General features: G+C 43.6%; 47 protein-coding genes (1 of these 47 running past the window's edge). 27 read left to right on the forward strand and 20 right to left on the reverse strand.

All coding sequences use genetic code 11. From position 1 onward, the window contains the following. Nucleotides 1-378: 378 nt before the first annotated feature. From rodA to F6K63_RS18925, 4 genes are all read left to right on the forward strand, one after another. Nucleotides 379-1647: a rod shape-determining protein RodA gene (rodA, locus tag F6K63_RS18910; RefSeq protein WP_287312906.1), complete on the forward strand. Its 1269-nt coding sequence runs from the start codon at nt 379-381 to the stop codon at nt 1645-1647. Nucleotides 1648-1888: 241 nt separating this feature from the next. Further along, the gene (locus tag F6K63_RS18915; RefSeq protein WP_287312907.1) at nt 1889-2965 is read left to right on the forward strand and encodes an RRXRR domain-containing protein; all 1077 of its coding nucleotides are present in this window, start codon (nt 1889-1891) and stop codon (nt 2963-2965) included. Nucleotides 2966-3086: 121 nt separating this feature from the next. Further along, the gene (locus tag F6K63_RS18920; RefSeq protein ID WP_044493740.1) at nt 3087-3278 is read left to right on the forward strand and encodes an NAD(P)H dehydrogenase subunit NdhS; all 192 of its coding nucleotides are present in this window, start codon (nt 3087-3089) and stop codon (nt 3276-3278) included. Between the two features lie 68 nt (nt 3279-3346). Next, on the forward strand, nt 3347-4015 hold the full coding sequence (locus F6K63_RS18925; RefSeq protein WP_008186150.1) for an HAS-barrel domain-containing protein: 669 nt from the start codon (nt 3347-3349) through the stop codon (nt 4013-4015). 163 nt (nt 4016-4178) lie between these two features. On the opposite strand, the gene F6K63_RS18930 is transcribed toward F6K63_RS18925, so the two are convergent. Together F6K63_RS18930 and F6K63_RS18935 are read right to left on the reverse strand one after the other, a co-directional pair. Further along, entirely contained in the window at nt 4179-4646 is a 468-nt protein-coding gene (locus F6K63_RS18930) for an HmpF-related protein (protein ID WP_287312908.1), read from the reverse strand. Nucleotides 4647-4668: 22 nt separating this feature from the next. Then, nucleotides 4669-8001 (reverse strand): valine--tRNA ligase, encoded by a 3333-nt coding sequence (locus F6K63_RS18935; RefSeq protein ID WP_008186146.1) that lies wholly within the window; start codon nt 7999-8001, stop codon nt 4669-4671. 322 nt (nt 8002-8323) lie between these two features. On the opposite strand from F6K63_RS18935, the gene F6K63_RS18940 reads away from it, so the two are divergent. After that, entirely contained in the window at nt 8324-8662 is a 339-nt protein-coding gene (locus F6K63_RS18940) for a P-II family nitrogen regulator (protein ID WP_008186144.1), read from the forward strand. 152 nt (nt 8663-8814) lie between these two features. Here the strand turns inward: F6K63_RS18940 and F6K63_RS18945 are convergent, their stop codons facing one another. From F6K63_RS18945 to F6K63_RS18960, 4 genes are all read right to left on the reverse strand, one after another. Further along, entirely contained in the window at nt 8815-10287 is a 1473-nt protein-coding gene (locus F6K63_RS18945) for a zinc ribbon domain-containing protein (RefSeq protein ID WP_287312909.1), read from the reverse strand. 188 nt (nt 10288-10475) lie between these two features. Further along, nucleotides 10476-11051 (reverse strand): RdgB/HAM1 family non-canonical purine NTP pyrophosphatase, encoded by a 576-nt coding sequence (rdgB, locus tag F6K63_RS18950; RefSeq protein ID WP_353837853.1) that lies wholly within the window; start codon nt 11049-11051, stop codon nt 10476-10478. A gap of 213 nt (nt 11052-11264) precedes the next feature. Beyond that, nucleotides 11265-12707 (reverse strand): phosphoglucomutase/phosphomannomutase family protein, encoded by a 1443-nt coding sequence (locus F6K63_RS18955; RefSeq protein WP_008186138.1) that lies wholly within the window; start codon nt 12705-12707, stop codon nt 11265-11267. Nucleotides 12708-13063: 356 nt separating this feature from the next. Continuing rightward, on the reverse strand, nt 13064-13519 hold the full coding sequence (locus F6K63_RS18960; RefSeq protein WP_229414579.1) for a hypothetical protein: 456 nt from the start codon (nt 13517-13519) through the stop codon (nt 13064-13066). A 185-nt stretch (nt 13520-13704) separates the two neighbouring features. Between F6K63_RS18960 and F6K63_RS18965 the strand changes: the two genes are divergently transcribed. From F6K63_RS18965 to F6K63_RS18975, 3 genes are all read left to right on the forward strand, one after another. Beyond that, entirely contained in the window at nt 13705-14535 is an 831-nt protein-coding gene (locus tag F6K63_RS18965; protein ID WP_008186133.1) for a photosystem II manganese-stabilizing polypeptide, read from the forward strand. 341 nt (nt 14536-14876) lie between these two features. Next, nucleotides 14877-15017 carry a hypothetical protein gene (locus F6K63_RS18970; RefSeq protein ID WP_154659842.1) on the forward strand — a complete coding sequence of 47 codons (141 nt, stop codon included), beginning with the start codon at nt 14877-14879 and terminating at the stop codon, nt 15015-15017. Nucleotides 15018-15081: 64 nt separating this feature from the next. Continuing rightward, a complete protein-coding gene (locus F6K63_RS18975; protein ID WP_008186130.1) occupies nt 15082-15858 on the forward strand; it encodes an RNA polymerase sigma factor SigF in 777 nt (258 codons plus the stop codon). Nucleotides 15859-15905: 47 nt separating this feature from the next. On the opposite strand, the gene F6K63_RS18980 is transcribed toward F6K63_RS18975, so the two are convergent. Beyond that, a complete protein-coding gene (locus tag F6K63_RS18980) occupies nt 15906-16130 on the reverse strand; it encodes a hypothetical protein (protein ID WP_131826839.1) in 225 nt (74 codons plus the stop codon). 52 nt (nt 16131-16182) lie between these two features. On the opposite strand from F6K63_RS18980, the gene F6K63_RS18985 reads away from it, so the two are divergent. The 8 genes from F6K63_RS18985 (at nt 16183) to F6K63_RS19020 (ending at nt 27050) form a co-directional block, all read left to right on the forward strand. Further along, entirely contained in the window at nt 16183-17148 is a 966-nt protein-coding gene (locus tag F6K63_RS18985) for a hypothetical protein (RefSeq protein WP_287264923.1), read from the forward strand. Between the two features lie 292 nt (nt 17149-17440). Continuing rightward, nucleotides 17441-17737: a hypothetical protein gene (locus F6K63_RS18990; RefSeq protein ID WP_008186125.1), complete on the forward strand. Its 297-nt coding sequence runs from the start codon at nt 17441-17443 to the stop codon at nt 17735-17737. An 18-nt stretch (nt 17738-17755) separates the two neighbouring features. Next, the gene (hisS, locus tag F6K63_RS18995) at nt 17756-19039 is read left to right on the forward strand and encodes a histidine--tRNA ligase (protein WP_008186123.1); all 1284 of its coding nucleotides are present in this window, start codon (nt 17756-17758) and stop codon (nt 19037-19039) included. A 367-nt stretch (nt 19040-19406) separates the two neighbouring features. Next, complete coding sequence (locus tag F6K63_RS19000) at nt 19407-20936, forward strand: hypothetical protein (RefSeq protein ID WP_008186121.1); 1530 nt, start codon at nt 19407-19409, stop codon at nt 20934-20936. 258 nt (nt 20937-21194) lie between these two features. Beyond that, a complete protein-coding gene (locus F6K63_RS19005) occupies nt 21195-22049 on the forward strand; it encodes an OmpA family protein (RefSeq protein ID WP_008186118.1) in 855 nt (284 codons plus the stop codon). Between the two features lie 169 nt (nt 22050-22218). Further along, nucleotides 22219-22800 (forward strand): Uma2 family endonuclease, encoded by a 582-nt coding sequence (locus F6K63_RS19010; protein ID WP_287312910.1) that lies wholly within the window; start codon nt 22219-22221, stop codon nt 22798-22800. A gap of 466 nt (nt 22801-23266) precedes the next feature. Beyond that, nucleotides 23267-23626 (forward strand): hypothetical protein, encoded by a 360-nt coding sequence (locus F6K63_RS19015; protein WP_287312911.1) that lies wholly within the window; start codon nt 23267-23269, stop codon nt 23624-23626. Between the two features lie 397 nt (nt 23627-24023). Beyond that, entirely contained in the window at nt 24024-27050 is a 3027-nt protein-coding gene (locus F6K63_RS19020) for a hypothetical protein (RefSeq protein ID WP_287312912.1), read from the forward strand. A gap of 119 nt (nt 27051-27169) precedes the next feature. Here F6K63_RS19020 and F6K63_RS19025 read toward each other — a convergent pair whose 3' ends face one another. Continuing rightward, nucleotides 27170-27490 carry a DUF1823 family protein gene (locus F6K63_RS19025; RefSeq protein WP_287312936.1) on the reverse strand — a complete coding sequence of 107 codons (321 nt, stop codon included), beginning with the start codon at nt 27488-27490 and terminating at the stop codon, nt 27170-27172. Between the two features lie 161 nt (nt 27491-27651). Between F6K63_RS19025 and F6K63_RS19030 the strand changes: the two genes are divergently transcribed. From F6K63_RS19030 to F6K63_RS19040, 3 genes are all read left to right on the forward strand, one after another. After that, complete coding sequence (locus F6K63_RS19030) at nt 27652-28578, forward strand: DMT family transporter (RefSeq protein WP_008186110.1); 927 nt, start codon at nt 27652-27654, stop codon at nt 28576-28578. 261 nt (nt 28579-28839) lie between these two features. Next, nucleotides 28840-29286: a hypothetical protein gene (locus F6K63_RS19035; protein WP_287250814.1), complete on the forward strand. Its 447-nt coding sequence runs from the start codon at nt 28840-28842 to the stop codon at nt 29284-29286. Nucleotides 29287-29914: 628 nt separating this feature from the next. Further along, a complete protein-coding gene (locus F6K63_RS19040; RefSeq protein ID WP_287250812.1) occupies nt 29915-31219 on the forward strand; it encodes a dihydroorotase in 1305 nt (434 codons plus the stop codon). Nucleotides 31220-31234: 15 nt separating this feature from the next. On the opposite strand, the gene lepB is transcribed toward F6K63_RS19040, so the two are convergent. Beyond that, nucleotides 31235-31855 (reverse strand): signal peptidase I, encoded by a 621-nt coding sequence (gene lepB, locus F6K63_RS19045; protein WP_044493708.1) that lies wholly within the window; start codon nt 31853-31855, stop codon nt 31235-31237. A gap of 334 nt (nt 31856-32189) precedes the next feature. On the opposite strand from lepB, the gene F6K63_RS19050 reads away from it, so the two are divergent. Next, nucleotides 32190-33545, forward strand: a complete 1356-nt coding sequence (locus tag F6K63_RS19050; protein ID WP_287312913.1) for a dihydroorotase — start codon at nt 32190-32192, stop codon at nt 33543-33545. Between the two features lie 109 nt (nt 33546-33654). Here the strand turns inward: F6K63_RS19050 and tsaE are convergent, their stop codons facing one another. Together tsaE and F6K63_RS19060 are read right to left on the reverse strand one after the other, a co-directional pair. Further along, nucleotides 33655-34149 (reverse strand): tRNA (adenosine(37)-N6)-threonylcarbamoyltransferase complex ATPase subunit type 1 TsaE, encoded by a 495-nt coding sequence (gene tsaE / locus F6K63_RS19055; RefSeq protein WP_287312914.1) that lies wholly within the window; start codon nt 34147-34149, stop codon nt 33655-33657. Nucleotides 34150-34245: 96 nt separating this feature from the next. Beyond that, nucleotides 34246-35613 carry a gluconeogenesis factor YvcK family protein gene (locus tag F6K63_RS19060; protein WP_287312915.1) on the reverse strand — a complete coding sequence of 456 codons (1368 nt, stop codon included), beginning with the start codon at nt 35611-35613 and terminating at the stop codon, nt 34246-34248. 670 nt (nt 35614-36283) lie between these two features. Between F6K63_RS19060 and ruvC the strand changes: the two genes are divergently transcribed. Together ruvC and F6K63_RS19070 are read left to right on the forward strand one after the other, a co-directional pair. Then, on the forward strand, nt 36284-36841 hold the full coding sequence (ruvC, locus tag F6K63_RS19065) for a crossover junction endodeoxyribonuclease RuvC (protein WP_008186095.1): 558 nt from the start codon (nt 36284-36286) through the stop codon (nt 36839-36841). A gap of 680 nt (nt 36842-37521) precedes the next feature. After that, complete coding sequence (locus F6K63_RS19070) at nt 37522-38586, forward strand: potassium channel family protein (protein WP_008186093.1); 1065 nt, start codon at nt 37522-37524, stop codon at nt 38584-38586. Nucleotides 38587-38995: 409 nt separating this feature from the next. Here F6K63_RS19070 and F6K63_RS19075 read toward each other — a convergent pair whose 3' ends face one another. Together F6K63_RS19075 and F6K63_RS19080 are read right to left on the reverse strand one after the other, a co-directional pair. Further along, nucleotides 38996-39202, reverse strand: coding sequence for a hypothetical protein (locus F6K63_RS19075; protein WP_008186091.1), 207 nt, complete (start codon nt 39200-39202; stop codon nt 38996-38998). A 121-nt stretch (nt 39203-39323) separates the two neighbouring features. Then, a complete protein-coding gene (locus tag F6K63_RS19080) occupies nt 39324-39827 on the reverse strand; it encodes a GNAT family N-acetyltransferase (RefSeq protein ID WP_287250805.1) in 504 nt (167 codons plus the stop codon). 366 nt (nt 39828-40193) lie between these two features. Here F6K63_RS19080 and F6K63_RS19085 point away from each other — a divergent pair, with 366 nt between their 5' ends. Then, on the forward strand, nt 40194-40391 hold the full coding sequence (locus F6K63_RS19085) for a hypothetical protein (RefSeq protein WP_131826836.1): 198 nt from the start codon (nt 40194-40196) through the stop codon (nt 40389-40391). 79 nt (nt 40392-40470) lie between these two features. Here the strand turns inward: F6K63_RS19085 and F6K63_RS19090 are convergent, their stop codons facing one another. Continuing rightward, the gene (locus tag F6K63_RS19090) at nt 40471-41592 is read right to left on the reverse strand and encodes an RNA polymerase sigma factor, RpoD/SigA family (protein ID WP_008186088.1); all 1122 of its coding nucleotides are present in this window, start codon (nt 41590-41592) and stop codon (nt 40471-40473) included. A gap of 469 nt (nt 41593-42061) precedes the next feature. Between F6K63_RS19090 and priA the strand changes: the two genes are divergently transcribed. The 4 genes from priA (at nt 42062) to F6K63_RS19115 (ending at nt 48696) form a co-directional block, all read left to right on the forward strand. Next, nucleotides 42062-44647, forward strand: a complete 2586-nt coding sequence (priA, locus tag F6K63_RS19095) for a primosomal protein N' (protein ID WP_287312916.1) — start codon at nt 42062-42064, stop codon at nt 44645-44647. 377 nt (nt 44648-45024) lie between these two features. Next, the gene (locus F6K63_RS19100) at nt 45025-45597 is read left to right on the forward strand and encodes a hypothetical protein (RefSeq protein ID WP_287312917.1); all 573 of its coding nucleotides are present in this window, start codon (nt 45025-45027) and stop codon (nt 45595-45597) included. Between the two features lie 94 nt (nt 45598-45691). Beyond that, complete coding sequence (locus F6K63_RS19110) at nt 45692-47128, forward strand: SUMF1/EgtB/PvdO family nonheme iron enzyme (RefSeq protein WP_353813053.1); 1437 nt, start codon at nt 45692-45694, stop codon at nt 47126-47128. Between the two features lie 128 nt (nt 47129-47256). Next, the gene (locus F6K63_RS19115) at nt 47257-48696 is read left to right on the forward strand and encodes an SUMF1/EgtB/PvdO family nonheme iron enzyme (RefSeq protein ID WP_287312918.1); all 1440 of its coding nucleotides are present in this window, start codon (nt 47257-47259) and stop codon (nt 48694-48696) included. 203 nt (nt 48697-48899) lie between these two features. Here the strand turns inward: F6K63_RS19115 and F6K63_RS19120 are convergent, their stop codons facing one another. The 6 genes from F6K63_RS19120 to F6K63_RS19145 form a co-directional block, all read right to left on the reverse strand. Next, on the reverse strand, nt 48900-51563 hold the full coding sequence (locus F6K63_RS19120) for a DNA translocase FtsK (RefSeq protein ID WP_287312919.1): 2664 nt from the start codon (nt 51561-51563) through the stop codon (nt 48900-48902). An 881-nt stretch (nt 51564-52444) separates the two neighbouring features. Next, nucleotides 52445-54463, reverse strand: coding sequence for an ATP-binding protein (locus tag F6K63_RS19125; RefSeq protein WP_287312920.1), 2019 nt, complete (start codon nt 54461-54463; stop codon nt 52445-52447). Between the two features lie 101 nt (nt 54464-54564). Continuing rightward, nucleotides 54565-55422, reverse strand: coding sequence for a hypothetical protein (locus F6K63_RS19130; protein ID WP_229414577.1), 858 nt, complete (start codon nt 55420-55422; stop codon nt 54565-54567). Nucleotides 55423-56096: 674 nt separating this feature from the next. Continuing rightward, nucleotides 56097-56294 carry a hypothetical protein gene (locus F6K63_RS37905; RefSeq protein ID WP_044492812.1) on the reverse strand — a complete coding sequence of 66 codons (198 nt, stop codon included), beginning with the start codon at nt 56292-56294 and terminating at the stop codon, nt 56097-56099. Between the two features lie 391 nt (nt 56295-56685). Then, nucleotides 56686-57333, reverse strand: a complete 648-nt coding sequence (locus F6K63_RS19140; protein ID WP_044492827.1) for a response regulator — start codon at nt 57331-57333, stop codon at nt 56686-56688. A 246-nt stretch (nt 57334-57579) separates the two neighbouring features. Continuing rightward, nucleotides 57580-57671, reverse strand: partial view of a sensor histidine kinase gene (locus F6K63_RS19145; RefSeq protein WP_008182981.1) — the end only. Its footprint extends 1147 nt past the window's final position; 92 of the gene's 1239 nt are visible here — the last part of the coding sequence; its start codon lies off the right edge, out of view — the gene reads right to left on this strand; the stop codon is at nt 57580-57582.

Consider the following 57671-nt stretch of genomic DNA (forward strand, 5'->3'; position numbering starts at 1 on the left):
GATAACAATCCGATTTAATGAGGTACCAATGACAATGGTTCCTATGATGAGGAGCCGGATGAAGGGAAACTTTCACGTCCGGTTTTGAAGACGAGTCGGTGAGGCGACTCACCGGCTTAGTTTAATCAATATTTTGCGTAAAGTAGCGACACAGCTAGGGATTTCCCTAGCCGAGGTCGGTAGGGCAGCTTTGAACCTGCCACGACGGTACAAACTAGACTCATTATCTAAATCGTATCGTGAAGCGTCATGGAGCGCGGTTTTAACCCGCGAAGTGACATCAGCTTAGAATCCACGCGGTTTCAACCCGTGGAGAGTTCAAGAATTTTAAATCTGTTTTAGCTTAGCTCATACCTAATCGCTCATACCTCATAACGGATGGTACAAATTAATAAATTTAAATTTAGAAATAGTATTCGTTGGCGGCTGTTGTGGGCCCCCTGGCAGGACTTAGACTGGCAACTATTATTCCTGACTGTGGGGCTAACCATCTTTGGGGCAGTGATGATTCGCTCTGCAGCCATCGACAATGGTGGAAACTATTGGGTCTCCCACTTGCTCATTGGTAGTATTGGATTGTTCATCGCTCTATTCATCGCGCGATCGCGCTATCATTCCCTGATCCAATGGCATTGGGTAATTTACGCCATCACCAATCTGTCCTTAATTGCTGTAATGATGATCGGTGCCAGTGCTAAGGGGGCTCAGCGTTGGGTTACCATTGGAGGGTTTAATGTTCAACCCTCAGAATTTGCCAAGATCGGGTTGATTATTACTCTAGCTGCCATCTTGCACAAACGGCCCGCTACTACCATTCCAGCAGTAATAGCAGCTTTAGCAGTAACTATATTACCTTGGGCATTAGTGTTTGGGCAGCCTGATCTGGGAACATCCTTGGTGTTTGGGGCAATTACCTTGAGTATGCTTTACTGGGCAAATGCCAATCCCGCCTGGTTGCTCGTGTTGATTTCCCCTCTGGTGTCAGCCATTGTCTTCAGTCTATCTTCACCTGCATGGTATACCTGGGCTGCTGTAATCACACTGATTGCTTTCCTCAGTCTCCCTTGGCGCTGGTTGGGAGCCTTGGGTACCCTGGTTATTAACCTAGTTGTCGGACCGTTAGGAAAAGTCTTCTGGAATCTGTTGAAGGACTATCAAAAAGACCGATTAACGCTCTTTTTGAACCCCGATCTAGACCCTCTTGGAGGAGGATATCACCTAATTCAGTCTCGGATTGGGATCGGTGCTGGTCAACTTTGGGGAAGGGGACTAAACCAGGGAACTCAAACTCAACTCCACTTTATCCCGGAACAGCATACTGACTTCATTTTCTCAGCCATTGGTGAAGAACTAGGCTTTGTAGGTTGCTTGTGTATTTTATTAGCCCTGTGGTGGTTGTGCCTACGCTTGGTGCTGATTGCTCAGAATGCTAAAGACAACTTTGGCTCTCTGGTAACAATTGGCGTGCTCTCAATGATTGTGTTTCAAACCGTGATCAACATTGGGATGACTATTGGCTTAGCTCCCATCACAGGAATTCCTCTACCTTTACTCAGTTACGGTCGTTCAGCCCTACTAACCAACTTTCTTGGTCTAGGGTTGGCTCAAGCAGTGGCCAATTATCGACAGCGATTGAAGTTTCAATGAGTTATGGGTTATAAGATACTGGGTCAATAACCCCACCCTAAGAGGATGGGGCTTGGTAGACAACCAACTACCGTGATTGACTAGACCATTGAGCCGAATCCTGGTAAGAACTTCCAGATGCTTCCCCAGTCTGGATCTCTTTAAAACTGTGTTGTCAGTTGCTGCTTTGGGCAGGACATCTTGGATTCGGTGGTCAAGGGGACAGGGTAACCTAAATACTTTTCTCGTGAGGTTTATCACCATGTTACGAGTTCCAGTAATTTCACCTGATGGCAAACCATTAATGCCGACAAAAGCTTCTCGCGCTCGCCGCTGGCTGCTATGCGGTCTTGCCGTTGTTTATCCAAACGATCTAAATGTTTTTGCTGTTCAGCTAGTTAATCAACCATCTGGAAATCAAACCCAGGATATTGCCATTGGTATTGACCCCGGAAAGATGTTTTCTGGTATGGCTGTTCAGTCAAGTAAAATCACTCTTTGGACAGGACATCTGATCTTGCCTGACAAGAAAGTTCGAGAACGCATGGATACTCGGCGAATGATGCGAAAAACTCGTAGAAGTCGTCGAATAGATCGCAAGGTTGCTTACTCACAAAGGTCTCATCGGCAAAAACGATTCTCAAACCGTAGAGTAAAAAGGGTTCCCCCTTCAATTAGGGCAAACCGTCAACTAGAAAATCGGGTAACAAAAGAGCTTTGTTTTTTGTATCCAGTAAATGTCATCGTCTATGAAGTGGTCAAGGCAAGAGGGAGCAAAGGGTTTTCTCCTGTGATGGTAGGCCAGTATTGGGCAATCTCTCAGTTGGAGCAAATAGCCCCAGTAATTCAAAAACAAGGCTGGGAGACCGCTTTAAAAAGAGAGGCATTAGGACTAATAAAAGACAAAACTGACAAAAGTCAGCAAACAGTTAATACCCATGCAGTAGATGGAATAGCCCTAGCTGCTACTCATTTTTTTCGACGCCAAAATTATTATCACCGCAACGGAAAACTGAGTGTTCCAAAAAACTGTGATGTAACTAATGCTGTGTTTTCAGTCATTAGACGTGCCCCCATAAGTCGTCGCCAGTTGCATCTATTGCAGTTTTCTAAGGGTGGGAAACGACGTAAATACGGTGGGACAACCACTAGCCATGGTTTTCGCAAAGGAGACTATGTTGAGGCGGTTAAGGCTGGGATAACCTATCGAGGTTGGGTGAGCGGTGAGACAGTAAGGCAAGTTTCTGTTAGCGATGTTAACTGGAAAAGAATTGGACAATTTACTGCCCGAAAAGTCCGACTTCTAAAACGTTCAACGGGATTAATTGTAAACCACTAATTGGAGGCGCGGCTTTCCTCCCCACTTTAAGAAGGATGGGGTATCCAGCCGCGAAGATTTAATGACTAATAAGTCCAATATCTCCTATCCTAGTAAAGGAAATCTAAGTTTTGAGGCAATCATGATTTTTCCAGGTTCTATAGTTCGCGTAATCAATGTTGACGATACCTATTATCGCTTTGAGGGGCTAGTACAGAGGGTTAGTGATGGTAAAGCAGCTGTGCTGTTTGAAGGAGGTAACTGGGATAAATTAGTGACGTTTCAGCTGTCGGAAATCGAAGAGGTGAAACCAAAAATTGGTAAAAAGGGTTAGTGGACAGGCATAGATCAAAGAGATCAATAATTAATGACTAATGACTAATCATGACTAATCGCTAAACCATGCGCCTTCCCTTACCCCAGTTTACTCCCAGCAATCGCTCAGAAAATCACCTTGCTGAGGTGATTGAAACAGCAACTACAGAATTTCTCGCTCAATGTTTAGAGCCAGAAGATCTAAGCTTTCCAGTCATGCCTCCCTTTGGCAGCTGGGTAAAATCTGTAGATGATGAGTCAGGTAATCAAATTTTTGCTGTAGTTTATTATGCTACCACTAGCCCCATTGACTCGGTTCATCGAGCAACAGCTTTAGGATTGTCACTGGCAGAATTACGTGAGCAGCAGCCTCAGATTTTCGCCATGCTCAAAACTGAGTTCCGTGCTGCCATCGTTGGATTTATGTCTTCCGAAGAGGGTGTTAATGGTTTTAGCAACCATCACGGTCGAGTCTATCAGTATCTTCCACCCCGTCCCCCGCAAATTCATCAACCTGTCTACCAGTGTGAACCATCAGAGGTTATTCACTTTAGTGAACAGTTGGATTTTTTGCGAACACTTTTGGAAGTGAATGGTGCCCCAGTAGACCCCCTGACAGCAGCTGTGATTAGAGAAGTTTATCGTCTTCGTCAGACTGACCGTGACTGGTTAGTCAAGGCCGGACGAACCTTGAGTGTCTTACTTAAGGATGATTATGACCGCTTGCGGTATATTTTGAGTCAAATTCATTGGTAGTAACCTCATCCCTCGTTATCCCTTACGGGGATAATGGGGGTAGACTACGAATTACTTGACAAATTACTTTTTTAGTTTCCTGGTTACTTCCAACAGGAATTTCGACCCACACCTCCCTCTGTTTCCCTATTCCCTATTCCCTATTCCCTATTCCCTATTCCCTTTACTCATTACCGGCTTGATCAATTTTAGCCTGCAATTGAGCTACCTTTTGCTCCAGCTGTTTCTTCTCCAATTTCAAGTTTTCTGCTAAGGCTTCAATTTTTTCGCGACGTGCTTCTACTTCTAAATCGCGGATATCTAACCCTTGGCTTTTCAAGGTTAGCTCTTGCCGCCATTGTTCAGCCCGTTTCATTTCTTCCTCTAAAAAGGTAGACTTAACCTCAGCTGTTAAATACTTCTTGACTAAATCTAACACCCAATCGGTGGCAGATTGAATAGAGATTACCTCTTGAGTTTCAGCCAGATCGATTAAGACTAAGCAACCTTCTTTTAAAGCTTGGGAATTAGTAAACGCGACAGGTCTTGGCTCAATGACTTCCCAGAATTGATCAGAGTTTTGGCGGGCAAGTAGTTGCAATTGGAGCCCGCCAAAATCGTTATTGTCTTGAACTTGAGCTAGGTGTAGCATTACCGGTTTGATTGAAATATGATTAAAGTCTATTTAAGCGATCGCGTAAAATAGACTCTTGCTTTTTAGCCTCAGCTAATGCCTCTTGAGCACCCTTAACCACTGCTTCTGGAGCTTTACTCACAAAGTTCTTATTACCCAGACGCCCAGACAAGGATTTGACTTCCGCCTCCACTTTACCTAAATTCTTTTCTAACTTAGCCCGTAGAGCATCCACATCCACCACACCAGTTAGGGGAATTAGCACCTGGACTGTGCCGACTACACCCGCCATGGTATTTTTTACCTCTTTCTCCAAGGCTGGAGTGATGGTTAATTGATTGACCTTACCTATGTCTTTGATATAGGCTTGACCCGCTTCCAAAATTTGACGTTCGTCACTGTTGCTGCTTTGCAGAATAACAGGTGCGGTCACCCCTGGTTTAATCTCTGCTTCAGCCCGGAGGTTGCGGATAGTACGGATTGTACCGATCAGCAGCTCAAACCTTTGCTCTAGTTCTGAGTCAATTAGAGAACTTGGGGATATAGAAGAGTGGGTATTGCCTATGGGCGGAACGTCATGGTCTATTCTAACCTGCCCCTCTTCTATATCTTTGATATCTTCTATATCTTTAATATCTTCTCCCTGTTGTATATTTCCATCAATCATCCCCATTTTGGACTCAATTTTACTCAATTCCGAGGATTGCTGACTGTCTTCCTTACCAACAATTTCTGCTTTGATGGATTTAATTTTTTCCGATAACTCTTGACGATTCTCAGCCTTGAGCACATAACGGGAAACAAACCAAATGGCATATCCTAGACCAATCAGTTCTAAACTAGTTGAGACTAAGGAAATGCGATTGAGCGCACCCACGAAGGCTGTGAGGATATTCAGGGCAATAATTACTCCCACAACCAACCCTGCTGCGATTATCGGTTCTTTGTAGTCCTCGAACAACTTCCTAGAAATTTCTGGCACTTTAAACAATACAGCTACACTTTGCTTAGAGATTTCCTTTTCCTTAGACAAAGATGTTCCTGACCTCGGTGATTGGGCATCAGGATAATCGGATGTATTATCGGTTAGCAGTTCGCTCTCCGTTGTCTGTAGTTCCTCTTCCCCAGTTTGACCATCTAGGTACTCTATAGGATAAGGTTGTAGCGCCAACACCTCCCCAGATTTATGGGTCAAGGTGTGCCAGATTTCTTCAGTAATATGGGGCATGAAGGGATGGAGGAGCTTTAGGATACCCTCTAAAACGTAAGCTAGAGTTTGCTGTGCCACAACCCGCGACGGAGAATTGGCATCCTGACGCAGCCTAGGTTTTACCAGTTCAATGTACCAATCACAAAAATCACCCCAGATGAACTCATAAAGTCCCTTAGCCGCTTCTCCCAAGCCATAAGCATCTAGATCATCCCTAGTTTGACGCACCACTTGATGAAAACGGGAAAGAATCCAGCGATCGCATAATTCCAATGCCTCTACTGTTGGTTGACCCAACTCTTCGGGAGTCTTACCATCAAGGTTTAGCATTACAAACCGGGCTGCATTCCACAGTTTATTGGCAAAATTGCGGGATGCTTCTACAGAAGCTGACTCATCCGTCTTGCGGTCATACTCTAATCGGATATCTTGACCTGCACCTGCCACTTCCCGAACCAAGGTATAGCGCACGGCATCCGTACCATACTTGTCAATCAGGATTAAGGGGTCAATACCATTGTTAGCGGACTTAGACATTTTCTTATTGTTCTCATCCCGCACTAGCCCGTGGATGTAAACACTCTTAAACGGCATCTGACCCGTAAAATGTCTTGCCATCATGGTCATGCGGGCAACCCAGAAGAAAATGATGTCAAAACCTGTTACCAGGGTGGTAGTGGGATAGTAAGTCTTCAAATCCTTGGTCTGATCAGGCCACCCCATAGTAGAGAAGGGCCACAATCCTGAAGAAAACCAGGTATCCAGCACATCTGGGTCTTGCTCTAGCTTGACATTTTCTCCAAATTTTGCTATGGCTTTTTTCTTAGCCTCTGCTTCATGGTGAGCCACAATAAACGGAGTCTCGCTAGTGATTGTGCCATTGGTTTCACTCACCACATACCAAGCCGGAATTTGGTGTCCCCACCAGAGTTGGCGGGAAATGCACCAGTCTTTTAATTTCACCAGCCAATCTCGGTAGACCTTTGTCCAACGTTCCGGGATAAATACTGGTGAATGGTGCTGGTCAAGAGACTCTAGGGCTCTGTCAGCTAGGGGGCGAATTTTGACAAACCATTGCGTTGAGATTAGGGGTTCAACAGGAACCTTTCCGCGATCGCTATAGGGTACCGTATGTTTGTAGTCCTCTACCTTAAGCAACAGCTCTTCTGCTTCGAGCTGCTTCACCACATTTTTCCGGGCTTCAAACCGGTCTTGTCCTTGGAAAGGGCCAGCCTTTTCATTTAAGGTGCCATTCTTATTCATGATGTTAATGAATGGCAGACTATGACGCTGACCCATTTGAAAGTCATTAGGGTCATGGGCAGGAGTTACCTTGACACAACCGGTGCCAAACCCTGGATCAACCAACTCATCAGCAATAATCGGAATTTCTCGTCCCATAATTGGCAAGGTTACAGTTTTACCAATTAAATCCTGGTAGCGTTCATCATCAGGATTAACTGCAACCGCCGTATCCCCCAACATAGTTTCTGGTCTAGTGGTAGCTACTTCCACAAAACCATTGCTATCAGTCAGGGGATATCGAAAATGCCACAAATGCCCATCAACTTCCTTATTTTCCACTTCCAAATCTGATACAGCCGACTCCGAGGCTGGACACCAGTTGACCATATATTCGCCCCGATAAATCAGTCCCTGATCATAAAGTTGGACAAAGGCTTCAATTACCGCTTTCGATAAGCCTTCATCCATCGTGAAGCGTTCCCGCGACCAATCCACCGAGACTCCCAAACGCCTCAGCTGGTTAACGATGGTGCCACCTGATTCTTCCTTCCACACCCAAGCCCGTTCAAGAAACTTTTCCCGTCCCAAGTCATAGCGGGTTTTGCCTTCAGCTTCTAGCTGTCTATCGAGAATGGTTTGTACAGCAATACTAGCGTGGTCAGTTCCCGGTAGCCACAGGGTATTGCGTCCTGTCATCCGGTGGTAACGCACGAGGGTGTCAATCAGGGCACTCTCGAAGGCATGACCCATGTGCAACTTCCCAGTAACGTTAGGTGGGGGGATAACAACGCAGTAGGGTTCACCCTGGTGATTTGGGTCAGCTTTGAAGACTTGGTTTTCTTCCCAGTATTTTTGCCACTTGGCTTCGGTGGTTTTGGGTTCGTATTTGGTTGCCAGGGTGGGTGTGGTTGCGGTCATGCTGGGAATGGTGAATAGATGGGCTTACCTCAATTTTGCCACAGGCTCAAGGTATAGTTAAGGGAATGAACTGCAAAGACGGGAAGGATGCGTGCGGCATAAAAGCAGGGGAGCATGAGTTGGTGGGCAGTCACCAAATACCTGTGCAGCTAATATATCGATAAGTATAGAAAAGCGAGTCGTCTTCGCGGTTGATCAATCGAGATCAACACTTGAGAGTTACCCTATCAGCATTTACAAAAATTTCCACATCCACAGTCAGATAAAGTGTCATGCTTATCATATAACAAATGAATAGCAGAACAACTGAGGAGTTAGGAGCTTGAAAAAAGTAGAAGCCATCATCCGGCCATTTAAGCTGGACGAAGTCAAAATCGCCCTAGTCAACGCTGGCATTGTAGGAATGACAGTGTCTGAGGTCCGAGGCTTTGGACGCCAGAAAGGTCAGACTGAACGTTATCGCGGTTCAGAGTACACTGTGGAATTCCTACAAAAACTCAAAGTAGAAATCGTCGTAGAAGATGAACAAGTCGATATGGTCGTAGACAAAGTGATCGCTGCAGCTCGCACCGGTGAAATTGGCGACGGTAAAATTTTCATTAGCCCCGTCGATCAGGTGGTCAGAATTCGTACTGGGGAAAAAAATCTAGAAGCCGTCTAAATATCCTATATACCAATATACCAAGGGAGCTGAGGGATACTCTTAAACCGGTATAAGTTGGGATAAACCCAGATAATCCGGTCAAGGTGCAATTTATTGTTGTCCAAGTGAGGAGTGGTCGTACAGTAATTGGAGTTGAACCTCCCACTCGTCTATTTGGACGTTCCTGGCATCCCGGTCAGGAGTTGCTTGAAAGCCTGAGTTTTGCTATGTTTGGAGTCAAGCCAGCCAAGCTCAACTGCATCTAGCAAGCTCAGTCCCATACCTTTCAAGAAACGCGCGGTACGACGCAACAACACTGCCTGAACCTCAGCCCTAGAAGAGAACCGAGAAATTTCCTTGTCCGCACCCCTAGCAAGGATGTTCTTGGCGGCATTGTGGTCAGCCTGTAACACGACCCCATCAAATCCGGTAAAGTTATCCCCAGTCCTTTTCCCTAATAGGGTTCCATTCCTGGAGTCAACTTGCGACGTGTAACTAGGCTGAACTTCCGTGACAACCGAGCCAGTCCAATTCGCCCATTTATGCAAGGAGTCCCGCATAACTCCAATCATCCAACTATTGAGTTTGCGGGACATAGCCTTAGACTGACGCTTATTCTTAAACGGTTGTGTTAAATCTTCTGCAAATACTTTTAAGGATTTTTCATCAAAAAGAGACTTTGAGGCAGCTCCTATTATTGCCTTTAGTTCTGATTGGTTTCTCCTGTATCGTTTATTCTCGGTCTTTCTGCTCAGATTGTTTCTTAGTATTCTAGCAGACTTGGCTGAGTCTATCTTTTCTAGTTTCCGGTGAATAGCCCACAGCTTTCCTCTGTTTCGATTTTTTTTACATATTCTATCTGATTTTATTGTAGCTACTTTACCTAGTCCTTTCCCGTGTCCCTGACCTTCTGAGTCATAGAATGCTTCAGTGTATCCCTTGTCTACTCCAATACTCTGACGGTCGGCAGGTATTTCTGAAGTGCCATGGTTTACTAAGAAGTGAATTTCAAATCTTTGCTGAAGTTTGTTGTAGATCAACCTAATCTGTCCTTTGATTTTTCGATTAGATCTGACCACTATCCTGTTCCTCTTCCCTCTCCTTAATCCCGCCAATTCCAGTTGATAGGTATTACGAGAGAGTTGCTGGCAGCTATAACCTCCTTGTTGATAAACTATCTGGTTCCTAACCCAAGAATGTCCTTTTTGGAACTCTTTTCTTACGAGTCTGTGCAGCAATGAACTTTCTAGGAAAGTCAAGGTTTTTAGTTGTTGACAAAGCTCTTTTCTGGTTTTTTTATTCTTATCTCCAGGAAATTTACGATAGACCTTCTTTATTACTACCTCTATACAGGCCGCCTGGCTCGCTGTAATGGCCTTGGCTACATCGCTAACCGTCCATTCCATCAATTTAGAGGGTAGTCCCAATGATTCGGGAGGTCTAAAACTTCTAACTTCTGGGTAAGCTTTCTTCCAGTCAAGTCCCCAATAGCTAATGCTACCTAGCTTGTTGTAAGACTCAGACCTAACTACCCCCAGCTTTTTCATAGTAGACAGCAACTCAATTTCAACCGATCCAGTCATCCCCACTACTGGGACAACTTGAGTTGATATCTTTTTTGTTGCTCCTACTTTCTTTGGCATTATCAACAGCTAAGTCCTATACCTTGATTATACACTAGCGCTATAAAAATATCCATGTCCATTTCATGCTGTTAAATACTGATTTATCCCTATTTTTAGGGGTTTAATTGCGAGGCACAGTTTACCGAGTTAGCGTGCCTCAGTTGATTTTTATAGGGAATTGACGGTTTAAGAGTATCCCACGCTAGTTAACCTAAATGTTTCAACTGAGGCAGTAGTAATTCAAAAGCCTTGCCACGATGAGAGCAGGATCGCTTGATCTCAGGCTCCATCTCAGCAAAGGTCAACCCCTGCTCTGGAACAAAAAAAATTGGGTCGTAGCCAAAGCCACCAGTTCCCCGAGGAGCTGGCAAAATTTCCCCCCGACAAATCCCTTCAGCTTGAAAAGCGATCGCACCATCTGGACGAGCAATCGCCACTACACAAACAAACTGGGCTTGCCGATTCACTTCCAAACCTAGCTCCCCCAGTAGCCGCTCAATTCGCTCTTGGTCGGTTTTGCAATAGCGTCCAGAATAAATCCCTGGAGCACCATCTAGGGCATCAACTTGCAAACCAGAATCATCAGCAATTGCCCATTTTCCAGTTGTCTGGGCTACTACTGATGCCTTCAGACAAGCATTGGCAGCAAATGTATCCCCAGTTTCTTCAATCTCTAGCTCTGGTGGCTTTAACTGCAATTCCCAGTCCAAAGAATCTAGGTATGTCTGCATCTCCCGCAGCTTACCAGGATTGCCTGTAGCTACAACCAGCAATTTTGGCAGCAAATTTGGGGTTTGATGTTGGGATTTTGGATTACTCAAAGCAACAAGGTCAGATTGTTTGATCAAAGGTTAACTGGCAATCAGAGTCAATTCGATACAGTTCAAGCAGCGTTTAATGCCCGATTGTGATCTTACTTAACCATTGCCCAGATTTTCAATATCGCACCCAAAACCAGCTAACCCAAAATCCAACACTAATCCAACATTTCAACTCTAAAACTGACTGGCCCAATCTTTAGCCCAGTTCAAGGTTTGAGTTACCTGTTCAAGGGTAGCTGCTTCACAGTAGAGTCGCAATAAGGGTTCAGTGCCACTAAAACGAATCAGCAACCAGCTGTCGTTAGCTAAACGGAATTTGTACCCATCGGTGGTTTGGCAATCCACCACTGCCTGACCATTAATTTCTTGGAGAGGCTGAGTTTGTAATTGTTCTTGTATACGCGATCGCACTTCCATCCCCGATAGATGTAAATCGATCCGGTCATAGGCAGAAGCATAGCCAGTTTGCTCTTGGAGACTCTTGTAGAGTTCACTTAAGTCTTTTCCAGATTTAGCGATCGCTTCTAATATGTACAGTGCTGATAATAAAGCATCTCGCTCAGGAATATGGTTGCCATAGCCAATGCCTCCGGATTCCTCACCCCCTAGCAAAGCAGGAGTGGATAACATCCGGTCAGCAATATACTTGTAACCGATAGCAGTCTCATAAACTGGCAAATTATACAGTGCTGCCACTCTAGGAATTAGGTCAGAACCACTAAGGGTTTTGACCACTTCACCACTAAAGTTACGTCGTGATGCTAGATGTTCAATCAGGATGGGAATCAGGATTTGGGGGCTAAGGAAATTGCCCTGAGCATCAGCCGCTGCAATGCGATCGCTATCCCCATCAAATGCCAACCCAACCGCTAATTCAACACCCGGTTCGCGGTGGTGACTCTGGAGCGCTTCAAATAGCTCAGACAGATAACCGGGTAAAGGTTCTGGGGATTTGCCACCAAATAAGGGATCCCGTTCGGCCTTAATTTCGATAATAGGTACCCCAAGAATCTTGTTCAAGCCTCCTGCTGCTGCACCATTCATCACATGGGCAAAGACAGTCAGTTTACCCTGACTAATCAGCTGTTGAATCAGGGCAATATCAACCTTTTGTCTTAAGGCATCACAGTAACTTGACCATGGGTCAAAGGTCTTGATACTACCCTCTTTCTTAGGTGTAGCTGGTGCTTGAGAAAGTTTGGCTTCAATCTGTTTAGTTATTTCTAGAGGAACTGATCCACCAAACGCTCCTTTGACTTTTAAGCCTAGGTAATTGCCAGGATTATGACTAGCAGTAATTACCAAAGCTCCCAAAGCATTTTGGGACTTGGCTGCCCAACTGAAGGCTGGTGTAGGAGCATAACTGTTAGAGAGTAAGACATCAAAACCAGCAGATTGAACCACCTCTGCAGTTTTTTTGGCAAAGTCTTCTGCCATGAAGCGTCGGTCATGACCCACTATAATCGTTTGGCTACCCGTGGTTTCCCCATAAGCATCTGCCAGAACTTGAGCAGCAACAGGGGCAACTATTGCCAAGCGCTCGAAGGTAAAATCGGCGGCAATGATACCTCGCCAGCCGTCTGTCCCAAATTTAATTGAATCTCCGGCAATCGCCATAATAGTAGTATATACTTACTTAAATTTTAATACTCTGACGGCAAAATCCTAGCATTGGAAAGAGTTAGTGTCTTGCTGACCCGCCAAAGCTTGATCTGGCTTGTCTCGCTATTTTGTCGTCATCTAGTAGTACTGATAGTAGTTACTTAACTTAAGTCACTCTGTCGGGATTTTGTCCAGTGGGTGTATTGGCTCCCACCATTGACGTTGGGCTATTGCCTAGCACCGATGACTTGCTCAGCAAGCAAGGTTTTTCCTAAATTTAAGCGGGATATAGTCTGGTTTTCACGCTCTTCCGGACTCTTCGGTCTGTTCTAAATCTCTATCAATCATCCCAGGACTTGGGCAACAGTTTCCTAGTGGTCGTCAGTGATACCCTGCTTAGATCGGGCTGACTCAGGCAGCTTATTAAGTACAGAGATTAGATTCATGCGTTCAATATAGGGCCAACCACCCTTTTCTTCAATATCCTTTAGAAAATCATATAGTTTCTGGCGAGTATCCGGCAATGAGGCTTGAAATAACCCGTCTCGAATCTCGCCATGGACTTCCTCTAAACCCCTGAGTATAGCCAACAGCGCTAAGTTATCATCTTGGTAATTCTTTGCCAAAGAACGAAGATCAGCGCTAATCTCTAGTAATTTAGCCTGTAATTGCTCTGAATCCAAATCTTTATCCCGATCCATTCCATCAAATAACTGTCGCAGTAAAGGCGGCTCTTCCCGTGTACAATGCTCTAAAGAACAGCTGAGGCTCACGGAATCGGTGCCATTTTTGCATGCCCTATGCCCAAATGGCAGTAGTTCAACCAAATAACAAGCTTCCCGATAGTTTGTGTGTAGCCCGACTTATAACATGGGTGTGGTGTGAATTGTGGATCATACTGGTCAATGCCTAGAGGGCAGCAGCTGTTTAACTCCTATGGCACCAGCAACCCAATTCCAGAACCAACCTAACATACATTTTTAGATCTGATTATTGACGATTGAGATTGACTATGAAGTATCGTGCTTTGATTTGTGCCTTCCTCGCGTTATGTCTGGGGGTCTTTACAGCTTCCTGTTCTCCAGATGTAGCCAGCTTGGAAAGTATCGAAGGACTTACCTATGACCAGATTAAAAACACTGGTTTAGCCAATAACTGTCCACAGCTGTCAGAAATGACTCGGGGTGCTATTCCTGTAGACCCTGACCAGTCCTATGAGATTGTCGATATATGCGTACAGCCAACCAACTTCTTTGTCAAGGAAGAAGGAACTAAGCGCAAAGAGGCAGAATATCTTCCCGGCAAATTATTGACCCGTTATACCTCTAGCCTGGTTCAAGTGCGAGGAGACTTAGTTTTTCAAGAAGATGGTAGTCTGAAGTTTTTGGAAAAGGATGGTATAGATTTCCAACCCATCACTATTCAGTTGCCTGGAGGTGAGCAAGTCCCATTCCTGTTTACCATTAAAAAATTGGTTGCCACAACTGAGCCTGGTTTGGAGAGCATCAATGCTTCCACCGACTTTGTTGGTGATTTCTACGTCCCCTCTTATCGGGGTGCTGTTTTCCTAGATCCCAAAGGTCGAGGTCTGGCTAGTGGTTATGATAATTCGGTTGCTCTGCCATCTCAAGCGGATAGCCAAGAGTTTGCCAATGTTAAGAGCGCAGATGTGGGAGAAGGCACCATTGAGCTGCGCATAGCTCAAGTAGATAGCGAGAGTGGCGAAATTGCTGGTACATTCATAAGTGAACAACCCTCAGATACTGACTTAGGTGCTGATGAGCCAGAAGAAGTGAAAGTTCAGGGAATATTTTACGGTCGCATTCAACCAAAACAAGCATAGCTGACCTTGGTTTGAGTCTTGGAAGCCACTGACTCCCAGCATGGGAAATTGGCAAAAACGTTAATTGCTAAGGGGCGTATGCCCCTTTTTTGATCGGAATGTGGCGTTTTCGTTATCCTGTATGTATTATTAATAAACTTTCATCGTTTCTAATTCGGGATTCGGGTGAAATTACTGTTTTAATAAACTTAATGGTAAATCTACAATTAAAGCAATAACACTATGACCAGGGCGGTGCTTTTGGAGATTAATAAACTAAATTAACTAAATCACCTATGTTATCAAACAAAACTTTAGCATAAACCCACGCCAATAAAACTGAACCCCTTGATCGAAAAGGAATGCAACATAAGATCTTCCGGGGATTGGATCCGGGAAATCGTCAATCGGGAATCCGACAACCATTACCAATTCAACCTGACCCATTAGCAAAAGGGAGTAAAAATTTGTTGCAGCCATCCAGGATAATTGGCACGAGTTAGCGGTCTCATAGCCGATTGTGATCTAATTGTGATCTACTTGTAATCTACCACCTTCAACTTTGTTATGGCGACTAACCTTAACCATAAACTTAAGTATCAAAGCTTAACATTATTACAAAAGTACCAGCAATATCCTGACCCTGAACTTCGCAATCAGCTAGTTGCTCTCAATTTAGGACTAGTGAGGAGAGAAGCTCATCATTGGGTCAAGCAGTGTAATGAAAGCTACGAAGACTTACTTCAGGTTGGCTGTATTGGCTTAATTGTTGCCATAGAACGATTTGATTCCACCAAGGGCATAGCATTTAGTTCCTTCGCTATCCCCTACATTCGTGGTGAAATTCAGCACTATTTACGAGATCGGGGTTATTCAATTCGCATTCCTCGACGCTGGCTAGCCCTACGGCAAAAATCTGTGGAAATTACTCAAAATTTACGAGCAACGTTAAACCGGCAACCGACAGAAGAAGAAATAGCAGCAGCATTAAACATTTCCCTAGAAGAATGGCAAGAAATTACCCTAGCTCATCAAAATCGGGAACCTCTGAGCTTAGATACACCAGTGGGAGATTCAGAGGACAGAAACACCAGCTTGGGTGAGTTAGTGCCAGATCCTCGCTATCGCAGTTTTCAGCTGGCACAGGAAGACCAAATCCGCATTCAACAAGCCCTAGCTCATTTGGAAAAGCGCACTCGTGAAGTGCTGGAATTTGTTTTTTTACATGACTTGACCCAAAAAGAGGTAGCACAGCGCTTAGACATCAGTGTAGTAACGGTATCCCGCCGCGTTAAAAAAGGCTTGGAAGCTTTGCAAAAGTTAATGACACCGACACAAGATTAAGATTAATTTTCACTACATACATTATTATAAATATAATATAAAATTATCTAGAATCCTATACAGCTGGCAAAGTAACTGGACTCTAGTTGAGGTGCTTTTGGATAAAATAAGCTGACCACTGACGGCTGTTCGCATTCGCGCAGCGTAGCCTTTGGCCAAGGGTGAGCCTTTGGCAAAAGGCTGACGGCTGACCTGCCCACAGCCTTTTGCTTAGAGTCTCCAGTTTTGGAAATTTGCCAAAAAAATCCTATCTTCAAAGAAGTTGGTGCCACAGATCGATAACTTCAAGGGTATGCTCGGATAAAGCGTTATTTTTAGGTGGTCATGGGTAAAGTATCATGCATCGTATGGGTGAGTGTGCTGGCTCTGCTTATAGGAGGCTGTCAACCGGGGAGAAAGGCTGATCAAGTGGAGCCGACTACCCCTAAACCTACTCCGGTGGCTTCCCCGGATAGCACCAAACCTTCTCCTCCTGTAGCTGAATTTGCTCCTAAATCCCCGGAAAAACCGGAGCAGGAAAAGGTAATACCAATACCACCGTTGATCACAACCTTGCCAAGCAATGAAGTAAGAAATCGGATTGATAAGGGACGTCTTGACCCGTTTGCAGCAATTTCAGTGCAACCAGAGGTGGAGATTTTGCCCAATCCTGGCAGACCAAGTAGTTCCCCTACGAGGGTACAGCCTCTGATTCCTACACCACCAAGACCGGCTTGGCGTCCGCGTCCTGGGACAGGAAGTAGTGTAGCAGTAAAACCCACCAGCCCCTCAAGAGCTAGCAGGCCGACCAGCCCTTCAAGAGCTAGCAGGCCGACCAGCCCTTCAAGAGCTAGCAAGCCCGACCGTAAGGCTCCAAGCTCATCAATCCCTAGAAAGTCTCCTGGCTCATCAAGAGGAAATGTTTTGCCACGGCCCCAGAAAACTCAGCCTACACAGACGAGCAAAGCTAAGCCTGGTTCAAAACCAGACAATAGCTCTGTTGTCAAGGATGGTATCCCCCCTATCCCTCCTGAATTTGATCTGCAACTGCCAATCCTACCAGAACCAGAACTGGCATATAAGATCAGTGTCACAGGGGTAGTTGACAATGGTAGGGGTGTCTATTACGCTATCCTAGATGTCCCTAATGAGCCTAGTCGTAGCGTTCAAGCTGGACAGTTTCTATTAGGTGGACAAGTGCTAGTCAAGCGGATTGAAATGTATAGAGGCTTAGATCCAGTGGTGATTCTGGAAGAAAACGGTGTTGAAGTCTCTAGACGAGTTGGAGAAACCTCAACATCAGCTTCTTGAGGTAACCTTAGGGCACGGTGTTAGGTGTTAGGTAAGCATTCAGCTATCAGCCGTCAGCCATCAGCCATTCCCGTACCGTGGCCCAAAAGCCTTTGGCCTTGGCTGACGCTACTAATTGTGCTGATTTTATGAAAAAGTATTAGTAGCGTACGCTATGGGCATAAACTGTTGCAGTAGCGTTGCCACAGACCTTTGGCTGATAGCTGATACGCGACACGCTGATAGCTAAAGGTGTTAGAAATTGGGTTAATGGTTCTGCTACTTAATCCCTAATACAAGGTACCCTAGGATCATGGAGCAGTGTAAACTATTGCGTTATCAAATTAGTTGTCCTGGTTTACCCTTGGCAGTATATCGAGAGGTAGCTGCCCATTTACGGCAAGTGACAGGGGTAGACGCTGATTTACTACCCCAAACATCCCAGCAGTTTGATTACAATCAGAGCCAAGTTGGTGGATTGTGGATTGAGTATGCCGAGACTGCTGATAAATTAGAAACAGAACGGGTCAAGCAAATTTTGTCCTATTATCAAAATCGCTATGGTGCCTGGGAAGAAGACACTTCCGATGGTGGACAGCAGCTCACATGATGGGGAAGCAAAAGGTTAATGGGTTTAATCCAGGCTTTACGAGGAACACGGGATATCCTGCCAGACGAAGTGGGATATTGGCAGCAAGTAGAAGCGATCGCACAACAGATTCTCAATAGAGCGGCTTATCGAGAAATTCGTCCTCCCATTTTTGAGCGCACTGAACTGTTTGAACGGGGGATTGGGGAAGCTACTGATGTGGTGGGGAAGGAAATGTATACCTTCAACGACCGGGCAACCCCTCCTCGTTCGGTGACACTACGTCCAGAAGGGACAGCGGGAGTAGTGCGAGCTTATATTCAAAATAGCCTCTATGCTGCTGGTGGAGTACAACGGCTCTGGTATACCGGTCCGATGTTTCGCTATGAAAATCCCCAAGCTGGACGACAGCGACAGTTTCATCAATTGGGGGTAGAGGTGATTGGTTCTCGTGATCCGAGGGCAGATGCAGAAGTAATTGCGATCGCAATCGATATCCTAAATACCTTGGGTCTAGTTAACCTGAAACTTGACCTGAATTCTGTCGGTAGTACCGAAGACCGTCAACAGTATCGACAGGCTCTGGTAGATTACCTCACTCCTTACAAAGATGAGTTGGACGAAGATTCTCAAGACCGTTTAACTCGCAATCCCCTCAGGATTTTAGATAGTAAAGACAAACGTACTCAAGAGATTGCTCAGGATGCTCCGAGCATTTTAGACTACCTCAGTTCAGAGTCCCAAAGTCATTTTGATCAGGTAAAGCAGTTGTTGCAGGATAATGGGATTAGTTACCAGCTCAATCCTCGCTTGGTGCGGGGGTTGGATTACTACACCCACACTGCCTTTGAAATTATCTCTGATGACTTAGGCGCTCAAGCAACAGTTTGTGGTGGTGGTCGCTATGACGGATTAGTCCATGAATTGGGGGGAAATAAAACTCCAGCCGTTGGTTGGGCCATTGGTTTGGAGCGTTTAGTGATTTTGCTGCAACAACTGCAAGCATCACCAACCCTAGCGCTAGATTTTTATCTAGTATCCAGAGGTGAAGTAGCTCAAGCTCAAGGGTTGAAACTGGCTCAACAACTGCGCCAAGCTGGGTTGGCTGTAGAACTGGACTTGAGTGGAAGTGCTTTTGGTAAACAGTTTAAGCGAGCTGACCGCAGTGGTGCGGTGGCTTGTTTAGTGATCGGAGATGCTGAAGCTCAGAGCAACACAGTGAATTTGAAATGGCTGGCCTCTGGGGAACAAGAAACTATGACCCAAGCTGATTTATTGGATAAAACTGACCAGTTAAAAGGGCAGATAGAACAATTGCGTTGAGTGTTGAGTGTTGAGTGTTGAGTTGCTTAGGGTGCGTTAGGGGGGCCTTCATATTTCGCCTCGTAGCCAGGGTTAGGTTGTTGCCCGTAACGCACCTTCGTATGGGTAGGGTGTGTTAGGGGGGCCTTGATATTTGGCCTCGTAGCCAGGGTGAGGTTGTTGCCCGTAACGCACCACTGCTGGGTCAAACTGTTAGGAGATGCACCCTTGACTATTCAGTGTTAACACTCAATAACCTCCTATTATTTCGTAGTTAAATATCAATGGTTTGAGATAAGTCTGGGTATGCTTAGGTTATAAAGAAATGGGTTATCATCCTGAGGATGCTGCGCTACCATTTCACCTATAGAGTTCCCCAGCTGCTGCTATGCTACCAATACCTGATTACTTAATTGCCCTGACTGTAGTACTGGTGGTAATCCCATCAGTATTCGTAATTTTACTACGTTTTGCTCTCCATACCCATCTTTTATCCCTAGGGAAGCGAGTAAGAAGACTAATCCATGGACAGCCTCGTGGGAAAAAACCCAGAATTGTAGAGGAGCTAGAAAGACGGTTCTCAGATGCTAGCCGACATTTAGAGCAGGTCAATACAGGCGCATTAATTGACCAAGCCTACAGCCACGAGAAAGTTGTTGGCATCTCTTGTGACCAAATTGATTACATTGGTCGGATTATGCCTAGCTTACTGTTATCCTTTGGCTTACTAGGTACCTTTATCGGCATCACCATCAATTTGTTAGCACTGAGTCAAACAATCAGTCAGTCTGATGCTACCGATATCAATACTTTAGTTAACCAATTACAGCAACCCCTAGAAGGGATGGGGATTGCTTTTACCACTAGCTTAACTGCGATCTTTTTTAGTGCTGTCTTAACCGTAGTTAATGTCGCCTTCAATACAGGGCTAGCCAAAAATAATCTAATTAGTTACTTAGAAGACTACTTGGATAATATTTATCAGCCGACTTTAGTAGGGCAAACACGCCTGGATGTATTGGTTCAGGGGATGTCCAATATCTTTGACAACTTTTTGGCGAAATTTGGTCAGACTGTTCGAGAAGCAGTGGAATCCTCACTACGAGAAAAAGTTCAAGAAATTGCTGATGCTAACACTCAAGTGCTTAAAATAGCAGAAAATTCTTACAATAGATTCTTCCAAGCTGCTAGTACTATCGCCAGAAGTGCTGAGGAATTTCAGTTAGCTGCTGCTCAATTTACCCAAGTGGCTCAAACCTTCGAGCATAGCCAGTTTCCTCAAAAATTATCTAAGGCTACAGTAGATTTAACTAGAACCCAAAGCAGTTTCTCTGAGTCAGCCAGTATGCTATCCCAATCAGTCCAAGCTATGGGAGTAGCAATGGCTGAACTTCAACTTCATGGGGTTAAGTTGGTAAAATTGGCAGAAGAAATCAGTGCCCTCAGACAATCTTCTATAGATGTAGTGAAGCAGCATCATCACAGTCAACAAGCCTTAGGGAAGATTATCCCCCAACTTCAGCAAGGAGCACAGGGATTTCAGTCAGCGATCGCTAGGCTTGATCAATTAGAGCAACGGATTGTTTCTCGAAGCGATAGCTTGAGTGACGTTCAGGCTGAATTGGCTAAGTTAGTGTCAAATGTGAAAAGCTATACCGAAGGAGTAAGTCTGGGCATTCAGGCTTTAGGCGATCGCCTTGATCAAAGTCTTACTCAGCAAGCTAATACTGACCAGCATAATTATGAAATTATGCGACACAATCTTGAAAAAGTTGTCAATCATCTCAATAACACTAATCAGGAAATTGCTAAGATTAGCAAAAAAATGATTGAGTCCAATCAAGTCGATGGTTCAACTCGCATAACCCAAGATATGACTGTAGGAGAGCTAGTCAGGCGTTTGAGCAGTGAACGATAAACCTGGCAAATGACAAATAATCACGTAAGCTATCAGCTATCAGCTATCAGCTTTGTGGCACAGGCTTCGACGCTGGAACCTAACTCAAATTAAACGAATGCTTAGCTCTTTTCTTGATGCAAAGCGCGAGTGGGTAGGGGCTGCATCGCTTATTCAAAAGCACCATTAGTAGCGTGCGCTATGGGCATAAGCTGACGGCTGACGGCTGACGGCTGAATACTTACATAATAACTATAAAATTGACAGGAAATTGATAAAATGCGTCGTTCACGAAATAATGATTGGAATGAAGAGATAAATCTCTGGCCAGCCTTTACAGACTTAATGTCTAATGCCTTCATGATCCTGATCTTATTTTTGTTGCTGTCTATTTTGAAGTCTGTGCTGGCACAAACTGCCTTGGAATCAACCATTGATGATCTCACCAGAAGTGAAGATGAAGTGGTGCAATTAGCAAGGGAGAATGCGGAATTACGAGCTAAGGCAGTTCGGGTTGATCAACTTGAGCGTGGCGTAGCGATTTGGAGAGCTAGGGCAAAGCGCTCAACTGACCGCCAAAAGGCACTAGAACAGCAGGTTAGGGCTTTGCAGGTACAGATTGCTGCAGCACCAAAACCACCAGATACACCTCCAATTATTGTAATCAAAGATCAGGGGGCTTACCGATTTGATTCCGGCAGTGCGGAAATTCCCTCAGCGATGAAAGACTATATTCGGCAGCAAATTGTCCCTGCGATTGAAAGCAATGCCAAGGACTATGAAATTAATGTAGTAGAACTGATTGGTCACACCGATGGTCAACCTAATCTTGGTGCTGGCAATATCGACCAGACCATTGGGAATGTAGTTAATAAAAATTCCTCTATCAGTCAACTTAGACCAGGATCTAATGCTGATTTAGGACTGATGCGAGCTTTGGCAGTTGTGCAATTACTCCGTGAGATTCAATCTAAGGAAGGGCGGCTGAAGGGGTTGCAATTTCGGGCTTATTCTGCAGCCCAGTTAATTTTACCTAATGGAAAAATTGCTCCGATTAGTTTAAAGGATGATCAAACTAGGCGCAGGATTGAAATTCGCTTTACTCGTCTCGGTAAGGTAACAAATGTTCAATAGCTGAAGAGGACATAATCTCGCTAATCTGGTAAGGAAAGATGCGTCAGCTGTTAGCCGTCAGCTGTCAGCCCTCAGCTGTCAGCTGAATGGTTACAAAGATGGTAGTCAGGAAGTTTGCGATCGCAAACTCCATGATTAGGCTTTCTATGGTGAACAAGGAATAATCGCCATGACCTATGTCGTAGATAAACAAACAGACCAACGGCTAGTCCACTCCGGGGTAAGTTGGCATAACTTCAAATCAATTCAAGCGGGGTTCGTCAACTCCCCAGGAATTCGACTGTTCTACTACAGGGGTGAGGTAGAAATATTGGCAGTTTCCCAAGACCATGAAGTCTTCAGTGGTGTCATAGCACTGTTGCTGGGTACTTATTTTGTTGAAAAACAAATTGAGTTCACTCCAACCGGTAGCTTTACCCAAGAGAAGGAAGGGGAAGCATCTGCACAAGCAGACCAATCTTACCTAATTGGTAGAGCGTCAGGAGTGATTGCAGACCTCTCTATTGAAGTTGTCTTTACCAGTGGTAATCAGAGCAAACTAAGTCGTTACCAATCATTAGGAGTACCCGAAGTTTGGTTTTGGGAGGATGGTGTCTTTGCTTTGTATCACTTGCGCTCTGATGGTTACGAAAAAATTTCCCAGAGTGAAGTCTTGCCAGATTTGGATATTGACTTATTGTCTCGGTGTCTGATGATGGCTTCCAAAGTTGAAGCTATTAGGCACTTCAGACAAGCTATCTCTGAGGCTTAGAAAAATCCTTAAGATTAGTCGAGTAGGGTGCCTTAGGGGAGCCTTCATGTTCCTCCTCGTAGCCAGAATTGGGACAGCCCGCCCCGTTCCACCCACGGGCAAGATGCCCGTTCCACCCACCGGATCAAACAGCATGCATTGAGATTTACCCCCTACGGTTTTATAGCATTTGTATTTGAGATGTAAACTGAAAAGGTCTTTTTTAAGTTTGCTATAAAACTCTATAGCTCTTTTACCTCTTGCCTTTTGCCTCTTGTCTCTTGCCTTTTTCTAGAATCTATAAATTTACAAATCGTTTGAAAACGCTATTATCTATTTTAATTCAGCAATGCCTTAAATTTATACACAATAAATATTAAGTAATTTTAAGTTTTCAAAAAACATCTTATTTTTATTGATTATTCTTAATAATCAATAAAAATAAGATGTTATAAAATTAGTTAACAAGAGATAAGGAGGAATCACGATGTTAAAGAAATTAAGCATTTTATCTGTTGCAACTATTGTAAGTATGACCCTAAACCAAGGATTAGCTAATGCAATAAGCGCAAATGGAGGTAGTACAGGTTGGCATTCCGTTAGTAGTGGGAGTGAGACAAGCTGTAACAAGAAAGGTATAGAAAAAATGAATATTCTTGTCAATGGAGGAGAAATCGAAAAAACTGAATTTCACCCATGGCGCTATAAAAGAGGAAATAACGTTATTTTTAATCTTGTATGTGCTCCCAAAGGTGATTATGTCAGGGTAGATGTTATTTGTGTGAATCCTTGTGACCGGAACACTTATCGTATTCGCACTGTAATAGATGAACTGATGAATTGGTAAATTCTAGCTTTCGAATCAGCAACACTTTAGGCAGGAGATCTCTCAGGCTTAGAATAATCCTTAAGGTCAGCATTCAGCCGTCAGCTGTCAGCCGTCAGCCCTAAGCCATTCCCGTAACATGGCTACAAGCCTTCGGTTCATAGCTGATAGCTGATAGCTGAATGCTTACTTCTTAAGATTAGCCCTAAAATTTAGTATCAACAAGCACATCTTAAAGGTTAATTTTGTGGTATTGCTTTCTTATCCCCTTAAACAGAGTAGATGTCAGTCACTCTGTCGAATCCGGTGGTTGACAAATCCCGAGGGTGGGGATAAGCAAAATACTCGACTTAAAGTGTAAGCTAATTGGAAAAGCAATCAAGTCCATTAGCAGGTCTTTGGGTCATAGATATCGACAATGGCTAAGAAGTACTGGGAATTTCTACTACAGAAAGAGGGGGAGCGCTCCTGGAAGCCAATCAAGTCTTCTGAGATGGAGATAGAATCCGGTCGGTATCGGATAGTGGCTCGTTCCAACCGGCCCAATACTGATGTAGAAATTTGCGTCAGCTATGATAGCACAGAGCAAGTGCCACCCAAACGCAAGTCCCAGAAACGATGGCGTCGCACCAACTCAGAAGGGTTAATGGTGGTTATTCCTTTCACCAAGCTTAAACCTGGTCTGTGGAAGTTACGTTGCAGTAACGATATCATGGACGATTTTCTGGGTGAGTCCTGGCGAAAATCTTTAGCGCTACAAGTCATACCCAAAGTCAAAGATGTAGAGACACCCCCGAAAACCTCTGTATCCTCATCAGTAGCAGAATCCACGCCAGTAGAATCTACCCCAGTAGAATCTACCCCAGTAGAATCCACCCCAGTAGAAGCCACCCCAGTAGAAGTCACCGAAACTGATACTCAGCCGCCTCAACTAGACAATTCCCTGAGTACACCTGAGCTAGCTGTTGATTCTCCCTCCACCAATACTATTGCTAATGACCTGAAAGCAACAGATGCTAGCTCAGATACTAGATCAGAATTATCTAACCCTCAGGAGTACGAGAGTCAGATAACACCACCAGAGCAACAACCCATAACCATTGCTGCACCAGAGTTACCTGTTGACCAAGCCCAAGCACCAATTGGGGTTAGCCCAGAGGAATCTAGTCCTAGCCCAGAGACAGTTTTGGAAGAGGTAGAAGAGGTTTACCCAGAGGCACCGGTTAATTCTGAGACCAACCAACAACTAACAGCAACTATCTCGGAAGACTTACCACTCCAATCGACTGTTGAGAATTCCATCATGGAGGAATCTCTGGAAACTTTGGAGCAACTACTACAACAGGTGCTTCAGCCAGTATTGGATGAGTTGGAAGATAGGGAATCTGAAGATAACCAACAGCTAAGAAAAACCTCTGATTCAGATTGGGTTTCAGATACAGATGTTAATCAGTACGGTTTAACCCTAAGACTAGATAAGGAAATTTTCCTGGCAAAGCGAGGAGAGTCGTTGACTATCAAAGGAGCATTGGTAGTAGATAATGATAAAATTAATAATAATGGTGATAGTATAACAGTTAGTGTTTTAGATAGTGTTTTAGAAAACTTATTCCCTGCTACTCTACGCTATCAATTGCGGTTTCCTCAAACAGGAAAACGTTTGTTAGATATTGAGTACTCACTATCTCAAGAGGAGTTATTTTTAGGATTTAGCCATAGTCTAGATATTCCGACGGATTGCCAAAGTGGTCTAATTTTAGGAAAAATCACCCTTTATAATTCACAGTCAACTCCTTTAGCAACTCAACAATTTACTGTTACAGCTAATGTAGAGGATTTATTAGAAGTAATTGTGCCAGGGAATCAGGGGATGCCCATGGAAACCATGGTAGTACTTGCTAATCGCATCGCTCAATCTGCCAAACCTGATCAACCTGATCAAGACCTTCTATTATTAGATGAATACCCCTTAGAGGAGACTACGCTGGATCTGGTTGAGCTACCCCAAAACCATCCATCTCTGTTCTTGCAACCTATCTCTGGACGGTCTTTACCACCAAAACTTTACCAGCATCAGCCGAGTGACATAACTGTTAAATCCCTCGAATTGCCCAATTTGCCTACAATGCAGTCGGTGGCTGACCCTGAGGCAAAGCACGAAGATGTCCAAGATCAGTCTAAAGGATCTGATTCCGTTTCCCTAGATGATCAAGAATCCTCGACTACAGCCAATCCAGAACTAAATAATCGAGAGCAAGATACTGGGTCAGAGTTACAGCCTCAAGACACAGTAGTTCAAGACACAGTAGTTCAAGACACAGTAGTTCAAGACACATTAGTTCAAGACACATTAGTTCAAGACACAGTAGAACAGTCCAAAGATAGTACTAAAAATACTACTGAAGATAGTAACTTAGAGATAAATTCTGAGGTCTCATCTAATTCTAATGATGCTTCTGAAGTGCTGATTAATTCCCTAACGGAATCTGAGGCAATCCAAACTATTGAGATTAGTGAGATTGATCAATCTCAGACAGATGTTCAGTTAGAGGATTCAGAATCCCTTGATACCCAGTTCAAGAATTCCAAGCTAAACCAATTATTGAATACTACTCGGTGGGAGACTCCAGATTCTGTACAAGATCCTGAGTCAATCGCTTTAGAAGATGCTTTCCGAGCCTTAAACATGGAAGAGCGTTTTTGGTCACGGTTGAGTGCTTTAGCGGAAGATGATGAATTGATGGAATTGCTGAGGTTAGAATTATCCCCAGAGAGTAATCCTGCTGGGCAAGATCACTCAGCAGTGGAAGATGAACAGAGGAATCAAACGGCTAGCAACCAAGAAGAGGTTAGGGAATTTCCAGAAAAGGTCTTGGAGTCAATGACAGAATCTGAGGATTTGTCGCTAGTTAGTTCAGAATTAGCAATGCCAGAAACACCCCCTAAAGTTGGTATTACTAGTCACGATTGGAGCACTCAGGAAATTGTAGTAGACGATATAGAAATAGCCCCACAAGCTACAAAAGCTACTGCAACTAAGCAACATGACGTTAAGGCGAAACTGGAGAATCTTTCATCCCTAGAGTTGGATGCGACCTTAACAGCACCCACTTTATCAATACCGACTACTAGGGAGTTGGTTGCTGGAGAAAAGGTAATGGTTACCATAAAACTTCCTCCTAGTCAATCTCGTCTATGTATTAAATTGTGGGTTAAAGACGTGCAAACTCGCTCTCTGCTCCAGGAAACCCGTTCTATTATAGATTTACTCCCCAATGCGGCTGGGGAGCTGGAGGCAATGACTCAATTAGTTATACCCGAAGGCACGACTCAAATCAGAATTGAAGCGATCGCAATTAATTTGGAGAACCAGCAGGAGAGTCACAAGGCGGAGTTGGAGTGTGTAGTTGTTCCTACTGATTTATCGAGTACGGTTGAAGGATGAAGTATTTTACATAGCATTTCTCAATTGGTTGAGGTACAACTTCCTAAGTTTTAGGAAGCAGGGAGCAGGGAGCAGGGAATAGGGAAAAAATCCTGTGTACCTCATAAGTATGAAAAACGCTAGACTGAGGCAATACCGTTTTGTTCCATATAATTCAGTAACCAGTTTGCTGCGGTAGCTCGGCGAGTTTGTCGAGGACCAAATTCCCCGATTTTGTAACCTTTGAAACCTAATTTTTCTTTCAATAGCTGTTTATTTTCTTTGGGTATTGAACGGGTTAGTTTTACCGTAGCAGGGCGGCTTTCTAGGAAATTGGGTGGCTCGGGATAGTCTTCTTGCCATTCAGGATTAACCTCAGTTATATCCCACTGCCCGGTAGTTGAGTTATAACGATAACCTAGATAGTACCAGAGTAGTTTATTAACGGTATCGTCATCAATTTATTCGTTTAAAATTGACCAAATTGTATTAGTATTGAGTGGCGGTAGTTCAAACATAGTTTAAATTCTAAATTAGAAATTATCAAGGATTAAGTAGACTTCTTCACTTCTCACCTGGTACCTCTGGCGGAATAATGGTAATGGTTGGGGATTGAAGCTGTATGGCTATGAAAATTATAAAGCAGCCGCTGCGGTGGCAGGTGGGATTGGTTTTCTTGGCTGGTGTGTTGGCGATTTCGACATCAGCTATTTTTGTGCGATTAGCGATCGCATCGGCTGGGGTGAGTGGGGTAGGGTTTAGCCTGTTCGTGGCTGGGTCTCGCCTTACTATTGCGTCTATGCTACTGTTACCAGCTTGGCGCAATTTCAGGCAAGCTCAGCTAGGTCCAGGTGCATTACTCTATGCCAGTGGGGCTGGTATTTGTTTAGCGCTACACTTTGTGACTTGGATTACTTCCTTGTCTTTTACTTCCATTGCGGCATCTACTACCTTAGTTACCACAACTCCGATTTGGGTTGCTCTAGTTTCTTGGCTGTGGTTCAAGGAAAAACTAACTAGGCTGACGGTTTTGGGGATTGGTGTAGCCTTTGTAGGTGCTGTGCTGATTAGTTTGGGGGATGGGGGTGCTATTAGTGGTGGGAGTAATCCTCTGTTGGGGAATTCTCTAGCATTGATGGCAGCAGTGATAGCAAGTTTGTATGTACTTTGGGGACGTGAAGCACAGCAGCGGGGTTTGAGTATCGGTAGCTATAGTGCTGTCGCCTACAGTATGGGGGCTTTGGTGTTGTTACTGTTATCCTTACTCTGGGGTGTCAGTTATCTCAATTATCCGGTAGGAGTTTACCTCTACATCTTGTTATTGGCACTTTTCCCCCAAATGGTGGGACATACCAGTTTTAACTGGTTGGTACGCTGGATTAATCCTACCCTGGTGACCCTGGCTATTTTGTTTGAACCGGTTGGTGCTTGTTTTTTGGGCTATCTGATTTTTCAGGAAGTGCCGGGGGTATTGGTCTTGGTAGGTGCCGTGGTATTGTTAGTTGGGGTTGCAGTGGCAGTTTATGGAGCGAATGTGAAAATAGGTTGAAGGTTAATCGGTTGAAGGTTACTGGCGCACGGAATAAGAATATAATGATTTATTTGCAGCGAGTGGTTTTAAACTCGAACAACTCGTTTATACTGATAAAATGAGAAAAGTCCAACAGTGCTCGAGTTTAGCCTTCAATAAAGATTTTTTTGACCTCAACTATTAGGTTTTACACCTCAACTTTCAGGTAGAAAACGTAGTAGTGTTAAAAAATTAGTTAATTGACTACAGTCGGCCAAAAGTAGGAGAAGCAAAAAAGAAATGAAAAAAATGATCAAAACTTGTTTTGTAACGTTATTAACCTGTATGCTAGTGCTAACAATCAATGGGATGAATGCCCTGGCGAGTAGTGAAACTGAGATGGAAATATGTGACTTAACTCTACATTCATTTTGTGACCGTGATCTGTTGCCGACGCAATATGTGGAACTTATTGCTCCCCCTAACCATATCTCATTTCTTCTTTTGAAAAATGATGCTCCAGGAGATAGAAACGGTCAAATAGAAAATGATGATGATTATGTTACTTACAGCGCTAGCGAAATAACAACTTACTTAGCCACGTTTTCCAATAGTGAAGACATCACAAAAAGGCTGAAAATATCCAACACTGACGCTATAACAGAGTCTCCGCAGCATTGGACATTTTATCATAGACCTGCACAAGTGGTCAAATTGGTTAACGTATTTGCTGCCAATAAAAATTAATCAATTCGGGAGCATACTATTTTGGTAAATATCTCTTATTCTATAGGCATTAACATCACGTTAATACAGCTTAATGTGGTATGTTTATTCCAAATTTGGATGCTCCCAGAAAGTCTGTAATGACTCATAAAGCTTGAAAAATAAATTGTTTTCGGCCTATTTATTACATCTTTATAAGTCTGACAAAATCTGGCAAAGTGGTATAGCAGAAGTCAAAAGTCAGAAGTCAGAAGTCAGAAGTCAAACTCTTGCGCTTACAAAGGGTGTGAGACTTTTGTCATGTCCTAACTGCCCTGTCTTGATGCAGTCGCTCATGGTTTGAAGTTACCGTAAGACAGTTGAGCCTTAATCAATAAGTTTTAACCCTTTTTTGCATAACCTACCAACCATAAAGGCTCAACGTAATCAGGTTTCGTCTCCGGGGGAAACCACGGCAGTCGCTCATGGGGGGGACCCCCAAGACCGCGCTGCCTCCCCAAGACCGCGCTGCATCGCTGGCGACTGCTATATTTTAAAAATATACTTAGTAATGTAAAAAATAAGTCGTCATAACAAGTAATTTAAATATGATTAGCTAGAAAGGGGGATTAAGTTAAAAGCCAATTATTTTTCATTTTCCGTTTCCCCAATGAATAGTAAACTACTTCAACAAGTCCGGGTTTTAGACCCAGTTTCTGGAATTGACCAAGTCGCTGATGTGCTGATTACTGATGGTGTAATCACGGCAGTAGAAACTCACATCAAGGAAATCTCTGGCGATACAGTGGTGCAAGATTGTCAGGGACACATTTTAGGACCAGGACTAGTAGACCTCTACAGCCATTCTGGTGCACCAGGACATGAGCAACGGGAAACCTGGTCTTCACTACTGGCAGCAGCGGCAAATGGAGGCTTTACTCGCTTAGCCATTTTGCCTGACACTAAACCCCCCCTAGACAATTCTGCTGTTTTAGCACAACGGCAAGAACTCCAAAACTCTCCCTATCTAAGCCTCCCCCCTTGCTCACCTCAACTCTATCACTGGGGTGCCTTCACCATCGGGTTAGAAGGACAGCAAATGACTGAATTAGCTGAACTAGCTTTAGGGGGAGTAGTGGGCTTTACCGATGAAGGTCCTTTATGTAATTTAGCACTAGTTCGACGGTTGTTGGAATACCTACAATCCTTGGGTAAACCAGTGGCACTTTGGGCTTGTGACCCTAAGTTGGCAAATGGGGGAGTGATGCGAGAAGGTATCCAGTCAATTGCTTTGGGTTTGCCAGGGAATCCTGCGATCGCAGAATCATCCGCTATCGCTGCCTTATTAGAAGTGGTAGCAACCACTGGCACGCCAGTCCATCTCATGCGTATCTCCACCAGTCGTGCTGTCCAATTGATTGAATCAGCCAAAGCAGCGGGGTTGCCAGTAACAGCCAGTACCACTTGGATGCATCTATTGCTCAATACGGAAGACTTATGCAGTTACAACTCCAATTTGCGCTTGGAACCGCCGTTGGGAAACCCAGTTGACCAAGCCGCACTGATCCGAGGTGTTCGGGAGGGGATTATTGATGCGATCGCAATTGACCACGCTCCCTACACTTATGAAGAAAAAACCGTTGCCTTTGCTGAAGCACCACCAGGAGTGATTGGTTTAGAGCTAGCCCTACCCCTGCTCTGGCATACTCTAGTCGAGACAGGGGATTGGTCAGCTTTAGAACTTTGGAAAAGTCTTAGCACAAATCCTGCTATTTGTCTACAGCAAGACCCCCCTAGCACTGCTACTGGTCAATCCGCTGAGTTAGTCTTATTCAATCCTCAATCCCCTTGGATTGTTCACCAAAAAAACCTCAAATCCCTTTCTAGTAATACCCCCTGGCTAGGGCAAGAATTAATTGGTCGTGTCGTGCAAACTTGGTGTCCAGCGAGCGAAGCGAGTGTAAAATATGAATAATGAAGTACTTAGACTTCATAAGTCAGTTGACTGATTTAATCCTTCAGGATAAATCGGATTTGGTTTCAATTTCCCCATTCGATTTAACGGCCAAAACCGCACTACAGCACGACCGATAATTTTGTCACGAGGGACAAAGCCCCAGTGGTGAGAGTCGTAACTATTGTTACGGTTATCTCCCAGTACTAGGTATTGGTCTGGTGGTACTGTTTGTGGTCCAAAATCGTACTGTGGTGCTTCTTCGATATACTTTTCCTCTATTTCTTTATCATTGATATAAACTCGCCCATTTTTCACCAAAACCTTGTCACCGGGTAAACCAATTACACGCTTGATAAAAGCATCTTTAAAGTTTTGCTCTTTCAGCCTTTCAGTGGGAGCAAATACCACAATTTCTCCTCGTTGTGGGTCTTGGAAAAAGCGATAACTTATCTTATCAATAATCAAGCGGTCGTTAATCTGTAGTGTCGGTAGCATCGATCCCGATGGGATGTATCGCGCTTCAGCCACAAACGTGCGAATCCCAAAGGCAAGAACAGCACTCAAGCTAATCGTTTTGATTCCTTCTACCCAAGCATTGTCTTTAGAAGGCTGTGTAGGTTTTTTTTCTGGTCTTTTATCTGGTACACGACTCATATCCATTCAACTACTACCGATACACAAGTTTGAGGAAATTTAAACAAATAGCTGATTGGGAAATTATCAGCAAGTTTAACAGCAAATTTAACAGCAAATTTAAACCTCTGGGGTTTTCTAGCTAGATCTTAAAAATTTAAAGTTAGTAGGGGAGCCTAAATCAAGATTATGTAAAGTTTTGTGAATAAAGTCAATTTGGCAGGACAACCCTGTTTGTTTGTGCCATGGTGGTAGGTTAGCTGCGGTTGTCTGTATTTAGCTATATATCAGGTTTGTATCTACTGTATCTACCTAGACACCGAGCAGGGAAACTGTCAAATTCTAACATCCTCCTATGTTGTCTGACTTTTGCTTGTTTATCCGCCATGCTCGTATTCTATTGCCCTCTGGTGAATTTTTACTGGGGGATATCCACACCTGCGGTCGAAGGATTGTTCAGGTTGCCCCAGAAATCCCAGTGCCAACGGACGTTACGGCATATAAAGAAATAGACGCTCAAGGCTTAACTTTGTTGCCAGGGGTAATTGATCCCCAAGTCCATTTTCGGGAACCAGGTCTAGAACATAAAGAAGACTTATTTACTGCCAGTTGTGCCTGTGCCAAGGGTGGAGTGACGTCCTTTTTAGAGATGCCGAATACTCGTCCGACGACGACGACCCAAGCCCCACTGGATGACAAGCTCAAGCGAGCGGCAGATAAGTGTTTAGTTAATTATGGCTTTTTTATCGGCGCAACACCAGCAAATCAGCCAGATTTGCACAATGCCCAGCCGACTTGTGGGATTAAGATATTCATGGGTTCAGCTCATGGTGCACTATTGGTAGATCATGAAGCAGTGATAGAACCAATTTTTGCTCAAGGTTTTAGCGAAGGTTCTCGGAAGTACAATCGCTTAATTGCAGTACACGCTGAAGACCAAGCTAGAATTAATCAGCGGCGTAAGGAATTTGCTGGAATTACTGACCCTGCTGTTCACTCTAAGATTCAGGACAATCAAGCTGCCCTTAATGCCACCAAGTTAGCCCTGAAGTTGTCTAAAAAATATCAGCGGCGCTTGCATATTTTGCACCTATCCACAGCGGAAGAAGCTGAATTGCTTAGGGAAGACAAACCTAGCTGGGTGACGGCGGAAGTCACTCCCCAGCACTTATTACTAAATACCGATGCCTATGCAGAGATTGGTACCCTGGCACAGATGAATCCGCCTTTGCGCTCCTGCCACGACAACGAAGTTCTTTGGCAAGCTCTACTCGATGGCGTGATCGATTTTATCGCTACAGACCATGCTCCTCATACCTTGGAGGAAAAAGCCAAAGGGTACCCCCACACTCCTTCGGGAATGCCTGGAGTAGAAACATCTCTGCCACTGATGCTGACTCAAGCCATAGAGGGACGGTGTAGTGTGGCTCAAGTATCTGACTGGATGTCTACAGCAGTTGCTAAGGCTTATGGAATTCCCAACAAAGGTGCGATCGCTCCTGGCTATGATGCGGATTTGGTACTGGTAGATTTGGAAAATTACCACCCAGTGTTACGGGAAGAACTTTTAACGAAATGCGGCTGGAGTCCTTTTGAAGGTTGGAACTTAACCGGATGGCCAGTGATGACCATTGTTGGTGGTCAAGTAGTCTACGACAGAGGAAAATTGAACACAGATGTGCGAGGTGAAGCTTTAACTTTTACCAGTTAAACACTATCGGATTTAACTATAGGATTTAATAATAGGATTTAAGCGCAAGTGGGAAAAAATTAAAGTTGACCGAAATTTTTGGTCAACCTCAATCCGACTAACCTTTAACCTACTCTACACTGGACGCCAAGGGCGAACAACCAGATAACCTATCCAACAGCCAAGCTAAATCAAACTGACCGTTACAGGTGAATTGTGCCTGACGTCCACCGTCCTGGGAATAGGTTAGTGTCAGATGTAGATAACTGGGTGGCAAATAGTGTAGGCGCTCAGCCCACTCGATGGCCACAATCCCCGGAGCAACCTCAATTGCCTCCCAGTAGTGTTCTGGGTTTAATGACTCTACTTCTGAGGTGGATAACCGGTACAAATCGAGGTGATACAGGGGGAGACGTCCCTCTGTGTACTCATTGATCAGAGTAAAGGTGGGACTAACAATGGCATCAGTAATTCCTAGTCCCTCACCAATACCCTGAACTAGGGTTGTTTTGCCAGCCCCTAAGTCTCCCTCCAGCAAAATGATGCTACTAGCTGGCAGAGATTTCCCCAATTCCACACCTAGCGATCGCGTTGCTTGAGCATTAGCTATAAAAATTTTGGTCATTACTTATTAGCAATAGATTACCTCGAATAATGGTTATTCGGAGTTGAAATTTGAGCTTTTATTTTCCTTTAAAAATTTTCATCGCACTCACGTTATCTAAGCATGCGCTCGACTATACCATCGTAATAAAACCCTTGCAAGCCTTTCGGAATTGTGCCGCACTAAATGAGTTTCCTCATCTTCATACATTACATTTGTCACCACAATCCGACGCCCTAATTTAGCAGTTTCTTCTCGATCTAGAAATACTGGATGAGACTTAACTTGAGCATACTTAATCAGTGACCCAGCTGAGGGGTATTTGCGATTCACCAGTACTGCGTTAAATAGCCTTTTACCACAAGATTTATCAATAGCTTTGATATGGTCAGAGACACTATATCCATCAGTTTCCCCTGGCTGGGTCATGATATTACAAACGTAGATGCGGGGTATCAAGCGAGCTGCGATCGCATCGGTAATTTCTGGCACCAACAGATTGGGAATAATGCTGGTATAGAGGCTACCGGGTCCTATTATAATATAATCTGCTTCCTGAATTGCCTTGAGTGCTGCTGGTAAAGCAGGTGGATGTTCGGGAGTACAACCAATTTTTTTGATCACTCCCCGAGCATCAGTAATATTAGACTCTCCTTCAATCCGACGTCCATCAGCTAATTCAGCCCAAAGGCTGACATCAGTTAGGGTAGCTGGCAACACTCTTCCTCGCACTGCTAATACCTGAGAACTAGCAGCAACAGCTTGTTCTAGATCCCCAGTAATATCACTCATTGCGGTCAGGAAAAGGTTTCCAAAACTGTGACCGACTAAACCACTACCAGCTCGAAAACGGTATTCAAACAGTTCGGTTAACAACTTTTCTTGGTCTGCCAGTGCCGTTAAACAGTGACGAATATCCCCCGGTGGTAGCACTCCAATTTCCCGTCGCAGCCGTCCACTGGAACCGCCATCATCAGCTACCGTAACAATAGCAGTGATATTAGCACTATAAACCTTTAGTCCTCTAAGTAAGCTAGAAAGACCAGTGCCACCCCCAATGACTACAATTTTCGGTCCCCGGTTTAACCGACGATGATCCATCAGCACATCAATCAGTTTTCGATCGTGGTCGGGTTTTAAAACTTCCGTAATTGATCCTACCGTCCGGGTTTGCCCCCAGAAGATGAAAACCAGACCCAAGATCAGCGCAATTGGACCAGACACATGGTTAGGAATAATGGTGGTAATTTTCTCTAAAACTTGGGCTGTGAATTTAATGATGTAAAAAACTGGGGTCAGCTTTACCCAAATCGCTAATCCCAAACTTGTTAGCACTACACCACCAGCACTTAAAAGTATCCAACGCTTCACCAGTAATCCAGGGGCTAACCACTTAAACCAACGGTTGACCCGCTGAGGAATTCGACCTCTCGATTCATTTTGTAGGGTACGTAGAGCTCTTTTGAAAAGACTGATTGAGGACATAACTACACTCAGTATGGTAAATACAAAAGCTGGATAGACATTGCTGGTCGAACTCCAGCACTTGACAAGGAGGCGATGCATGTAGTGAGGAACGGCTAAGGCTCCGGAAGTGCCTGTCAGATTGGTACTTTCTTTGCCTAATCAAACATTCGTGTGAAAAGCGCGTGATTCACATAGCCGCTCACCCTTCAGGTATAGCGGTTTTCATTGATATTACTGATAAAGGTGCGCGCCTCCAAGGGCGCGAGGGATTGCTCGCGCCCTTGGGTCGCACCTCAATGGTGAATTCACCATGAAGCTGGTACTGATCACCACAGTTTCAGATAATTAGGCTAAGGTGTGATTAATACAATATCCGGTACCTAAACGTTATGATCAGAATTTACCCGTGGATATGCCGAAAGTGGTGAGGTCGATTGAGTTGCCATTTAGGGTATGAGAGTAGTAGCGTAACCCCAAAAAATACGGGGTGAAACAGAATAATCCCAAGTAGTCAGCTACCCCAGACTTCTTTGATTCCCGTTAAGGTGTGGCTGCTTAGAGGTCATGACTTAATGCCGAACGCTACAGGTACTAGGGATCATAGCACTAGGTAATAGGGATGATAGCACTAACACCATTAACCTAATTTAGTGATTACACTCGAAAGGGATTAACTGCAGTGAGCCAGATGGAAAAGCGAATTTTGGGAATTGACCCAGGACTAGCTACTTTAGGTTTTGGCGCAATTAGTTGCCAAACCACCAAAATTAGTAAGTCAGCAAACACAAAAGGCTCCTTAGGAGTGGCCAAGCCTTCTAGGCAGTCACTAATACAGGCAACCCTTGAACCATTGCAGTTGCTAGATTTTGGCATCATCCAAACCCCTGCCAAGACTGATTACGGCTCACGACTGTGTACGATTTACGAGGATTTACACACCCTGCTTGAACACTGCCAACCGGATCTGGTGGCGATTGAAAAACTTTTTTTCTACCGTATGAGTACTACGATCTCCGTAGCTCAGGCACGGGGTGTTGTGGTGTTAGTAACAGCACAACATCAAGTTCCAATGGTAGAGTTTACACCGGGTCAGATTAAACAGGCAATGACCGGATATGGTAATGCGGATAAATATGAGGTTCAGCAGGCTGTTATGCGGGAGTTAAACTTAGACACCATCCCCAAACCAGATGATTTAGCAGATGCCTTGGCAGTCGCATTGACCGCCTGGTTTCATATGTCTTGAACACTTTACTATATCTGTGAACTATATCTTTGAACTATATATTATATTTGTGAACTATATCTGTGAACTATATCTGTGAACTATATCTGTGAACTATATCTGTGAACTATATCTGTGAACTATATCTGTGAACTATATCTGTGAACTATATATCTGTGAACTATATCTGTGAACTATATCTGTGAACTATATCTGTGAACTATATCTGTGAACTATATCTGTGAACTATATCTGTGAACTATATCTGTGAACTATATATCTGTGAACTATATATCTGTGAACTATATATCTGTGAACTATATCTGTGAACTATATCTGTGAACTATATAGGGCGGTTTGCATAACTATCAGGTACACAGGATTGTTGTCCCTGTTCCCAGATCCGCTGTTCTCTGTTCCCTAAAAACCCAGAACTTTGTACCTAACTGAATTGCAAACCGCCGTATCTGTGAACTATATTTATCAACTATATTTATTAACTATATTTGTTAACTATATTTGTTAACTATATTTGTTAACTATATCTGTCAACTATATTTGTCAACTATACCGATAGCAAACCAATACACTTAATCATATTCATATATGTAATATTAAAAACCACTGTCAGCTGTCGGTGTTGCCAGTTTCACCTGAATTTTATCTAGGTATTAAGTTAAGTTAACCCATGACAAGCAACGGTGTATTCAACCCTTGAGCAAAAATATCGACGTCTTCGCCAAGAGCTGATTGCCGGTGCGATCACTCTCGGGGGTGTATTTCTGATTGGAACTCTGTGGTATCGGGTGGTTGAAGGCTGGGGCTGGTTGGAGTCAGCCTACATGACGGTAATCACCCTTTCGACAGTGGGCTATCAAGAAGTACGGCCGATGGGAGATCGGGCAAAACTATTTAGCATTTGTCTGATTTTTATGGGCATTATTAGTATCGGTTACATTGTTAACCGGTTTACAGAAGCCCTAATTCAAGGCTACTTTCAAGATGGAATTCGCATGAGGCAACAGAAGCGCTTGCTAGATAGTTTGACGAAACACTACATTTTGTGTGGGTTTGGACGGACTGGGCGTCAGATTGCTCTGGAATTTAAGGCTGAGGGCATCCCATTTGTAACAATTGACTCCCGATTGGAACAGGTTCAGGCTGTCCAGGATATGGGTTGTATTTCTGTACACGGAGATGCCACCTTGGATGAAACTCTGCTAAATGTGGGGATTGAACGGGCAATTTGTCTGGTGGCTGCCCTGCCCTCAGATGCTGAAAATCTCTATATTATCTTGTCTGCCAAAACCCTCAATCCTCGAATTCGAGCCATCGCTCGTGCTAGCTCCGAAGAAGCTGTTCAAAAGTTGCAGCGAGCTGGTGCAGATGCTGTAGTCTCTCCCTACATCACTGGTGGTAGACGCTTGGCAGCTGCAGCCCTTAGACCCCAAGTCATGGATTTTGTGGATGGGATTCTAACCGGAACTGATAGCTCTTTTTATATGGAAGAGTTTCTGCTAGACCCCGAAACCTGTCCTTGCGTGGGCAAAACCCTCAGGGAAGCCCGACTGCGATCGCAAACTGGTGCTTTGGTTTTAGCAATTCGCCGGGATTCCGGTCGTCTGATTGCTGGACCAGACGGTGACACTAAACTCATACCAGGAGACCTGCTGATTTGTATGGGGACAGCTGATCAATTGCGTGAGCTAAACCGCATTCTCGGTCCAATCCGTTCCAATTTGCTACGACTGCCCAAGCCAAAATAGATCTTAGGCTGAGAATGTGGCGTTGCTGATTCTCAGTATGGTTTCGCCCCCCTAGCCCCCCAAGCGAGGGATTGCTCGCTTGGGGGGAAAAACTCTCAAAGTCCCCCAGAATTGGGGGATTTAGGGGGCTTTAATAAAACTAGATGATCGCGCATTCATTCCTTAATTCAGCAACGCCGAGAATGTAGAATGCGCGAATGTAGAATGCAGAATGTAGAATGCAGAATGCGCGAATGTAGAATGCAGAATGTAGAATGTAGAATGTAGAATGTAGAATGAATGTAGAATGCAGAATGTAGAATGTAGAATGAATGTAGAATGTAGAATGAATGTAGAATTCTCAATTCTTCATTCTCAATTCTCAATTCTCAATTCTTCATTCTCAATTCTCAATTCTACATTCTACATTCTAATTAAGTTTCAAGGTATTCACCGGCACTTCATCCCAAGACTTAACTGTGCGTAATCGGGCAACCCAACCCGCTGCTTTTTGCTGATCAGTCAAGTTCTCCTGAAACGACTCGTGGCAATCCTTAGCCTGCTCTTCGTTGCAAGTGGCAATACAAGAGTAGAGAAGACCCGATGGATCAATCTGCTCGTTTACCCAAATAGTCATTTGTGATTTTTTTTATATCAACCAATATGTAAATTACCCTATGTCCTTTTTGCAGTTTACCTGCAACTAGGGGTTTAGAGTCGCAGCTGCATATACTTCCTAGTATAGCATTTAAGCAACATTAGTCAGTCGTTGCCGGATCAGTATACTCAGCTAGCTGATTGAGACCTATCCCAGTCACTCGACAAATTCTCCAGTCTGGCAATACTGCTGCTCCCATACGTTCATAAAATGCGATGGCAGGTTCATTCCAATCCAGTACACTCCATTCTAAACGCCCATAGCCACGGTCCACTGCTAGCTGAGCCAGGTAACTGAGTATAGCTTTACCGATGCCTTGGCGGCGAAATTCCGGTAATACAAATAAATCTTCTAGATAAATTCCTGGCTTAGTTAGAAATGTGGAATAGTTGTTAAAAAACAGTGCAAATCCCACTCCTTGACCACCCTGTTCAACGATAATCGCCTCTACGTAGGGTTTAGCGCCGAACAGGTGTTCTTTCAGGTCATCAACATTGCCAGTGACAGCTTCGGAGAGTTTCTCATACTCTGCTAGAGCCTTAATCAAATTAAACAGAATCGCTACATCAGCTTCTGTGGCTGGTCTTAAGGTAAAGTTACCCATAGTGCTGGCAAAGGGACATTGAACCTCCCCATCCTAAGAGGAATGGGGATTCCCAGGCACAACCTAGTTGGTTGTTATCTCCATGGGCGTAACTTTCCCTGGCCTATGGCCACGCTACGCGAACGCACCGAGGGTAGCTGAGTAGGGTCAATACCCAGTTTTTTTGAGACCCTTACTTTTTATATTAACACTATTTGAGAGGAAAAATTCATCCCCGACCTAAGAGGACGGGGTATTCTTTTCCCTCTCAAACTCTCCCACTCTGATAAAAAAGACAATTTGATTAATTATCATATCCCTTCTCTGGTAATGGGTAACTAATTAACTGGAATTACCTGATTTCGACATAACCTTTATCGTAAGCATATGCGCTACGCCCAGGCTACGCCAACAGCCGTCAGCCGTCAGCCGTCAGCTTATTTTATTCATCAGCCGTCAGTTTATTTTATTCAAAAGCTGTTCGGTGTAGCTTTGGCTATGGGCATAAACTGTTCCGGTAGCGTGGCTACAGCGCTGATAGCACCTCAAGTAGCACCATCTGTAGCGCTAATCGCTGTTCGCTGATACGCGACACGCTGATACGCGACACGCTGATAGCTTACCCTTTATCTATAAGTCAAGAGCTGACCTAAGACCTGCTGCACTAGGTCAACCAGTCTCTAAGCCGTCGAGCCACTTGGGGACGGCGTAGCTTACGCATGGCTTTGCTTTGAATCTGACGCACCCGTTCCCGAGAGAGATTGAACATGCCTCCTACTTCTTCTAGGGTGTAGGGTTCACTGCTGGCTAAACCATAGCGTAGAGAAATCACATCTTTTTCCCGCTCAGTCAGAACATCACTGAGAACCTCCCAAATCTCCTGGCGCATCATGGATTCATTCATCTTATCTTCGGGCAATCGTAGATCATTGTCTTCGAGCAAATCCATCAGTTCTGTGTCTTCCCCTTTACCAACTCTGTGATTCAAAGAAAGGGAGCGCCTACGCAGTTCTAGCAACTGACGCAAATGGGAGAGGGAAATTTCTAGCGCTTGAGCAAGTTCTAGTTCATTAGGATTGCGCTGCAGTTTTTGTTTAAGTTCCCGCTGAGCTTTTTTAAGTTTATTTAGCTTTTCGACAATGTGGATTGGTAGACGAATAGTTCGGGCATCATTGGCAATAGTACGAGTAATGGCCTGACGAATCCACCAATAAGCATAGGTAGAAAACTTGTAACCCTTATCTGGGTCAAACTTTTCCGCTGCTCGGTTTAAGCCCAACGCACCTTCTTGAATCAAATCTAGAAATGGTACACCCCGATTTATATATCGTTTAGCAATTGAAACCACTAAGCGCAAGTTCGAGCGAATCATCTTGCGTTTTGCCACACGACCACGATATAAATTCCCCTCCAACTGACGTTCTGTCATCTCGACCGCTGCAGCTACCTCAGCCTTAGTTGGTTTACGGTCTAATTTTTCCTGTAAGCTGTTGTGGAGATGGTCTATTTCTACTAGGAACTTAACCCGACGGGCTAAATCTACCTCTTCGTCTGGCTTGAGCAATGGGTAACGAGCCATCTCCTTAAAGAACGCACCCACCGTGTCATCAGAGCCGCTTTTCCGGAAATTATGGGAAGTAGAGACCACTAGTTCATCGTCTTCGGTGAATTCGACGGCTACACGCTGTAAATCTGTTTCCTCTGGCTCAATGTGGTCAGTAACATAAAAATCTTTCTCTTCCGTAGAAGGCATTGTATGAGTCTGGTTTAATTCTGTAATATTCATAGGGATGTGTGAGTTGCAAGTGTATTTTAAGTTTGTTAAAACCGTTGCCCTGAGGGATTGAGGCTGTTTGTTGCTGAAAATTGGCCTTTAATGAGAAATCTGTTCTAAAAAATTGGTGTTGCTGGTTTCACAAAGAAGTTAATACTCTAGACAGAGCAGCTAAAACACGCTCCATACCCTCAAAGCTCAGTGACCCAACCTGCTTCAAGTAGTTAATGTGTGATTGACGTGATTATAAATTAATGATTTTAAGCTTACCAGAAGCAGTTTGGCTAGTTGTATCTGTAATTACGAAATGTTTAATTACATATATTTTAGTTACAGTCTAGGGTGAAAGCAGGGGAGATAATTCTCTTCCCATTGCTTTTATTATTTTTTTTGACTCTGGAAACAGGATCTCACATATTTTAGAATTTTCCTATCTACCAATAGTGATAGAATAGGAGCCTTCCCAAACTAAAGCTGCCCTATGTCTAATCCTCCTTTAGGTCTACTGTTAGCTGAGCCTAGAGCACTTTACTTTTCTGGTGGTGGCCAAGAAAAGTGGGTTGAAGTCTTAGTAGATTGTCCAGGAGTTCAAGGTATATATACTTATCGTAATTCATTGGATGTATCAATCAATCCTGGAGATGTTTTGAGTGTGTCATTCGGGACTCAACAGCTAGGAGCGATCGCTATTCGGATTGTAGACTCTCCACCCCCAAACTTACCACTGGAGAAAATTAAGGACGTAGAAGAGGTCATCAGTCCCGGTTTCTTTCCCAGTTCCTACTGCCAACTGTTAGAGCGGGTGGCTCAATACTACTGCACCCCTCTAATCCAAGTGATTCGGTCTGCTTTACCTCCAGGACTGTTAGGGCGATCGCAGCGTCGGATTCGCCTCAATTCCTCGGCCTTACCTAAACAGGCTCATGTCTTTGTCAATAATTCAGCAGCAAGTAAGATTTTGGAGATTCTCCAGGCTAAACCCAATGGGGATTACAGCTGGCAATACCTCCAACGTCAGGTAAAGGGGGCTAAAGCAGGATTACGTCACCTGCTCAAGCGAGGTTGGGTCGAAAGTTATTTGGAAGCTCCTAAGCCAACTCGTCCTAAGCTCAGGAAAGCTGTGACTCTGGTGGCTGATCTCAATCGATCTAATCTGACTCGACGGCAACGGGAAGTATTGGAGGTGCTACGCCGTCGTGGGGGGGATTTGTGGTTGAGTGAACTATCACAAATTTGTAATGTTAGTTCTTCAACTATAAATTCATGGGAAGATAAGGGATATGTGGTGATTGAGCCTAGGGAAGTATTGCGCAATGCTACTTTACCAAATATGGCTACAGATGCCCCAAAAAACTTGACAAATGCCCAATCCCGTGCATTAGACCTGATTAATAATATTGATGGCTTTGCCCAAGTGCTGTTGCATGGGGTGACTGGGTCTGGGAAAACGGAGGTCTATCTACAAGCGATCGCACCAATCCTAGCGCAAGGAAAATCGGCTTTGGTGTTGGTGCCGGAAATTGGCTTAACTCCTCAAATTACTGACCGTTTCCGGGCTCGCTTTGGTGATAAAGTTCGGGTTTACCACAGTGCCTTGAATAAAGGGGAGCGCTATGATACCTGGCGACAGATGATCCCAGGTGAGCCACAAGTAGTGATTGGCACTCGTTCTGCTGTTTTTGCCCCCTTGCCCCAGTTGGGATTAATCGTATTAGATGAAGAACACGACTCCAGCTTCAAGCAAGACCAACCCATTCCTACCTACCACGCTCGCACCGTTGCCCAATGGCGAGCAGAATTAGAAAATTGTCCCCTTATTTTAGGTTCAGCTACTCCTTCGGTGGAAAGCTGGGTCAGTCTTAAGGTGATGGGGGGAGCGAGAGATGGTCAAATCGGTAGTGACATTAATCCCCTGACTTCTTCAGCTCCTGAGGTTCACCCCTTCACCTGTTCACCTCCTCAGCATCCAGAACTTAGCACTCATTACTTATCCCTGCCGGAACGGATTCAATCGAGACCCCTGCCACCGGTGGAAATTGTGGATATGAGGCAGGAGTTACAAGCTGGGAATCGGTCGATTTTTAGCCGTTCTCTCCAAGACAGCTTGAGACGACTAAAAGAACAAGAGAAACAGGGGATTTTATTTATCCCCCGCAGGGGACACAGTACCTTTGTGTCTTGTCGTAGTTGTGGTCATGTAGTTGAATGCCCTAACTGTGATGTTTCCTTGTCCTATCACTATACTCATGAAGGCGCTACTCAAGTATTGCGGTGCCACTATTGTAATTTCGGACAACTCCATCCCCGTAGTTGTCCAGAATGTAGTTCTCCCTACCTGAAATTTTTTGGTAGTGGTACTCAGCGGGTTGTTCAAGATTTGGCCAAGCTGTTTCCAGAGTTGCGAATTATCCGCTTTGACAGTGATACCACTCGTACCAAGAATGCTCATCGCACTCTGTTAACTCAATTCGCTAATCGGGAGGCTGACTTGTTGGTGGGGACCCAAATGCTGACCAAAGGATTAGATCTGGCTCAGGTGACACTGGTGGGAGTGGTAGCAGCAGATGGACTACTGTATTTGTCAGACTATAGAGCATCCGAGCGGGCATTTCAAACCTTAACTCAGGTGGCAGGTCGTGCCGGTCGTGGGGATGACCCTGGTCAGGTGATTATTCAAACTTATTCCCCAGAGCATCCTGTGATTCAGGCTGTCAAAACTCATAATTATCAGTCGTTTATCTCCGACGAATTGGAACAACGGGCAGCACTGAACTATCCCCCTTATGGTGATTTGATTCTGTTGCGCATAAGTGGATTGGATCCTGCGGCGGTGGAGAAGGTAGCGGAGGATTTAGCGGACAGGTTAGATACTCCTGAAGCCGAATACGATATCCTAGGACCAGCACCAGCCAGTGTAATCCGGGTTGCTCGTCGCTATCGATGGCAGATTTTGCTGAAGTTTGCTCCTACTGTGCCCGCCAGGTTACTGAATTGGCGGGAATTGCAGGATATGTGTCCTCCAGATATTAGCTTGACTATTGATGTTAATCCGTTGAATATCAGTTGAAATGTTAAAGTTAGAAGTTTAAAGTTGAAGGTTTAAAATTGGTTGAAGGTTTAAAGTTAGGAGTTGAAGGTTTAAAGTTAGAAGTTGTAAGTTGAATGTTGAATGTTGAATGTTGAATGTTATAGGAGTCGAAGTAAAGGTTGAGGCGTTGCTGAATTGAAGTATGAATAGGAGTAGAGTGGGCATCCTGCCCGCGCCAAAAGATCAGGAACAGGCAAGATGCCTATTCCACAGGTGCGACCCAAGGCCGCGCACCTGCTCTTAAAATCATTCCATTATTAAGCAACGCCAAAGTTAAAAAATATTTCTATTCCCGACTCCCGATTCCCGACTCCCGATTCCCGATTCTAAATTCTAAATTCTTAATTCCCTAATTTGTGAATACTCCTGCTCACGCCATCGTCAATCTCCTGATTTTAGGAAAAAAAAGAAAGCCCGAAAATAATTTACCAATTGTGTTCGGTGCCATCTTACCGGATTTCCCAATGGTAATTTTTTACGGATATGAGAAATTACTCAGAGGAATTCCTGAAAATGTAATCTGGTCTGAATCTTATTATAACCAAAGCTGGCAAGTATTTTTTGATATTTTCAATTCTTTTCCATTGATACTAGTAGGTGGCTTGTTAGCCTACTATTTTCGTCAAACGTTTCTGATTGCTATGTTTGCTAGCATGGCTCTTCATGGGTTGGGAGATTTTCCTTTCCATGCTGACGATGCCCACCGTCACTTTTTTCCATTGTCAAATTGGCGCTTTCAAAGCCCTGTGTCTTATTGGGATTCTCGTCATTATGGTCATATTTTTGCTCCTATAGAAGTGTTGGCTGTTATAGTGGGATGCTTAATTTTATGGAGAAGGCACACTTCGATTAAGGCTCGGATTATTATTGCTATTGTACTTACTGTTTATTTTGGTTATGGAGTTTATGCGGTGTTAGTTTGGGGTTAGTATAGCGGGTTTCAATTCGGTATAATCAGAGTGTAGATACTAAATTATAGCAGAGTATTAATTTATATTTTCACAGGTCTTGAAGTAACCATCAATGAATGCTGGACATATCCCTGGTTATCTCCTCAAACAGATAAACGAAGCACTGTGTAGTGCTTTCCCTGATAAAACTGAATTAGAAATGATGGTGCTTTATGAATTAAATAAAAATCTGAACCAGGTTGCTAGCGGTAAAAATTTAAGGGAAATCGTTGACAGATTAATAAACCATTGTCGTGCTTCCAATGAGTTAGAAAAATTAATTGATGGAGCACTTCAAAAAAATCCAAATAATGCTCAATTAAAGGTAATCAAGGAAAAAGTTAAAATTACGACTAGTTTAGTCAAGATATTGCTTCCTTTAGAAAAAAACTTGATCAACCAAATGCAACAGGCTTACATAGCTTGTTGTCCCGATGAAATCTTGGAGGATTGGGAATATGAAATTCCTGACAGTTTCTATGAAATTCTAGAATGTTTTGAGTATATACCTCAACGAAATGATGATGAAAAACTGATTGTTAAATTTGTTGATCATTTATTAGTAAGTTTATTAGTAAATGGAAATATTTCCAAATCAGAGGCTGATCAACTAAAGCAATGGTTAGAAAACAATGCCAAGAACGTTGTAAAGGAAAAAAGTTTAAAGCAGTTTCCCTTTGAAGTAGTAACAGTTGACCGTAGAGGAGTAATAATCAAGCGAGAAAATAAACAAGCAAGTTATTTCACTCAAGATCTGGGGAATGGAGTAGACCTAGAGATGGTGTATATCCCAGCAGGAAGCTTCTTAATGGGTTGCCCTGAAAGTGAGAGGGAGAGTCATGACAGGGAAAGACCTCAACACCAAGTAAGTATCCTACCCTTCTTCCTGGGAAAATATCAGGTAACCCAGGCGCAATGGCGAGCGGTGGTCAAGCTTCCAAAAGTTAACCGGGACTTAGATCCAGACCCTTCTTACTTTAAAGGAGAGAATCGACCAGTAGAGCAAGTAAACTGGTTCGATGCGGTGGAATTTTGCGTACGCCTTTCTGAATATACAGGAACTAAATACAGATTACCGAGTGAAGGGGAATGGGAATACGCCTGTAGAGCTGGAACTACCACACCATTCCATTATGGAGAAACCATAACCAGTCAATTAGCTAATTATGACGGTAAGTTTACTTATGCAAAGGAGGCAGAAGGGAAATTTCGAAGAGAAACCACCCCAGTAGGACGTTTTCCCCCCAACGGCTTTGGCTTATACGATATGCACGGCAATGTTTGGGAGTGGTGTGGGGATCCTTACCATCGTGATTACAAAGGAGCCCCTACAGATGGGAGGATCTGGAGTATTAATCATAATTATACTGATTATTATATACTGCGGGGCGGCTCGTGGCTCTACAGACCTATGTATTGCCGTTCTGCCTATCGCGACTTCTCTGACCCGAATGATTACATTGACGACAATGTCGGTTTTCGTGTGGCTCGGGCTGTTGCAAGGAGCTAGCCCTTTGCCCTTTTTGTACTTTTTACTCCTTTTTGTTGTTTTGTTGCTGCCGTATAATCAGAGTGTAGATACTAAATTAGAGTCAAACTATTAAGTTCTATTTTTCACAGGTCTTGAACTAACCATCCATGAATACTGGACATACCCCTGGTTATCTACTCGACCATATAAACGAAGCACTGTGTAGTGCTTTCCCTGATAAAACTGAATTAGAAATGATGGTGCTTTATGAATTAAATAGAAATCTGAACCAGGTTGCTAGCGGTGGAAATTTAAAGGTAATCGTTCACAACTTAATAATGCATTATCAAGCTTCCAATGAGTTAGAAAAATTACTTGATGGAGCACTTAAACAAAATCCAAACAATGCTCAATTAAAGGCAATTGAGGAAAATTTTAAAATTACGACTAGTTTAGTCAAAATATTGATTCCTTTAGAAAGGAACTTGCTCAAACAAATGCAACAGGCTTATAGAGCTTGCTGTCCCAATTGGAAAAATAAAATCCCTGACAGTTTATATGATATCCTAGAAAGCTGGGATGATATACCTCAAGCAACTGATGATGAAAAACTGATTGTCAAATTTGTCGATAATTTATTAGTAAATGGAAATGTTCCCAAGTCAAAGGCTGATCAACTAAAGCAATGGTTAGAAAAAAATGCCAATAACGTTTCTGATTTATTAGTTTACAGACAAACAGCAGGGCCAAAAGGTTTAAAGCAGTTTTCCTTTAAAGTCGTGACAGTTAACCCTAGAGGAGCAACAATCAAACGAGAAAATAAACAAGCAAGTTATTTCACTCAAGATCTGGGGAATGAAGTAGACCTAGAGATGGTGTATATCCCACCAGGAAGCTTCTTAATGGGTTCCCCGAAAAGTGAGAGGTACAGTAATCACAGGGAAAGACCTCAACACCAAGTAAGCATTCAACCCTTCTTTCTCGGGAAATATCAGGTAACCCAGGCGCAATGGCGAGCTGTGGCCAACCTACCTAAAATTAAGCGGGACTTAAAGCCAGACCCTTCGAGATTGAAAGGAGAGAATCGACCAGTAGAGCAAGTAACCTGGTACGATGCGGTGGAATTTTGCGATCGCCTTTCTGAGTATACAGGAACGGAATACAGATTACCCAGTGAAGCGGAATGGGAATATGCCTGTAGAGCAAGAACTACTACACCATTCCATTATGGAGAGACCATAACCAGTAAATTAGCTAATTATCGTGCTTCCTATACGTATGCAGACGAAGCAGAAGGGGAATATCGAGGAGAAACCACCCCAGTAGGACGTTTTCCCCCCAACGGCTTTGGCTTATACGATATGCACGGCAATGTTTGGGAGTGGTGTGCGGATCCAAGTCATGATAATTACCAAGGAGCTCCTACAGATGGGAGTATCTGGAATCAATTTGATAATAATACTGGTTATTATATAATGCGGGGCGGCTCGTGGATCTTCTATCCTAGGGATTGCCGTTCTGCCTACCGCTACAACGACTATTACGCGCGCGGTAAATTCTTCGACAGTATCGGTTTTCGTGTGGCTCGTGGTGTTGGGAGGACTTAGCCCTTTTTTCTTTTTGCACTTTTATACTTTTATACTTTATTTCCGCCGTTAGTTAGGCGTAGGGTGCGTTAGGGACGGGCTCGCCCTCATTTTTTGCCTCGTCGCCAGTGTTGGCATAGCCCGTCCCGTAACGCACCGTCAAAGTTGGGATAGTCCGCCCCGTAACGCACCACAGGGTCAAACTTTATTTGAATAAACTTTAATCAAGGCAATTTAATCGTCTCAGCAAACAAACTCTGCAATCGCTCTAACTTACCACCCTTTTGATATAATAAATCTCCCTTACCCAACAAATAAGCTGCTTCACTGTTGCTACCACCAAAAATAATCCTTGAGTCGGCTTCAGAGGCTGTGCGTAAAGCAATTCGCCCTGGTAAATTAGAGCGAATAATCGGAGTAACAACCTTAGCGTCTGGCCGTTGAGTAGCAATAATCAAATGAATCCCAGCCGCTCTAGCTTTGGCTCCTAAACGCTTAATGCTTAATTCTAACTCTTTGCGGATTTCTTTTTCTGCCATGAAGTCAGCATATTCGTCAAAAATACAGACTATCCGGGGTAATGGTAGGTTTTGTTTATTACTCAATTGCTGATTGTAAGCATCTAGGTGAGCACACTTGGCTTGTTCAAATTTCCGGTAACGCTGCTCCATTTCGTCAACTAATTGCTCCATCAGTTCGATAGCGCGATCGCTATCTTTAACGATTGGTGACAGCAACCATGACATTCCCTCAAATTCTGGGAAAGTGACTCGCTTGGGATCAACCAGAGCAATTTTTAGCTGTTGAGGAGAGTGGTGATAGAGTAGGGATAGCAGAAGCGATCGCAAAAATTCGCTCTTGCCACTTCCGGTTGTGCCCCCTACCAAAAAGTGACAGGTATTGGGATCAGATAAATCCGCTTCTACCAATTTCCCATCTAAATTTACTCCAAGCCCAATCCTGGGAGGATTGCTGGAGCTTTGGTGAACCTGGATATAGTCATCAAATTTAGCTACTTCTCTATCCTCATCCTTCCGTGGTAAATCCACACTTACATACCCAGCTTCAGGAGTAATCAGGGGAGGATTCTCCAGACCCAAGTGTACTTGTAAATCCTGGGATCGATTCTGTATCGATATGACTTTTACCCCACGATTGGGTTTTAGCTTGATCCGGACAAATGCTGGAGCAACTGTTGCGTTGACATAATCGACACTAATTTTAAAGTCTTCTAGAGTACTCACCAATTTTTGCCCGGTCTGATCAGCATCAGGAGTTGGTTGGGATGGTGCCTTGACCGGCTTTTGCTTAGTATCAGTAATTTTGCGGGATGCTGGCTTGACCTGCTCTTGCTCAGTTTTCCCATCCTCAAAAAAGGTTTGACAGGTCTGCTGTTGGGGACAAATGTTGCATAGCTGAAGCTGTCGCGTGGGTGGTGGTGGCTCAAGGTCGCCCTTACCGATTGCTGGAGTGCAATGGTTTTTTATAGTTTCCCCATCTCCCTCCTTTTCGACCTGGGCAGGTTTCCAACTCAGCCATTGGCGCATCTGTTGTAATTTATGGGGAATGAGCTGATGCACTGTATCCTCTAGCTCTTCCCAGGAATAGTAGTGTTCTTGGAATTCTGGCAAAACGGAATAAACCGCTGCATCGATTGCTACTCCTTTTTCTGTTTGGAGCATGTAACTATAGAGAGCAACTTGAGCTACGTTAGCGGATGGATCTACCGGTTGATAGGTTTTATAGTCTACGACACAATAGCGATCGCGCTCACAGTCGAAGATTAAGCTATCAAATTTTCCATTAACTCGTTGCTGGGTACCATCAGGAAGAGTGAAGTTATAACTGAGGTTTATTTCTTGAGCAACGAAGGTTTTACTAATTACTTCCTCTGGCTGACAATAGCCTCGATTAGCAACTAGCAATTGAGTCCAATGGGGAATTAGTGATTTTAATCCTTGCCACAGTTGAAGTAAGATCGAGGTTATCTTTGGATTGGTGATTTTGGGGAAAACAACTAGCTCATACAGTAGCGATTGGATCTTAGAGCTAATCTGGCTTTGGTCTAGCTGACTTGCTGTGGGGGAAAATAAGGCTTGAAATCGGGAATCTTGCTGGAGTGTGTCAGTACACTTTTCACATAGCTGATGGAAGACTTTCCCAATACCTGGTGAGTCGGATGGTGGTATAAATAGGGTTTTTCCACCAAAGTGATGACTCAAATAAAATAAGCGAGGACATTCAAGGGCTACCCTAACTTGGGTAACACTGAAGCCAGGGGATTCCGATTGTTGCGTCCGTGATTTTTTGGTGACCATCTGCTCTGGATTCCAGCTATTTTTGTCAATTTCTAGTAAGCGGCGATGGACATGGGCTAGATATACAGTATCCATTTTTGCATACTTTAGCTGTTTTTCGGTTAGCGGACGTTTGCCCCAATCACTGCTTTGTTCCTCTGTATCGACATTAGCGAAATTGCACAGCTCTCGCGCTAGTGTTTTTAATTTATTATTGGATACCTGTAATGGATTAGACAGTTTCTTATTCGTCAGCTTTCTCGCTATTTGATAGGTACAGGTGATATTTTTAGCTTGCTCTTTACCACCTAGATAGCGTAAATCAAAACTAGCGTTGTGAAAGACTTTTTCAATGTTAGGATTCACCATAATATAGTTTACAAAGTCTATCACTATTTCTGGTTGGTCTAATACATCTAAGATATAAGCTTTGTCACCATTTATATCCGTCGGATCAGCCAATACCTGAATCATAGATAATCTGGGATTAGGAGTATTCCAGTCAGCAATTTCCGTATCTAACCACAGAATTTTTGCTGCTGATAAATTCAGGATTAACTCTCGAAGCTGGGCTGGTTGATTCAGGTACATTGGCGCTTGTTATCCGAATTTTTATTATGGTATAATAATCTTTAGCTTGTAGGGTGGGCAAAAACAGTTTGCTTGTTTTGAGCATTCTAGATTATATTACTTTGCCCACCCTACTTGAATTGGTCTGATTGCTGATTGCTGATAGCTTGTAGGGTGGGCAAAAACAGTTTGCTTGTTTTGAGCATTCTAGATGATATTACTTTGCCCACCCTACTTGAATTGGTCTGATTGCTGATTGCTTATAGCTTGTAGGGTGGGCAAAAACAGTTTGCTTGTTTTGAGCATTCTAGATGATATTACTTTGCCCACCCTACTTGAATTGGTCTGAGAGCTGATTGCTGATAGCTTGTAGGGTGGCCAAAAACAGTTTGCTTGTTTTGAGCATTCTAGATGATATTACTTTGCCCACCCTACTTGAATTGGTCTGAGAGCTGATTGCTGATAGCTTGTAGGGTGGCCAAAAACAGTTTGCTTGTTTTGAGCATTCTAGATGATCTTACTTTGCCCACCCTACTTGAATTGGTCTGAGAGCTGATTGCTGATAGCTTGTAGGGTGGCCAAAAACAGTTTGCTTGTTTTGAGCATTCTAGATTATATTACTTTGCCCACCCTACTTGAATTGGTCTGAGAGCTGATTGCTGATTGCTTGTAGGGTGGGCAAAAACAGTTTGCTTGTTTTGAGCATTCTAGATGATCTTACTTTGCCCACCCTACTTGAATTGGTCTGAGAGCTGATTGCTGATTGCTTGTAGGGTGGGCAAAAACAGTTTGCTTGTTTTGAGCATTCTAGATGATCTTACTTTGCCCACCCTACTTGAATTGGTCTGAGAGCTGATTGCTGATTGCTGATTGCTGATTGCTGATAGCTGATAGCTGATTGCTTACGGTACTAAACATACTAATTGTTTTTCTGGGGAACCATCCGCAGGGACAAGTTTAATTTTATTTTCCTGAGACAGTTCCTTAATCCCTTGGTGAATTGCTATTTCCTTGATAGACTTAAATTTATTATGAATAGTTTTAATTAAAACGTTATGACCAATAATTTGATTCTGTTTGAGCAGATTTATGACAAATTCCTTAACCGGCTTTGTAACAACTTGAGTATCGTTAACTTGACTAGGAAAAATCTTCAAATCTTGTAGTAAAGGACAATCCTGCAAAATTCCCGATTTTCGGATTATATCTTGTAACTCTGGCGGTGTTGGTATGGTATCAGCAAGCACTAACTCTTGGGAAAAAGCTTGATTAACTAAGCTATGATAAGTGGCTAAGTAATGAACAGAAGATAGATCCTCTAATTTGAGGTGAATATGGCCAGAACCATTGAATAGTTTGCTGTAGAGTTTGTCCCCCTTAAGACCACGTTTTTTAACTTCTGTATGGCGAATCAGGTATAAAGTTTGGCAGTGATTGCCTTGAATAGCTTTATCACAGGCATTCATCAGATGATAGAAGCTGTTACCATTAGTAGTTTCTCCCCAGACTAATCCGATCCGTTCCTGGGATGATGGTAGCTGGTAACTTAGGGAATAACTGGCAAAACTACCTGACAAAAAGTTTGATTTAACATCCTTGACCTCCAGAGCGTCTAATGCCTCTCGTAACATCTTAATCAATTCAGATTCATCAATATCTTGAATCCGAGTAATTTTCTGCTCAGTTTTTTGGAATTCTTGTTGCCACTTCAATTTAAATGAAGCTAAGGCTTTTTCTGCTTTCGGTATTGATTTGGCAGCGGTATCATTTTGACTAGTTGAGTCAGTCTTGGTCGATGACTCTGAACTATTAAATCCCTGAGTTTTATACCTTTCAATTATATGATTTCCCAGGGTCAATGTCTCACGGGGAGTGGTTTTACCACCAGGAAATGCTTTTTTGAGGTCTTGCCGAGTTAAAGGATAAATCGGTGAAATGGTTTTGGTTTTTTGGTCAGCTTGCTGATGTAACGGATAGAGTCGGTTTGCCCAGAGGGATTCGGCTTGCTCTAGGGTAATCCTTTTGAGCAGAATTTTATGATTAAGTCTAGCAATATTAGCGGGTTTAATTTGTTTTTGATTGCGCTTCAAAGTATTGGTAATCATGCTGATAATAATCAGCAAGTTATTGGGATAGCGAGTATGAAGGGTAGAGTTGACATTAAACAGAGCTTCTAGATCCAGATAACCATCGGGCAAACGAGGGATATTATCCAATTGATCAAAACACAGCACAATCGGGTTGGTGGATGACGAAATTCTCCCGAAGTTGATTAAGATGTTCTGAGCATCGTCTTCATTATCTATAGACCCTCTGACTCCAAGAGTTTTCAGCTCATCTTCATCTAAATCTTCTCCCCTTAACCATTGATAAGCCAGGTAATACCGTTCTGGATTAGTGAGATCATAGAGAACTCCAAAAAATTCCTTATTTCTATGAATTCCCCCTGGATAGCTAGCTCTGAGGTCACCAATAAATCGTTGTCGCTCATTCCGAAGCCAGCCGTTTTTTTGAAAGGTCGGGAGACTCTTTAGCCAGAGCAGCAACTGAGACTCTTGTTCTCCTTCTGGGACTTTAACCAGACTATCAACGGTTTCCCTGAGGATATAGCGCCAGATGCGATCGCTATTTGCCCAAGGACCGATATAAGCAAAAAAGGCGTCTTGATTGAGCTGCTGTTTGAGACGTTTTAACAGATAACTTTTCCCCGCACCAGGATCACCAGCCAGTAAGATAGTGCGGGGTCGATGGTCTTGATTCACCGCACTGAGGGTGGTGGTTATCTGATTGATTTCATCTTGATGAATCGATGTGACATTAACAGCCCCATTGTCTGGATCTTCCCAAAAATTCCCCGTAATACAGGTTACGGGGTCAAACGGATTTGGAGCTTGTTTAATTATTTCCTGGATCGTTGCCATCTCTAAAATTCCATCTATAGTTTGGAAAAGGATAGAGGATTAACAATTGGGAAGTCTGGGGTTAGTGTATTATACTTTGTCTCCTACTTTAGGATCATACTTTACTGCACCATAATGAAAAATAGCCTCCCCCCGGTATTTTGAGGAATACCAGCTTCAATTTGTTCCTCTGTATACATATTGGCTTCTTCCAAAGCACTCAGATCAATTTTATCTTCTGCTTGCAAGCTATACAGTGCTTTATCTAATTCTTCCCTAGACAAAGGGGGTTGTAACTTTTGGCGCAAATGAAACAGTGGCAAATAGTTTTCTGTACCCAGTTCTTGGTCTAAATTCTTGATAATTTGTAATATTTCTTCATTAGTAGGGGGATTGACTAGAGCTGAGATTGTAGTTGTTGAGTTTGGTAGCTGTTTCCGCAGGAAATCGATGTAATCCGCTAGCATGGTTTTAGACAGATTGATATTGCCACGACCAACGGGTTTATAATTATTTAAGAGGTACTCAATACCTGCTTCAGTAATCCAGACATCTTTGAATTTAGTTTCTGCTACTGTGATATAGCCCTGCTCTATCAAACTGTCCATGATTTCCTTGCGGGTCTTAGCAGGCTTGACGTTTGTCTTGGCCGGAGTAGTCGGTTCTGTTTCACAGGCTTTAAGAATTTTGCGCTCTTTCGTGCTCAGTTGTGAGTCAGCCTGATCTTGGTTTAGGAGTTCCTTGCCTGCATCAGTGATCTGAATTTTCGTGATTTCTGTATTAGACTCAATCAAATTGCGATCGCATAACGCCTGACAAATTCGATCTCGTTCCCCCGCTGAGGTTTTAGAATTGGGCTTGGCTTCCGTAATCGTTGCCCGATAATCCGGTTTGCTCAGTAGCTTCAGTAAAAATTTTAGTTGGCTGACTTCCAGTTCAATAGCTTCCATGTTGATTGTCGTTACCTCACTTTTGTTCAAGATTAACCTAACTGTATTCCCTATAACCACGTAGTAGTCAAGGATTTCCGCAATAGATTCTACTGTCAGCCCTCAGCGGACGGGCGATCAGCCCTTAACTATCAGCCCTGAGCAGAATTCTTATTATATAAGCCTTTCGCTACTTTTCAATAGTATCTTTATTTACGTTGTACCATACTAGGCTGAATGCTTACCGACATCAGACTTATCTCAAGTCTGGTTGAATACCCATCATTAAGGGGGCGGGGGCGCGGGGAGGATGGGAGGTTTGGGGAGATGGGGAGATGGGGAGATTTCGATTAAGGGTAATTATCCTGACATCATATCAGCTGAAGGCCGCGATTAGATTAGTATTCAGGGAAAATCCTCAAAACGCTGATACCCGAAATTCTGATAGCTGACGACCGAAGCGAAAGCATTCAGCTATCAGCCGTGAGCCCAAGGCTCACGCTTCGCGAACAGCCGTCAGCGTTACGTCACAGGCATTAAGCCTATGCCACAAAGTACCGATCTAGTAGCGTGGCCATTCCCGTAGCGTGGCTCAAAGGCCAAGGCTGATACGCGACACGCTGATACGCGACACGCTGATAGCTGAATGCTTAGCTACAGTCAATTTTCTTACCCCTACTCCCTACTCCCTACTCCCTACTCCCTACTCCCTACTCCCTATTCCCTTAATAACGTCGAGTTTTCTGAACCCCATAAACTAGACCTGTACCAATCGATAACAAGATCAATAGCCACAGGATACCACCAGGAAGAAAGGTAAGAATACCAAAACCTCTGAGCAAGTAAACCATAACGGTGATAGCGAGAAGAGCGCCAAAAAAGTAGGCAATTATCAAAGTTTCAGATTGAGAAGAGGAACTCATATATAGTAAAGGGAACAGGGAACAGGGAACAGGGAACAGGGAGCAGGGAACAGGGAACAGTAATAAATATTTTGATGTTATCAGAAATCAGCAATATTGTTTATGAGCTATTTATAAGTGCTACTTTATAGCAGTCCTATCTGATTCGTGAAATAAATTTGCTGCTTTAAGGCAGGAGGCAGAAGGCAGAAGTCAGATCATAAGGGAAAAAGAGCTATTTTTTAACAAGTCCAGTGATTTTACAAATGATTTAAGATTGCTATAGGTGGGAACAGCTTTTGAATAAAAGAGGCAAGGATTGCTTTAATCTCTGTTACGTCTGCTGTCAGGAATTCATAAAGCTGACAGCTGACAGCTGACGGCTGACAGCTTACAAATGCTAGCTCAATAATCAGTTATCATTAAAATTTACAAACATGGAGTTTGCTAAAATTGCTGCTTGAGTGCGATCGCGTACATTCAACCGACTCAAAATATGAGTAACGTGGTTTTTCACGGTCTTTTCAGAAATATACAACGTCTGAGCAATCTCTCGGTTGCTAGCACCGGTAGCAATTAGTCGTAAAATTTCCTGCTCTCTGGGAGTTAGTTCATCCCAACCCGGAGGTGGACTCGGAGTTGGGTCTCGCATTTGAGCAGCGACTTTTCTGCCTATACCAGGGCCTAACTGAGTATAACCTTTTTGCACCGCTCGAATTGACTGGGCTAATTCTTCTGGAGGGGTATCCTTCAGCAAATATCCGGCTGCTCCGCACTGTATGGCTTGGGTAACGTACTGGTCATCATCAAAGGTAGTTAGTACTAATACCTTTGTATCTGGGAATTGCTGACAAATTTCCCGAGTGGCAGCGACGCCATCCATGACAGGCATCCGAATATCCATTAGTATAACATCTGGCTGTAAAGTTTTTACCAAACTAATTGCAGTTTGTCCATTCTCGGCTTCACCGACTACCTGTAAGTCTTCTTCTAACTTCAGCAAGGCTTTTAATCCACGCCGAATTAGACTCTGGTCATCTACGAGTAAAATACGAATCATCATTAATAAAGTTATCAACTGTCAGCTGAAAATCAACCTCAAATGGGATAATTTAATAGTTCGAGATTAATGAAAATTGAAAGTCTGGGTAAAAGCTCATGTAAGCATAAACTGATAGCTGATAGCTGACCGCTGATTGCTGACCGCTGATTGCTGATAACTGATTGCTGATAACTGATTGCTGATTGCTGATTGCTGACCGCTGATTGCTGATTGCTGATTGCTGATTGCTGATTGCTATATAAATTAAACCTTTGGTAAGGGAAAATGAGCGATAATTTTGCAGCCAGCTCCTGGTGCTGTCTCAATTTTAAAGGTTCCTCCTAAGGCTTGGGTGC

The sequence above is a fragment of the Moorena sp. SIO1G6 genome (assembly GCF_010672795.1).
Classification (GTDB): Bacteria; Cyanobacteriota; Cyanobacteriia; order Cyanobacteriales; family Coleofasciculaceae; genus Moorena; species Moorena producens.

Bases quoted from the DNA above. Each gene is read 5' to 3' on its own strand.
- rodA (WP_287312906.1), top strand. From the start codon at position 379: ATGGTACAAATTAATAAATTTAAATTTAGAAATAGTATTCGTTGGCGG.
- F6K63_RS18915 (WP_287312907.1), top strand. From the start codon at position 1,889: ATGTTACGAGTTCCAGTAATTTCACCTGATGGCAAACCATTAATGCCG.
- F6K63_RS18920 (WP_044493740.1), top strand. From the start codon at position 3,087: ATGATTTTTCCAGGTTCTATAGTTCGCGTAATCAATGTTGACGATACC.
- F6K63_RS18925 (WP_008186150.1), top strand. From the start codon at position 3,347: ATGCGCCTTCCCTTACCCCAGTTTACTCCCAGCAATCGCTCAGAAAAT.
- F6K63_RS18930 (WP_287312908.1), bottom strand. From the start codon at position 4,646: ATGCTACACCTAGCTCAAGTTCAAGACAATAACGATTTTGGCGGGCTC.
- F6K63_RS18935 (WP_008186146.1), bottom strand. From the start codon at position 8,001: ATGACCGCAACCACACCCACCCTGGCAACCAAATACGAACCCAAAACC.
- F6K63_RS18945 (WP_287312909.1), bottom strand. From the start codon at position 10,287: ATGCCAAAGAAAGTAGGAGCAACAAAAAAGATATCAACTCAAGTTGTC.
- F6K63_RS18955 (WP_008186138.1), bottom strand. From the start codon at position 12,707: ATGGCGATTGCCGGAGATTCAATTAAATTTGGGACAGACGGCTGGCGA.
- F6K63_RS18965 (WP_008186133.1), top strand. From the start codon at position 13,705: ATGAAGTATCGTGCTTTGATTTGTGCCTTCCTCGCGTTATGTCTGGGG.
- F6K63_RS18970 (WP_154659842.1), top strand. From the start codon at position 14,877: ATGCAACATAAGATCTTCCGGGGATTGGATCCGGGAAATCGTCAATCG.
- F6K63_RS18975 (WP_008186130.1), top strand. From the start codon at position 15,082: ATGGCGACTAACCTTAACCATAAACTTAAGTATCAAAGCTTAACATTA.
- F6K63_RS18985 (WP_287264923.1), top strand. From the start codon at position 16,183: ATGGGTAAAGTATCATGCATCGTATGGGTGAGTGTGCTGGCTCTGCTT.
- F6K63_RS18990 (WP_008186125.1), top strand. From the start codon at position 17,441: ATGGAGCAGTGTAAACTATTGCGTTATCAAATTAGTTGTCCTGGTTTA.
- hisS (WP_008186123.1), top strand. From the start codon at position 17,756: ATGGGTTTAATCCAGGCTTTACGAGGAACACGGGATATCCTGCCAGAC.
- F6K63_RS19000 (WP_008186121.1), top strand. From the start codon at position 19,407: ATGCTACCAATACCTGATTACTTAATTGCCCTGACTGTAGTACTGGTG.
- F6K63_RS19005 (WP_008186118.1), top strand. From the start codon at position 21,195: ATGCGTCGTTCACGAAATAATGATTGGAATGAAGAGATAAATCTCTGG.
- F6K63_RS19010 (WP_287312910.1), top strand. From the start codon at position 22,219: ATGACCTATGTCGTAGATAAACAAACAGACCAACGGCTAGTCCACTCC.
- F6K63_RS19015 (WP_287312911.1), top strand. From the start codon at position 23,267: ATGTTAAAGAAATTAAGCATTTTATCTGTTGCAACTATTGTAAGTATG.
- F6K63_RS19020 (WP_287312912.1), top strand. From the start codon at position 24,024: ATGGCTAAGAAGTACTGGGAATTTCTACTACAGAAAGAGGGGGAGCGC.
- F6K63_RS19030 (WP_008186110.1), top strand. From the start codon at position 27,652: ATGGCTATGAAAATTATAAAGCAGCCGCTGCGGTGGCAGGTGGGATTG.
- F6K63_RS19035 (WP_287250814.1), top strand. From the start codon at position 28,840: ATGAAAAAAATGATCAAAACTTGTTTTGTAACGTTATTAACCTGTATG.
- F6K63_RS19040 (WP_287250812.1), top strand. From the start codon at position 29,915: ATGAATAGTAAACTACTTCAACAAGTCCGGGTTTTAGACCCAGTTTCT.
- lepB (WP_044493708.1), bottom strand. From the start codon at position 31,855: ATGAGTCGTGTACCAGATAAAAGACCAGAAAAAAAACCTACACAGCCT.
- F6K63_RS19050 (WP_287312913.1), top strand. From the start codon at position 32,190: ATGTTGTCTGACTTTTGCTTGTTTATCCGCCATGCTCGTATTCTATTG.
- tsaE (WP_287312914.1), bottom strand. From the start codon at position 34,149: ATGACCAAAATTTTTATAGCTAATGCTCAAGCAACGCGATCGCTAGGT.
- F6K63_RS19060 (WP_287312915.1), bottom strand. From the start codon at position 35,613: ATGTCCTCAATCAGTCTTTTCAAAAGAGCTCTACGTACCCTACAAAAT.
- ruvC (WP_008186095.1), top strand. From the start codon at position 36,284: ATGGAAAAGCGAATTTTGGGAATTGACCCAGGACTAGCTACTTTAGGT.
- F6K63_RS19075 (WP_008186091.1), bottom strand. From the start codon at position 39,202: ATGACTATTTGGGTAAACGAGCAGATTGATCCATCGGGTCTTCTCTAC.
- F6K63_RS19080 (WP_287250805.1), bottom strand. From the start codon at position 39,827: ATGGGTAACTTTACCTTAAGACCAGCCACAGAAGCTGATGTAGCGATT.
- F6K63_RS19085 (WP_131826836.1), top strand. From the start codon at position 40,194: ATGCGCTACGCCCAGGCTACGCCAACAGCCGTCAGCCGTCAGCCGTCA.
- F6K63_RS19090 (WP_008186088.1), bottom strand. From the start codon at position 41,592: ATGAATATTACAGAATTAAACCAGACTCATACAATGCCTTCTACGGAA.
- priA (WP_287312916.1), top strand. From the start codon at position 42,062: ATGTCTAATCCTCCTTTAGGTCTACTGTTAGCTGAGCCTAGAGCACTT.
- F6K63_RS19110 (WP_353813053.1), top strand. From the start codon at position 45,692: ATGAATGCTGGACATATCCCTGGTTATCTCCTCAAACAGATAAACGAA.
- F6K63_RS19115 (WP_287312918.1), top strand. From the start codon at position 47,257: ATGAATACTGGACATACCCCTGGTTATCTACTCGACCATATAAACGAA.
- F6K63_RS19120 (WP_287312919.1), bottom strand. From the start codon at position 51,563: ATGTACCTGAATCAACCAGCCCAGCTTCGAGAGTTAATCCTGAATTTA.
- F6K63_RS19125 (WP_287312920.1), bottom strand. From the start codon at position 54,463: ATGGCAACGATCCAGGAAATAATTAAACAAGCTCCAAATCCGTTTGAC.
- F6K63_RS37905 (WP_044492812.1), bottom strand. From the start codon at position 56,294: ATGAGTTCCTCTTCTCAATCTGAAACTTTGATAATTGCCTACTTTTTT.
- F6K63_RS19140 (WP_044492827.1), bottom strand. From the start codon at position 57,333: ATGATTCGTATTTTACTCGTAGATGACCAGAGTCTAATTCGGCGTGGA.